This window comes from Vibrio sp. E14 (genome assembly GCF_020515785.1).
In the GTDB taxonomy this organism is placed as follows: domain Bacteria; phylum Pseudomonadota; class Gammaproteobacteria; order Enterobacterales; family Vibrionaceae; genus Vibrio; species Vibrio diabolicus.
The window spans coordinates 345,224-401,232 of record NZ_JAHPJI010000003.1; the positions used below are offsets into that span (position 1 = coordinate 345,224).

62 protein-coding genes (2 of these 62 running past the window's edge) are annotated in these 56,009 nt (G+C 44.8%); 33 read left to right on the forward strand and 29 right to left on the reverse strand.

Annotated features, from left to right (window positions below; all coding sequences use genetic code 11):
* A protein-coding gene (locus LIX84_RS10990) for a fructose-6-phosphate aldolase (RefSeq protein ID WP_226421306.1) crosses the window boundary here: on the reverse strand, positions 1–432 show its 5' portion. The gene continues 243 nt to the left of window position 1, outside the view; 432 of the gene's 675 nt are visible here — the first part of the coding sequence; the start codon lies at positions 430–432; its stop codon lies off the left edge, out of view.
* A gap of 214 nt (positions 433–646) precedes the next feature.
* Here LIX84_RS10990 and LIX84_RS10995 point away from each other — a divergent pair, with 214 nt between their 5' ends.
* Entirely contained in the window at positions 647–1,576 is a 930-nt protein-coding gene (locus LIX84_RS10995) for a glycyl-radical enzyme activating protein (protein ID WP_226421307.1), read from the forward strand.
* Between the two features lie 2 nt (positions 1,577–1,578).
* Positions 1,579–4,002, forward strand: a complete 2,424-nt coding sequence (locus LIX84_RS11000) for a formate C-acetyltransferase/glycerol dehydratase family glycyl radical enzyme (protein WP_226421308.1) — start codon at positions 1,579–1,581, stop codon at positions 4,000–4,002.
* A gap of 49 nt (positions 4,003–4,051) precedes the next feature.
* Here the strand turns inward: LIX84_RS11000 and LIX84_RS11005 are convergent, their stop codons facing one another.
* From LIX84_RS11005 to LIX84_RS11020, 4 genes are all read right to left on the reverse strand, one after another.
* Positions 4,052–5,134: a saccharopine dehydrogenase family protein gene (locus LIX84_RS11005; RefSeq protein ID WP_226421309.1), complete on the reverse strand. Its 1,083-nt coding sequence runs from the start codon at positions 5,132–5,134 to the stop codon at positions 4,052–4,054.
* 24 nt (positions 5,135–5,158) lie between these two features.
* Positions 5,159–6,103, reverse strand: a complete 945-nt coding sequence (locus LIX84_RS11010) for an SDR family oxidoreductase (RefSeq protein ID WP_226421310.1) — start codon at positions 6,101–6,103, stop codon at positions 5,159–5,161.
* A 253-nt stretch (positions 6,104–6,356) separates the two neighbouring features.
* Positions 6,357–6,794, reverse strand: a complete 438-nt coding sequence (locus LIX84_RS11015; RefSeq protein ID WP_006741992.1) for a MerR family transcriptional regulator — start codon at positions 6,792–6,794, stop codon at positions 6,357–6,359.
* 97 nt (positions 6,795–6,891) lie between these two features.
* Positions 6,892–7,437: a TetR/AcrR family transcriptional regulator gene (locus LIX84_RS11020; RefSeq protein ID WP_005478241.1), complete on the reverse strand. Its 546-nt coding sequence runs from the start codon at positions 7,435–7,437 to the stop codon at positions 6,892–6,894.
* A 98-nt stretch (positions 7,438–7,535) separates the two neighbouring features.
* Here LIX84_RS11020 and LIX84_RS11025 point away from each other — a divergent pair, with 98 nt between their 5' ends.
* The 4 genes from LIX84_RS11025 to LIX84_RS11040 all read left to right on the forward strand — a co-directional run bounded on the left by LIX84_RS11025 (position 7,536) and on the right by LIX84_RS11040 (position 9,089).
* On the forward strand, positions 7,536–8,009 hold the full coding sequence (locus tag LIX84_RS11025; RefSeq protein WP_006741990.1) for an HPP family protein: 474 nt from the start codon (positions 7,536–7,538) through the stop codon (positions 8,007–8,009).
* 139 nt (positions 8,010–8,148) lie between these two features.
* Positions 8,149–8,364, forward strand: coding sequence for a TIGR02450 family Trp-rich protein (locus tag LIX84_RS11030; RefSeq protein WP_005396585.1), 216 nt, complete (start codon positions 8,149–8,151; stop codon positions 8,362–8,364).
* 118 nt (positions 8,365–8,482) lie between these two features.
* A complete protein-coding gene (locus LIX84_RS11035; RefSeq protein WP_005396583.1) occupies positions 8,483–8,860 on the forward strand; it encodes a PH domain-containing protein in 378 nt (125 codons plus the stop codon).
* 10 nt (positions 8,861–8,870) lie between these two features.
* A complete protein-coding gene (locus tag LIX84_RS11040; protein WP_085342540.1) occupies positions 8,871–9,089 on the forward strand; it encodes a DUF6500 family protein in 219 nt (72 codons plus the stop codon).
* Here the strand turns inward: LIX84_RS11040 and LIX84_RS11045 are convergent.
* From LIX84_RS11045 to fliD, 9 genes are all read right to left on the reverse strand, one after another.
* Positions 9,086–9,373, reverse strand: coding sequence for a hypothetical protein (locus LIX84_RS11045; RefSeq protein ID WP_031780567.1), 288 nt, complete (start codon positions 9,371–9,373; stop codon positions 9,086–9,088). The genes LIX84_RS11040 and LIX84_RS11045 overlap by 4 nt on opposite strands.
* Positions 9,374–9,451: 78 nt before the next feature.
* On the reverse strand, positions 9,452–10,444 hold the full coding sequence (locus LIX84_RS11050) for a flagellar motor protein MotB (protein ID WP_226421311.1): 993 nt from the start codon (positions 10,442–10,444) through the stop codon (positions 9,452–9,454).
* Positions 10,444–11,301, reverse strand: coding sequence for a flagellar motor stator protein MotA (gene motA / locus LIX84_RS11055; RefSeq protein WP_005396580.1), 858 nt, complete (start codon positions 11,299–11,301; stop codon positions 10,444–10,446). Before motA ends, LIX84_RS11050 begins: the two co-directional genes overlap by 1 nt.
* Positions 11,302–11,311: 10 nt before the next feature.
* Positions 11,312–12,040 (reverse strand): FliA/WhiG family RNA polymerase sigma factor, encoded by a 729-nt coding sequence (locus tag LIX84_RS11060; RefSeq protein ID WP_005396579.1) that lies wholly within the window; start codon positions 12,038–12,040, stop codon positions 11,312–11,314.
* Positions 12,041–12,052: 12 nt separating this feature from the next.
* Complete coding sequence (locus LIX84_RS11065) at positions 12,053–12,553, reverse strand: flagellar basal body-associated FliL family protein (protein ID WP_005398533.1); 501 nt, start codon at positions 12,551–12,553, stop codon at positions 12,053–12,055.
* 22 nt (positions 12,554–12,575) lie between these two features.
* A complete protein-coding gene (locus LIX84_RS11070) occupies positions 12,576–13,649 on the reverse strand; it encodes a flagellar hook-length control protein FliK (protein WP_226421312.1) in 1,074 nt (357 codons plus the stop codon).
* Positions 13,646–13,966, reverse strand: coding sequence for a hypothetical protein (locus LIX84_RS11075; RefSeq protein WP_005398525.1), 321 nt, complete (start codon positions 13,964–13,966; stop codon positions 13,646–13,648). The genes LIX84_RS11070 and LIX84_RS11075 overlap by 4 nt, the downstream gene beginning before the upstream one ends.
* Positions 13,950–14,336, reverse strand: coding sequence for a flagellar export chaperone FliS (fliS, locus tag LIX84_RS11080; RefSeq protein ID WP_005375014.1), 387 nt, complete (start codon positions 14,334–14,336; stop codon positions 13,950–13,952). The genes LIX84_RS11075 and fliS overlap by 17 nt, the downstream gene beginning before the upstream one ends.
* A 19-nt stretch (positions 14,337–14,355) precedes the next feature.
* Positions 14,356–15,693: a flagellar filament capping protein FliD gene (gene fliD / locus LIX84_RS11085; RefSeq protein WP_104970451.1), complete on the reverse strand. Its 1,338-nt coding sequence runs from the start codon at positions 15,691–15,693 to the stop codon at positions 14,356–14,358.
* A gap of 413 nt (positions 15,694–16,106) precedes the next feature.
* Here fliD and LIX84_RS11090 point away from each other — a divergent pair, with 413 nt between their 5' ends.
* Positions 16,107–16,394, forward strand: coding sequence for a hypothetical protein (locus LIX84_RS11090; RefSeq protein ID WP_226421313.1), 288 nt, complete (start codon positions 16,107–16,109; stop codon positions 16,392–16,394).
* 59 nt (positions 16,395–16,453) lie between these two features.
* Here LIX84_RS11090 and lafA read toward each other — a convergent pair whose 3' ends face one another.
* The 9 genes from lafA to LIX84_RS11135 form a co-directional block, all read right to left on the reverse strand.
* Positions 16,454–17,308, reverse strand: coding sequence for a lateral flagellin LafA (lafA, locus tag LIX84_RS11095; protein WP_053807553.1), 855 nt, complete (start codon positions 17,306–17,308; stop codon positions 16,454–16,456).
* Positions 17,309–17,612: 304 nt separating this feature from the next.
* On the reverse strand, positions 17,613–18,383 hold the full coding sequence (locus LIX84_RS11100; protein WP_046875750.1) for an EAL domain-containing protein: 771 nt from the start codon (positions 18,381–18,383) through the stop codon (positions 17,613–17,615).
* Between the two features lie 19 nt (positions 18,384–18,402).
* Positions 18,403–20,493, reverse strand: a complete 2,091-nt coding sequence (gene flhA, locus LIX84_RS11105) for a flagellar biosynthesis protein FlhA (RefSeq protein WP_006741984.1) — start codon at positions 20,491–20,493, stop codon at positions 18,403–18,405.
* Between the two features lie 31 nt (positions 20,494–20,524).
* Entirely contained in the window at positions 20,525–21,652 is a 1,128-nt protein-coding gene (gene flhB, locus LIX84_RS11110) for a flagellar biosynthesis protein FlhB (RefSeq protein WP_006741983.1), read from the reverse strand.
* Complete coding sequence (fliR, locus tag LIX84_RS11115) at positions 21,649–22,425, reverse strand: flagellar biosynthetic protein FliR (protein WP_006741982.1); 777 nt, start codon at positions 22,423–22,425, stop codon at positions 21,649–21,651. Before fliR ends, flhB begins: the two co-directional genes overlap by 4 nt.
* Complete coding sequence (gene fliQ, locus LIX84_RS11120) at positions 22,425–22,694, reverse strand: flagellar biosynthesis protein FliQ (RefSeq protein ID WP_005375036.1); 270 nt, start codon at positions 22,692–22,694, stop codon at positions 22,425–22,427. Before fliQ ends, fliR begins: the two co-directional genes overlap by 1 nt.
* A gap of 13 nt (positions 22,695–22,707) precedes the next feature.
* Positions 22,708–23,466, reverse strand: a complete 759-nt coding sequence (fliP, locus tag LIX84_RS11125; RefSeq protein ID WP_005398045.1) for a flagellar type III secretion system pore protein FliP — start codon at positions 23,464–23,466, stop codon at positions 22,708–22,710.
* An 18-nt stretch (positions 23,467–23,484) separates the two neighbouring features.
* Positions 23,485–23,856, reverse strand: coding sequence for a flagellar motor switch protein FliN (fliN, locus tag LIX84_RS11130; protein WP_005398044.1), 372 nt, complete (start codon positions 23,854–23,856; stop codon positions 23,485–23,487).
* Entirely contained in the window at positions 23,853–24,671 is an 819-nt protein-coding gene (locus LIX84_RS11135; RefSeq protein ID WP_226421314.1) for a FliM/FliN family flagellar motor switch protein, read from the reverse strand. Before LIX84_RS11135 ends, fliN begins: the two co-directional genes overlap by 4 nt.
* Before the next feature lie 385 nt (positions 24,672–25,056).
* Between LIX84_RS11135 and LIX84_RS11140 the strand changes: the two genes are divergently transcribed.
* The 8 genes from LIX84_RS11140 to fliJ are packed head-to-tail and all read left to right on the forward strand — an operon-like array spanning position 25,057 to position 33,076.
* On the forward strand, positions 25,057–26,076 hold the full coding sequence (locus tag LIX84_RS11140) for a MotY family protein (protein WP_226421315.1): 1,020 nt from the start codon (positions 25,057–25,059) through the stop codon (positions 26,074–26,076).
* Entirely contained in the window at positions 26,076–27,407 is a 1,332-nt protein-coding gene (locus LIX84_RS11145) for a sigma-54 interaction domain-containing protein (protein ID WP_006741978.1), read from the forward strand. Before LIX84_RS11140 ends, LIX84_RS11145 begins: the two co-directional genes overlap by 1 nt.
* 14 nt (positions 27,408–27,421) lie before the next feature.
* Complete coding sequence (gene fliE / locus LIX84_RS11150) at positions 27,422–27,778, forward strand: flagellar hook-basal body complex protein FliE (protein WP_005375045.1); 357 nt, start codon at positions 27,422–27,424, stop codon at positions 27,776–27,778.
* 3 nt (positions 27,779–27,781) lie between these two features.
* On the forward strand, positions 27,782–29,530 hold the full coding sequence (gene fliF, locus LIX84_RS11155) for a flagellar basal-body MS-ring/collar protein FliF (RefSeq protein ID WP_031780427.1): 1,749 nt from the start codon (positions 27,782–27,784) through the stop codon (positions 29,528–29,530).
* Entirely contained in the window at positions 29,499–30,512 is a 1,014-nt protein-coding gene (locus LIX84_RS11160; protein WP_005394839.1) for a flagellar motor switch protein FliG, read from the forward strand. Before fliF ends, LIX84_RS11160 begins: the two co-directional genes overlap by 32 nt.
* 4 nt (positions 30,513–30,516) lie before the next feature.
* Positions 30,517–31,272, forward strand: coding sequence for a flagellar assembly protein FliH (fliH, locus tag LIX84_RS11165; RefSeq protein WP_226421316.1), 756 nt, complete (start codon positions 30,517–30,519; stop codon positions 31,270–31,272).
* Positions 31,265–32,611 (forward strand): flagellar protein export ATPase FliI, encoded by a 1,347-nt coding sequence (fliI, locus tag LIX84_RS11170; protein ID WP_005394843.1) that lies wholly within the window; start codon positions 31,265–31,267, stop codon positions 32,609–32,611. Before fliH ends, fliI begins: the two co-directional genes overlap by 8 nt.
* A 24-nt stretch (positions 32,612–32,635) precedes the next feature.
* Positions 32,636–33,076 (forward strand): flagellar export protein FliJ, encoded by a 441-nt coding sequence (gene fliJ, locus LIX84_RS11175; protein ID WP_005394844.1) that lies wholly within the window; start codon positions 32,636–32,638, stop codon positions 33,074–33,076.
* A gap of 16 nt (positions 33,077–33,092) precedes the next feature.
* On the opposite strand, the gene LIX84_RS11180 is transcribed toward fliJ, so the two are convergent.
* Together LIX84_RS11180 and LIX84_RS11185 are read right to left on the reverse strand one after the other, a co-directional pair.
* Positions 33,093–34,094 (reverse strand): S1 family peptidase, encoded by a 1,002-nt coding sequence (locus tag LIX84_RS11180; RefSeq protein WP_443083701.1) that lies wholly within the window; start codon positions 34,092–34,094, stop codon positions 33,093–33,095.
* A 125-nt stretch (positions 34,095–34,219) separates the two neighbouring features.
* Positions 34,220–35,110 (reverse strand): LysR substrate-binding domain-containing protein, encoded by an 891-nt coding sequence (locus LIX84_RS11185; protein ID WP_182035993.1) that lies wholly within the window; start codon positions 35,108–35,110, stop codon positions 34,220–34,222.
* Positions 35,111–35,239: 129 nt separating this feature from the next.
* Between LIX84_RS11185 and LIX84_RS11190 the strand changes: the two genes are divergently transcribed.
* The 5 genes from LIX84_RS11190 (at position 35,240) to LIX84_RS11210 (ending at position 38,632) form a co-directional block, all read left to right on the forward strand.
* Complete coding sequence (locus tag LIX84_RS11190; protein ID WP_005394849.1) at positions 35,240–36,163, forward strand: DMT family transporter; 924 nt, start codon at positions 35,240–35,242, stop codon at positions 36,161–36,163.
* Positions 36,164–36,262: 99 nt separating this feature from the next.
* Positions 36,263–36,709 (forward strand): SRPBCC family protein, encoded by a 447-nt coding sequence (locus LIX84_RS11195; RefSeq protein WP_226421318.1) that lies wholly within the window; start codon positions 36,263–36,265, stop codon positions 36,707–36,709.
* A gap of 83 nt (positions 36,710–36,792) precedes the next feature.
* Positions 36,793–37,545, forward strand: a complete 753-nt coding sequence (locus tag LIX84_RS11200) for a phosphatase (protein ID WP_046876136.1) — start codon at positions 36,793–36,795, stop codon at positions 37,543–37,545.
* Between the two features lie 155 nt (positions 37,546–37,700).
* On the forward strand, positions 37,701–38,090 hold the full coding sequence (locus tag LIX84_RS11205; protein ID WP_005394852.1) for a cytochrome b562: 390 nt from the start codon (positions 37,701–37,703) through the stop codon (positions 38,088–38,090).
* Positions 38,091–38,266: 176 nt separating this feature from the next.
* Positions 38,267–38,632 (forward strand): hypothetical protein, encoded by a 366-nt coding sequence (locus LIX84_RS11210; protein WP_080619260.1) that lies wholly within the window; start codon positions 38,267–38,269, stop codon positions 38,630–38,632.
* On the opposite strand, the gene gloA2 is transcribed toward LIX84_RS11210, so the two are convergent.
* From gloA2 to LIX84_RS11225, 3 genes are all read right to left on the reverse strand, one after another.
* Positions 38,612–38,995 (reverse strand): SMU1112c/YaeR family gloxylase I-like metalloprotein, encoded by a 384-nt coding sequence (gene gloA2 / locus LIX84_RS11215; protein WP_074190384.1) that lies wholly within the window; start codon positions 38,993–38,995, stop codon positions 38,612–38,614. The two genes, LIX84_RS11210 and gloA2, sit on opposite strands and share 21 nt — an antisense overlap.
* The gene (locus LIX84_RS11220; RefSeq protein ID WP_226421319.1) at positions 38,988–39,917 is read right to left on the reverse strand and encodes a LysR family transcriptional regulator; all 930 of its coding nucleotides are present in this window, start codon (positions 39,915–39,917) and stop codon (positions 38,988–38,990) included. Before LIX84_RS11220 ends, gloA2 begins: the two co-directional genes overlap by 8 nt.
* A gap of 77 nt (positions 39,918–39,994) precedes the next feature.
* Positions 39,995–40,468, reverse strand: a complete 474-nt coding sequence (locus LIX84_RS11225; protein WP_053808288.1) for a hypothetical protein — start codon at positions 40,466–40,468, stop codon at positions 39,995–39,997.
* Positions 40,469–40,756: 288 nt separating this feature from the next.
* Here LIX84_RS11225 and LIX84_RS11230 point away from each other — a divergent pair, with 288 nt between their 5' ends.
* The 4 genes from LIX84_RS11230 (at position 40,757) to LIX84_RS11245 (ending at position 44,513) form a co-directional block, all read left to right on the forward strand.
* Positions 40,757–41,440 carry a spondin domain-containing protein gene (locus LIX84_RS11230; RefSeq protein WP_054866843.1) on the forward strand — a complete coding sequence of 228 codons (684 nt, stop codon included), beginning with the start codon at positions 40,757–40,759 and terminating at the stop codon, positions 41,438–41,440.
* 9 nt (positions 41,441–41,449) lie between these two features.
* Positions 41,450–42,145 carry a spondin domain-containing protein gene (locus LIX84_RS11235; protein WP_104972911.1) on the forward strand — a complete coding sequence of 232 codons (696 nt, stop codon included), beginning with the start codon at positions 41,450–41,452 and terminating at the stop codon, positions 42,143–42,145.
* Between the two features lie 146 nt (positions 42,146–42,291).
* Positions 42,292–43,023, forward strand: a complete 732-nt coding sequence (locus LIX84_RS11240; RefSeq protein ID WP_226421320.1) for a response regulator transcription factor — start codon at positions 42,292–42,294, stop codon at positions 43,021–43,023.
* Positions 43,024–43,139: 116 nt separating this feature from the next.
* Positions 43,140–44,513, forward strand: a complete 1,374-nt coding sequence (locus LIX84_RS11245; RefSeq protein ID WP_182035997.1) for a sensor histidine kinase — start codon at positions 43,140–43,142, stop codon at positions 44,511–44,513.
* A 30-nt stretch (positions 44,514–44,543) separates the two neighbouring features.
* On the opposite strand, the gene LIX84_RS11250 is transcribed toward LIX84_RS11245, so the two are convergent.
* Complete coding sequence (locus tag LIX84_RS11250) at positions 44,544–45,059, reverse strand: superoxide dismutase family protein (protein WP_114322786.1); 516 nt, start codon at positions 45,057–45,059, stop codon at positions 44,544–44,546.
* A gap of 541 nt (positions 45,060–45,600) precedes the next feature.
* Between LIX84_RS11250 and LIX84_RS11255 the strand changes: the two genes are divergently transcribed.
* From LIX84_RS11255 to LIX84_RS11295, 9 genes are all read left to right on the forward strand, one after another.
* The gene (locus LIX84_RS11255) at positions 45,601–47,010 is read left to right on the forward strand and encodes an aminotransferase class V-fold PLP-dependent enzyme (RefSeq protein WP_085342558.1); all 1,410 of its coding nucleotides are present in this window, start codon (positions 45,601–45,603) and stop codon (positions 47,008–47,010) included.
* Positions 47,011–47,072: 62 nt separating this feature from the next.
* Positions 47,073–48,005, forward strand: a complete 933-nt coding sequence (locus LIX84_RS11260; protein ID WP_226421321.1) for a transporter substrate-binding domain-containing protein — start codon at positions 47,073–47,075, stop codon at positions 48,003–48,005.
* Positions 48,002–50,332: a putative bifunctional diguanylate cyclase/phosphodiesterase gene (locus LIX84_RS11265; RefSeq protein WP_226421322.1), complete on the forward strand. Its 2,331-nt coding sequence runs from the start codon at positions 48,002–48,004 to the stop codon at positions 50,330–50,332. The genes LIX84_RS11260 and LIX84_RS11265 overlap by 4 nt, the downstream gene beginning before the upstream one ends.
* Positions 50,333–50,544: 212 nt before the next feature.
* Complete coding sequence (locus LIX84_RS11270; protein WP_005394869.1) at positions 50,545–51,738, forward strand: glycine C-acetyltransferase; 1,194 nt, start codon at positions 50,545–50,547, stop codon at positions 51,736–51,738.
* A 44-nt stretch (positions 51,739–51,782) separates the two neighbouring features.
* Positions 51,783–52,814: an L-threonine 3-dehydrogenase gene (gene tdh / locus LIX84_RS11275; protein WP_226421323.1), complete on the forward strand. Its 1,032-nt coding sequence runs from the start codon at positions 51,783–51,785 to the stop codon at positions 52,812–52,814.
* Positions 52,815–53,179: 365 nt separating this feature from the next.
* Positions 53,180–53,725, forward strand: a complete 546-nt coding sequence (locus LIX84_RS11280; RefSeq protein WP_047009589.1) for a Csu type fimbrial protein — start codon at positions 53,180–53,182, stop codon at positions 53,723–53,725.
* The gene (locus tag LIX84_RS11285) at positions 53,726–54,262 is read left to right on the forward strand and encodes a Csu type fimbrial protein (RefSeq protein WP_225461341.1); all 537 of its coding nucleotides are present in this window, start codon (positions 53,726–53,728) and stop codon (positions 54,260–54,262) included. It begins immediately after the preceding gene.
* 39 nt (positions 54,263–54,301) lie between these two features.
* Complete coding sequence (locus LIX84_RS11290; RefSeq protein WP_226421324.1) at positions 54,302–55,060, forward strand: fimbrial biogenesis chaperone; 759 nt, start codon at positions 54,302–54,304, stop codon at positions 55,058–55,060.
* A gap of 31 nt (positions 55,061–55,091) precedes the next feature.
* A protein-coding gene (locus tag LIX84_RS11295) for a fimbria/pilus outer membrane usher protein (RefSeq protein ID WP_226421411.1) crosses the window boundary here: on the forward strand, positions 55,092–56,009 show its 5' portion. Its footprint extends 1,458 nt past the window's final position; 918 of the gene's 2,376 nt are visible here — the first part of the coding sequence; the start codon lies at positions 55,092–55,094; its stop codon lies off the right edge, out of view.

Here is a 56,009-nt window from a genome sequence, read left to right on the forward strand (position 1 = left end):
TACACCGTTTCCGTTCATCGCATCAATACGGTTCACATAAGGCGCAAGATAGTCAGCGCCGCACAATGCCGCAAGGAAACCTTGCTGAGCAGAGTAAATAGCGGTGGCGAGTACTTGAATTCCCTCTTTTTTCATTAACTTAATTGCCGCTAAGCCTGTTTCGGTTGCTGGCACTTTGACGACCATATCATAAGGTAATTCATGGATTTGGCGCGCTTCTTCCACCATGCCTTCTACAGTTGTGCTCACCACTTGAGCATGGAAACGGGGTGTGCCCCCTAACGCTTCTTGCATGCCAGCTAAGGTTTGGTTCAAGCCTTGTTTTGATTTCGCCAAAATACTTGGATTTGTTGTTACCCCTTTCAGAGGTAGGCATTGGTTAAAGCGATTTACTTCTGCCACGTCAGCAGTATCTAAATAGAGTTCGATCATGGGTTCTACCTTATACAAAATCTTCGTTTTGATGATGGGATCACTATAGATCTGACAATCCGCTGAGATCTTGATTTTGATCAATTGCAATTTCAATTGAAACTATAATAATTTCACAAAGTGAAAGTTAAGTGCCAATATTTCATCATCAAGTGAAGCTTTCAGCAAAAGAAAAGCGTGAAAAGTAGAAGAGCAAACCAAGAGGCGGACAGTAATGTATTTCAATATTCAGAGGTTCTCGACCCACGATGGTGATGGTATTCGCACCATTCTGTTTCTGAAGGGATGCAGTCTGTCCTGTCCTTGGTGCCAAAACCCAGAAAGCCGCAGTGAAAAGCACTCTCTGCTGTTTGATGAGCGCAGTTGTATGGCGGACTGCCAGCTTTGTGTGTCGGCTTATAAGCAAACCGTAAACGGCGACATGGCAAGCGATGGTATCCGACGCATTGACGATCAAATCATCATCAATCGAAAAGCCATGAGCGAAGCGCAGATCATTGCGCTGCGAAACGTATGTCCAACACAAGCGCTCAGCATATGTGGAGAAACGGCGAAATCGGACAACCTGTTTGAAGTGTTGATGAAAGACAAGCCTTTCTACGATCAAAGCCAAGGTGGCGTGACGTTTTCTGGTGGCGAGCCGCTGATGCAGCCAAGTCTTGTGGCAGAACTTGCCGAACGTTTGCATCAAAACCATGTGTCTACGGCGGTGGAGTCGTGCATGCATGTTCCGTGGAAAAACGTAGAAAAAGTCGCGCCGTATATCGATTGCTGGTTAGCGGATCTTAAACACACCGACGAAGAAAAGTTTCTCTGCTGGGCGAAGGGATCGTTAAAACGCATCAAAGACAATTTTAGAAAATTGGCACCAATTGCCAAACGCATTGTTATTCGCGTGCCGGTTGTGCCGGGCTTCAATGACACCATTGATGAGCTCAAAGCGATCATTGATTTCGCTGCTTCATTAGAAAGCTGTCAAGAACTCCACTTGTTGCCGTACCACACCCTCGGCATCAATAAATACCGTTTGCTCGATATGCCTTACGAGTGTTCTGACAAACCATTAAATAATCCAGAACTGCTAGAAAATGCAATGCAATACGCAAGCGAACATACTCAACTTAACGTGATTGTTAGAGGTTAACCATGGACTTACATACCCTTCCTGAGCGAATCAAAGCCCACAAATCTGCACTGGTCAACATCGTAACGCCGCCTATCTGTACCGAGCGCGCAGAGGCTTACACTCGGGCGTATCAGGCAAATGAAGACAAACCTGTGATTGTGCAACGAGCGCTGGCGCTACAAGAGCACTTACGCACTCGTACCATTTGGATTAAGCACGACGAGCTGATTGTCGGTAACCAAGCGAGCAAAGTACGCGCTGCGCCAATCTTCCCTGAATACACGGTGCGTTGGATTGAAGCGGAAATCGACGAACTGGCCGACCGACCTGGGGCTGGTTTTGCGGTAAGTGAAGAAGACAAACAAAGCATTCACGCCATTACGCCATACTGGCGCGGTAAAACGGTTCAAGATCGCTGCTATGGACTTTTTACCGACGAGCAACAAGAGATCCTAGCCAGCACTATCATTAAAGCCGAGGGCAACATGACTTCGGGCGACGCGCACCTTGCAGTGGATAACGAAAAAATCCTGAAGATCGGTATGAACGGTCTGCTGGATGAGGTTCGTCAGCATCGCGCTAATAACGACGTGTCGACGTATGAAGGGTTGAAGAAAGAGCAGTTTTATAAGTCCGTCGAAATTGTCTTGCTTGCGATTCAGGAACACATAGTGAGTTACGCCGATCTCGCTCTGGAAATGGCACAAAACGAAACGCGACCAGAGAGGAAAGCGGAACTGGAGACAATCGCAGAAAACTGTCGTCATGTGGCTTTCCATGCGCCAACCAACTTCTGGCAAGCTCTGCAACTGAGCTATTTTGTGCAGTTGATGTTGCAAATTGAATCGAATGGCCACTCTGTTTCATTCGGTCGAATGGACCAGTTCCTAAACGACTACTACGTGCGTGATCTTGAAAGTGGCGCGATGAACAAAGCGTTCGCCCTTGAGTTATTGCAAAGCTGTTGGTTGAAATTGCTTGAAGTAAACAAGATTCGCTCTGGTGCGCACTCAAAAGCATCGGCAGGTTCTCCGCTGTATCAAAATGTCTGTATAGGTGGCCAAAAGCTGAATGAGAATGGAGAACCTGAAGATGCCGTAAATCCGCTATCTTGGGCGATTTTGGAGTCTTGTGGTCAGCTACGTTCCACACAGCCGAACTTGAGTGTTCGCTATCATGAAGGTCTGAATCAAGAGTTCTTGATGGGTTGTATTGAAGTGATCAAATGTGGATTCGGTATGCCTGCATTCAACAACGATGAAATCGTCATTCCAGAGTTCATCAAGCTAGGCGTTGAGAAAGAAGACGCTTACAACTATGCGTCTATTGGCTGTATTGAAACCGCTGTTCCAGGCAAATGGGGTTACCGTTGCACGGGCATGAGCTTTATTAATTTTGCGCGTATTTTACTGGCTGCGCTTAACGAAGGTGTGGATGCAACGACGGGCAAAGCCTTCTTGCCGCATGATAAGTCGCTAGCAAAAGGCAACTTCGAGAGTTTTGATCAAGTCACCGCTTCTTGGGCGGAGCAAATTCGCTACTACACACGTAAATCGATTGAGATCGATACCGTAGTCGACAGCGTGCTTGAACAGCAAGCGCAAGATATTTTCTGCTCATCGCTGGTGGATGACTGTTTGGCGCGTGGTAAAACAGTAAAAGAAGGCGGAGCGAAATACGATTGGGTATCTGGCCTGCAAGTGGGTATCGCCAATTTGGGTAACAGTTTGGCGGCGATCAAACATTTGGTGTTTGAAGAAGCACAAATCAGCCAAACGGAACTGGCAAAAGCATTAGAAGAAGACTTCGATGGTATTGAGAACGAACAACTTCGCCAACGCTTAATCAACTTCGCGCCAAAATACGGCAATGACGACGATTATGTCGACCAATTGCTGGCTGATGCTTACCAAGTTTATATCGATGAGTTGGCGCAATTTGTCAACACACGTCATGGGCGCGGTCCTATTGGTGGCGGCTACTACGCAGGAACATCGAGCATCTCTGCCAACGTGCCATTTGGCGCATCCACGATGGCAACACCAGATGGTCGAAAAGCGAAAACGCCTCTGGCGGAAGGCGCAAGTCCAGCATCGGGCTCTGACCGTTTGGGACCAACGGCGGTGTACAACTCAGTCGGTAAAATTCAAGCCAATAAAATCTTGGGTGGTGTGCTGCTTAACCAGAAGTTAAGCCCAGCGGCTGTCGCTTCAGAAGGGGATAAGCTCAAGCTATCGATGCTGATTCGTACCTTCTTTAATCACCACAAAGGTTGGCACGTGCAGTACAACATCGTCTCTCGTGAAACCTTGCTGGCGGCGAAAAAGAACCCTGAGCAATATCGTGACCTTGTCGTACGAGTTGCGGGCTATTCAGCCTTCTTTACCGCGCTGTCATCAGACGCGCAGGATGACATCATCGCTCGTACCGAACACGAGTTGTGATGGCCTCAACCCCTGTTAATGCAGAAGGCACCGATAGGTGCCTTTTTGTTTACTCTTCAATGGTTATGTCACTAGAACCGGGAAGCTGCGACACAAAACTGGAGCCCATGAGCTTAGAGGGTGTGTATACACCGGCTTCAGGCTTTGTATGTAGCAGGTGTTCTACAATCGCCAGAGATCCCGTTACGGTTAAGCTGTAGCCATTGGCCGTTTGTACTCGTGCTGTTTTGCTTTGTCCGAGTTTGTTGCTTGCTTTACCCCACACATATGTGGGTAATTGGTTTCTTTGCTCCTCATTCGGTCCTTTTACGGTTCTTTCAATACGGCTTTTTATGAGGTTTTGTACCCAGGTTATACCGAGAAGGGGGCGAACCCAATTCGCTCGTTTAGCGTTTTTTATCATGTTCGGCGATCCGGGAATAAAAACATCAATATTCTCAATCCCCGTGGTGTAATAGGCGGTTGAAACATCGCCCCACGGAATGGTCATAGCAAGTTTTTCGCCGTCACCAAAATCAATGTTGCGAACTTTATACGCTAGCGGAACGGTGGTGATTTTTCCGTTAAGTCGCACTTTTCCGCCTTGAGCCAAACCTTCGACAGACGTTTTCGCCGTGCCCGGAGAAAAACCAGAGCGAGAGTCAAAACCGAGAGACAAGTGTGTTGCATCTGGTAGCGCAGCTTTCAATGTGGCTGCAATGCAATCCGTTGGAATAACATCAAAACCAACACCGGAGCACAATACGACACCAGCTTCGTTTGCTTGTGATTGCAGCGTTTGTGCAAACTCAAATACAGAGATCTCACCTGTAATATCGAGATAATGTGCGCCAGCTTCTAGGCTCGCTTTCATCATCGGTTTTGCCGTCGAAGAAAAGGGCCCTGCGCAGTTTAATACCAGTGAGGAACCCGAAATATGTTGGACCGCGCTGCTTTTATCCTCAAGAGAAAAAGCAAGACTTTGCAGCCCTAGTTCAGCCGCTAGGCTTTGTACTTTCTCTAAACTTCTACCTGCAAGGATTGGGTGGTGACCCCGTTTTACGGCCTCTCTCGCAATCAGCGCGCCTGTATAACCATTGGCTCCGTATATGATCCAACGATCTGGGGATGATGCCGGTGTGTTATCTTTCATCAAACAGCTCCTATCAATGCCTGCTTAAAGAGGTTTCTGGTCATTGGCTTTTTCTTGTTGAATTGTGGTCAAGCCTTGTTCGAATGTGGTGATTTTAAAATCTGGAAAACGAGTCTGAAACTTATCCGAAACAAAAAGGTTGTCAGATTCGTAGCGAGGCAAAAGCTCGGCTGCATCTCGAATGGTTTGATTAAATCGCCCAGCTAGCCACAATTGCCAGCGCTTGATGACTTTGTATTTCGGTTGAACGTTAAAAACCTTTGCTGCAACAGCGATAAACTCCCGATACGTCAGTCGACGATCATCGCAAGGCAAATGCCAAGTTTGTCCGTAAGCATCGGGCGTATTCCCAATTAGCGCCATCGCTCGGCTTGCGTCTGGCGTATAAATTAAGCTGCGTTTGGTGTCATCACGTAAAAACACTTTTGCGCTCTTTTGGTTAAGTAGATTATCGATAATGGCGGAATTAGTGATGCTTTGCGTTTTCCCCGGGCCGTAAAACTCCGGAGCGCGACAGATAACGGCTTCGATTTCTCCTTTATTCATCGATTCTAGCAGCATGTCAGTAATGACCGCACGAATTCGACCTTTTTCTCCATTGGGCTGAAATGGTGCATCTTCTTGTTGAGGTGTATCCGTTTGCGGGTACATGTAGGTATTATCAAAGTAAACAAGCTTTGCTTGATGAGTTTTACATGCGGCGATGACATTACACATCATTGTTGGCCACTGTTCCACCCACTGTTGAGTATCCATCGGTAGCCCTGCAGTAAGGTAAATGATACTAGAACCTTTTACGGCATCTGATGTTTGTTTCGCGTCGAGCAAGTCCGCTTTTACCAGTTGATCCGTCTCGTTGACTCGATGTGGATTGCGGCTCACCAATCGGATGTCGCTCGTAAAGTCTCGTTTTAGACTTAATGCCAGCTCACGGCCAATTTGCCCACTTGCACCCAATATCGTTTGCATTCGCCAGTCTCCTGCTGTGTTACTTTGATATTCATCCTAACGTTAAAGTTAGGTTTAAGGTCAACCCGCATTTTGAAGATAAATTGGATTGATTTTTTATTGATTATAGAAACAAGGAGGTGGTACACCTGAGCTAAGGGCGAATGGTTTTTACAGACTCAATTTAGTGGCGGGCAGGGGAATTGGCGAATCTTTAACCCAACATCAAGAGTAAGGCTTCGCTTGTTAACATTGCCTTGACTTGGTGACGGTCTTATTTTTTATTTGAGGGATTTTCTTTGGTCAGAATCGTTTGACCAAGTTGAGACATGACGCGTTTTGCATTCATTGCACAGTCCATGTCATCTGGCTTAGCTTCAATCTCTTTAAGTACTTCTTTTAACTTGCTTTTACTCTGCGCGATTTTTCGCTCAAGCTCGTCGAGCTCTTGGACTTTTTGCTGCAAGGTTGTCAATAACTGATGATGATCCCAGTTAGAAAGGTCGGATGGCAGTAACGCACTTAGTTCATCCAAACTGAATCCAGCTTGCTGACCCGTTGTGATCATGTCCAGAATCATTAATGCTTCTTGCGGATACTCACGGTACCCGTTGGCTTTACGGGTCACGGTTTTTAGCAGTCCGATGCGCTCGTAAAATCGAATACGCGAGGGAGCAAGGCCCGTTTTTTGCGCCAGTTCGCCAATTTTCATATCAAGCGTGTCTCATTAGGTGGATAAAATAACCTTACCATTTCTGAACATTCTCGCCAGTTGGTGCTTGGTCGTTTCGTTTCTTGATTTCTTACCGTTACAGCTTGTGCAAAATTTCCACGCATTTCTTTGTGACGTCGTCGTACTCTTTTGTCATGTAAGCGGTGGTGATGGCACCTTCTTTCATGATGCAGATGGCATCGAGTAATGATGTGTTGTCTGATTTGAGATAGCGTTGAATTAGCTCTCGAACCTGTTGTTTATGGTGGCGGCAATACGTTGCGATCTCGCCGCTGTCGTCACTGAATTCGGCGGACGTGTTGATGAAAAAACAGCCGCGAAACTCGCCCAATTTTTCCTCAGAACCATGAAACCACCCGCTAAGCGCGGTAAACAACTGGTCGATCACGTCTGTGCTCGATTGTGCTGATGACAGTTTCTCCTCTAGCCACGCCATGAAGATTTGGTGGCGTTGTTCTAGTGCGGCAAGGATGAGCGCTTCTTTGCTTTCAAAATGGCTGTACAGCGTGCGTTTAGCCACGCCAGATACTTTAAGGACTTCATTGATGCCAATGGAGTTGATGCCCTGTTTGTAAAACAGCGACAACGCGGTATCGATCAATAACTGTTTCTTTTTGTTCATAACTACGTCCTCAAAAAGTTCTACAAACACATATTGACAAAGGTAGACAGATTTGTCTATTTTAATTTGTAGACAATTCGGTCTACTTTGAGGTGTTTATGAATAATTTAATTTTATCGTTGGTCGCGGGGCTTGGTGCGACATTGGCTATTGGTGTGTTGTCTTACGCCGAGGTATCTCTTACTGAGGTTGTACTTCTCATGGCGCCATTTGGTGCTACTGCGGTGTTGGTGTTTGGGGTGCCTAGCAGCCCTCTAGCTCAACCAAAAAATGTGATCATTGGTCACTTCATTACGGCATCTATCGGTATTGCGTTTAGCCAATACGTTGAGATCACGCCAATCACGCTCGCGATTGCTACTGGGTTAGGAGTGTCAGCAATGCTGATTACGAAGACAACTCATCCACCTGCGGGCGCAAATCCTATCTTGATCATGGCATCTGGGCAGGGGTGGAGCTTTTTGTTCACGCCAGTACTGATCGGCGCGGTGGTGATTGTGCTGGTTGGTAAGGCGTTGCAGTTGCTACAGAGTCAGTACTTAACCCCTCGTTTGAACGGTCAAAAGACCTAATTGGGATGCAAGTAAGGCCGCATTAGGGGATGACCTCTTTTGCGGCTTTTTCTTTTCGTGGAGGCTTAAAAATAAAATCTGATTCTCTCTTGTTATTCAGTCGTATACATAAAGATGTTAGTTAAATTGGTATACCACTATGAATAAAATTCACCCCAAGAAGCTATTGCACAGCAAATGGACGGCGACGTCACCTAAAAATAAAGAGAAGCACTTTGTCGTAACAGAAATGGAGCTGGATGAAGAAGGCAATGTTGTGAAATGTGTCATTGAGGCGGTTATGAGTAAACGTGAGCAAGAGATGAACTGGCAAGAGCTGAAAGACCCAGAGCTATGGCGGCAAGGATGGAAGTAATGCACTTTGTTGAATTTTTTCCTAGGTTTGAAATCGAAAGATGGTACTTAGCTGATAGGCAACGGTCTGTGTATCTGCTACGTTGAGTTTGTTCGCTATCAACTAAAAAGGAATGACTATGATCGATTTCGACAATTCATCAGTGTTTAAGCTTAAACCCATTGAGGTATCAAAAGTTAGGGAAGATTTTCACAAGTTTCTTATTGATGGCGAGTCGGTATTTGCGGGCTTTAAAACGGTTCGCGACCAAGTGGTGTTTACCAACAAGCGAGTGATTGCTGCGAATGTGCAAGGGATTACGGGCTCAAAAGTGGATTACACGTCGCTGCCTTATAGCAAGATCAATGCATTTTCTATCGAGACGTCTGGTACTTTTGACTTAGATTGTGAAATTGAGTTCTTCATGAGTGAGGTGGGAAGAGTACGTTTTGAAATTAAAGGTTCGTTTGATCTGATTTCTTTCAACCGTATGGTTAGTGAGTATGTACTAGCGTAAGGGAATAGAAATGAGAGCTTCATTGAGAGACAAAATAATAGAGGTCTGTGACAAAAAGATCGAAAGCAAAGGTGAGCAGGTTGGACTCTCATTTTATGCGTTTTTCGCCAACAAAAATGATGATCCTGAACAGTTGATGGAGGCGGCTACGTGGTGGATTCAGACCCATCGGCTCGACCACTTCGAAAAAGCATTAAAAATCAAATCAATGGTGGAGTCTGGTATCTAAATTAAAAAAAAGAAATAAAGAAAGCAGACAAATGCCAACAACGTCGCGGATAAAACAGGGTAGATAATATAAGAGTCCTGTTTATTGGTTCTTTGAAAGCACAGAGAAACGAGTAAGACGTTGTAGACGACGAGCAGCATACTAATCATGGTCCCACTGTTAAGCGTTAAACTGGACAGCTGAGTTAAGAAAAACGCCAATAAAAGGTAGTCGAAGACAATTAACCATAAAAAGGCTTTCTTCAATAGATCGCGTTTTTTGTTTTCGGATGGTGTTATGTGCATATAGAACTCAACTAAAAAGTCACAGTAACAGAGGTTTCAGTTAGAAAGGTCACCATTAGGTGAGGTGACCTTTTGAGGTTATAATTCTTGAATATTTACTTCGTTGGTGGCCGTATCACCCGAGTAATTGATGACTTCTTGTCGAATGACTGGTTGGTTAAATTCGGCTTTATCTTTCGCTTTTTGCAGTTCACTTTCTTGGTGGTTACCAAAAAGAGTTTCGAGTACTTTGGCTGCTGGCGTCGTTAAAACGAACAGCTCGATACGGCGGTTTTCGCTTGAATCTGGTTCATCAGGGTTAAGCAGTGCTCTATCCGACATGCCTGTGACCTGCATGACTCGATCATCCGGCATGCCACCTTCAACCAGCGTATTTCTTGCGACATCAGCTCGAGATGCAGATAGCGCCCAGTTTGATTGACGACCAAAGCGTTTTTTAAATGGAATCGCATCCGTATGTCCGCTGATGATCAGTGGGTTGTTCACACGCTGAAATACAGGCGCAAGTGCAAGTAATAAGTCTTCGAAGAAAGGGGTCAGCTCTGCGCCTCCACGACTGAACATATGCTGTTTGTAATCATCTTGAAGGACGATACGTAGGCCTTGTGGGGTCACGGTGACGTTGACATTTCCTTGTGCGTTAATCTGAGCGGTCATTCGTTCAATGACTTTCGCCAGCGCTGCAAGTTGCTCCTGAGTATCGAAGTTACCAGGAATCAACGAGTCGATTTCTGGCCCATCGCCGTCACCTCGAAAGTATGAGCTTACCACGTGGTTGGAATTGTGTTTACTTGGCACAGAAGAGTCCTGTGCCAAGTCAATAGGAGAGATACTTTGTGAAGTATCAAATGGATTACCGGAACTCTTGTCGAATACGCTTGAGCTATGTAAGTGGGCGACAATTGCTTTACGCTCTTCTTTGTCTACCACCTGCATAACCCAAAGCACAAGAAACAGCGCCATTAGGGCGATCATGAAGTCAGCAAACGCGACTTTCCACGCGCCGCCATGAGGTTCATCATGGCTGTGTGCTTTGGCACGTTTGAACACTACATGCTCTTGTTTTTGCATTATCCCTCCTGTTCAGCTAACCACTTCTCCATTTGGTTGAATGTTGGTTTGATGTCTAGCTGAATATGTTTACGACCAGCGTCGATGGCGAGCAATGTCGGCTTCTTCGCTACGTAGGCAACCAAGGTTGCGCGTACGCATTCAAAAGCAGTCATATTACGTTTTACTCGCTGAGCCATGGCGTTACTTAGTGGGTCTAAACCACAGTAACAACCGAAAATACCAATGAATGTACCTACGAGAGCTGCTGCAACGTGATAACCAATCATAGCGATTGAGCCATCAATGGCCTGCATGGTGATAATGATGCCACCAACTGCTGCAAGAATACCGAAGCCAGGTAGTGCTTCTGCTGTACGCTGTAGTGAGCGTGAAGGCAAAAGCATTTCGTTTTGGATAGCTTCAATTTCTTGCTCTAGCAGTCCCTCTAATTCATGAGGCGACATTTGTCCCATTGCCATTAAACGTAAATTATCAGTAATGAAAGAAATTAGGCGATGATCCTCAGCAATCGTCGGGTAAGCGAGAAACATAGAGCTCTGTTCTGGCGACTCAATGTGAGAGTCGAGAAACTTATAACCACGGTTGCGCGCTGTCTCAAGCAAGTTATTGAGTAGCGCCATTAATTCCATGTAGTACTCATGCTCTTCTGTCGGGCCTTTAATGGTCGCAGGCACTTGGCGACGCATTTCTTTCAGTACGTGAGGTGGGTTACCGATGATCAAAGAACCAGCAGCAGCGCCAATGATGATAAGGAATTCGGCTGGTTGCCAGATAGCGCCTAAGTTACCGCCGGCCCACATGTATCCACCGAAGACGCACACCAGGATAGTGAGGACTCCAAAAAACTTTTGCATCTTGTGACTCCTAAGAGGACATTAATTGGTTGAGTTGTTTCAGCGCTTGTTTGTGAAGCTGACATATACGAGGTGGTGTCAGATCCAATACCAGAGCTATTTCGTGTAAGTTGAGTTCATGTTGATAGAACAGAGTAAGCAGCAATTGATCACGCTTCGGCAATTTGCCTAAAGCGCTATCTAAACTACGACGAATATGCTCATGTTCCATGCCATCATATTGCCCGCCAATATAGCTATCACCACTGCTTTCCATCAGTTGGTCAAGGCTTTGCATCTCTCCCGCAAGGGCGGCATTTTGGCGGTTGTAATAGTCCTGCTCATTCGTCCCCAAGGCTTGGATGATTTCTGCATCCGTAGGCATCCGACCTAAAGAGCGTGTGAGATCTCGAGTCACGTCGTTGAGTTCGTGAGCCTGTTGGCGAGTTTTACGTGAGCGCCAATCTAACCGGCGTAATTCGTCTAAAATTGCACCTCGAACGCGACACACGGCAAAGGCAGGGAAATGAGGATCGTCAACATCGCCGTATCGGCGTCCAGCTTCAACTAGAGCGATAAGGCCAATTTGCTGCATATCTTCAATACTACAGTGAGAAGTGGCATGAACACGTAGCTGGTTAACGACGCGTTTCACCATAACTTGATGACGTTGCAGCAGTGCATTTTCGTCAATTGGGCGTGATGGCGTCGTCACTTCCTCTTCTGTGGTATAGGTGTCTTGTATATTCATGTCTAACATGGTTGTGCTCCGTTATTGCACAACATATTTAGTCAACAAAACATCGTCGATTTCGCGAACGATGTCTGTCTTAGCAAAAGCCAGTAAAAGCGTTTGTTTTACTTCGTTTTGCAGAATATCGATGGCACCCGCTTGCTGTAACTCATCAAATGTTTTGTCGCTAAACAATTTTAATAATGAGTTTTGTACCATTGGCATGTATTCATCAATGTCTTTGATACGCTCAGGACGGCGTGTTTCAATTGCTAGTTCTAGCATGACAAAGTGAGTTTGCTTTTTACCTTTTACGGTTAAAACGACTTTGTCTAAAGGATGGAAGCTAGGACCTTTGCTTGTCGGTTCTTCTGTGACTAAAAATGACAATGGAGAATCATCGATCAAGGAACCAGAGTCAGGTGACTCTTGAGCGTGTTTGTTTAAGTACCAGATTCCGCCCATAATCGTGGCGGCCGAAACGAGGGCGCTGGTGATGATCATGGCGATAAACAGGGCGATCATTTGTTGTTTGGTCATAACCTTTTTCCTCGAGGATTAACTAGGCTTGAGTGTTCAGCCAGTGTTCTGAATAGTTTGTTGTTGTAGTTTGGAATGCACCAGATTCTCGTGCTGCGAAAATAGTGGCGTCTTCTTCATTTGTATGTTGGTCATTGCGACTCTGGCTTTGATCAGAGCCCACGTTGACATCGACATGGACGAAGTTCTGCTCTTGCAGTTCTGTGCGTAGACGTTCAGACACTTGCATTAAAGCTTCTCGTGTTGCGGCTGCATTGGCATTGATGTGCACGCTTAGTCGGTCGCCTTCAACGCGTACAAGTAGATCCAGTTTACCTAAATCCGGTGGGTCGAGGCGGATTTTGGCTTCTTGTACATTTTGTTGCGCTTGAAGAGTCACGCGGTCATGCAGAACTTGCATCATTTGCTCTCCCCATTTCCCAGTACTGGTGTCAACGCGCACAGCCGCCCATTCGGAGCCTTGAGTTTGAATATGACTCGTGGTAATGCCGGTGTTCGGGGCTTGTGGCGTTGGTGTTTGTCCTTGGAGTGGTGAGGCCGTTGGTTGCCCTTGAGCTGGTTGACTCAATAGGGTCTGAAAGTCGGCACTGGAGATTGATAGACGCGAGTTCGATGACATCGGTTGGCTTTGTTGCACCTCTTGTTGCTTTAGAGGGGTGTTTAGCAAGGCGTTATTTGAGTCTTGTGTTGTAGACTTGACGTCGTTAGCTACCGATAAAGGCGGAGTTTTTCCGAACTGACCCGACTGCTTTTCTGCCATAGTGAGCATACTCTGGGTTAGAGCCTGAGCTTGCATAGCAAGATCAGGTGATTCTGTTGAACCCAGTGTACTTGTCAGGTGAGTATCTGCTTCAGAAGCCGAGTGTTCGTCAGTATCCAAACCACGAGCATGCGCTTTTTCTTCGCTGTCCAAAGCTGGAGCGGTAAGATGAAAACTCGGCACGGTTGAAGCTGAGGCGAAACCTTGGCCGTCATACTGGCTATGTTCAGACATAGGGTTATGAGAAAAACCGTGTACAGATCTTGCTTGTTTTATGTTGCCTTCATGGCTAGGTGATGCATTGCCGGATATTTTAGTTGAAGGAGATACGATCATTGAGTTAGCTCCATGGTCATCGCTAATTGATAGGCCATAGCGCGCTCTTGATGGTCATTGACCATGTTCATCTCTTTTTCTAACTCGTTCTTCGACTTTTCTAATCTAGCGAATGCATCAGCATGAACGGTTTTGGCACGTTGAATTTCAGGTGCAAGCTTAGGATCCTTCAAAAAAGGTTTGTGACTGATCAATAGCTCTCGCAACTGCAAGTCATAGCGCTTAAGCGCATGCCAATCTGCTGTTTTTGTAGCGAATTGGATGAGCTGAGATAAATGACGAAATCGCTCTGGCGACACTTTATGCTTGTTGTCCAAAATTCATCCAACCTTCACGAATGTTACCCATTACACGCTCGACATTAACCAAGCGATTCGCATCGTTCTGCACGCTGGCGTAATAAAGCTCAACTTGGCAGAAGTCATACAGCTGGCGTAAGTTTTCAGCAATTTCGCCACCATTCTCATCATCTAGAGCGCTTGTGAGCCCAATCAAGATGTTCATGCATTTGTTGATTCCGTTACCTTTCTCAGCCAAGCGATTCGCAGCCAAATGGCCACGAATACGTTCAACTTCATCAAGTAAGCCATCGATCAACATAATGACTAATTGGTGTGGGTTTGCTGCTGCCGCTTGCGCGTCGAGATCGACTTGTTGGTACGAGTCATAGCCAGAGTCCATAAGCATGAGATATTCTCCTAAAGCCTTAGCCAAACATTGACATGGTTTGGTTCATTTGGGTCATTAATGTATTCATTTGAGTGAACTGTTTTAGGTAACGCTTGTACGACATGTCGTATTTACGCTCTAAAGTAGTTTGTTTATCTGAGATGCGATCAATGTTTGCTTGTAGCGATTCTTTACGAGATTTGAACGCTCCAGAAGAGAATTTGAGGAATGGTTCGACCATAGCATCAATAGAGTCGAGCAAAGCGCCGTCGCCATTGAACATCGCTTCCAAGCCCGCACCGTTGTTTTTTTGTGCCTCGGCAAACTTTTCTTGGTCCACTTTCATTTTGCCATTGCGGTCCAATGTCACACCGATTTCGCTCAAGCGCATGCCGCCGTGCTCACCTCGAACCAGGCTGGTTAACTGGCTTTCAATCGAACGCATAGTTGGATCGCTTGCCAAAGCGCCTCGCTTTTTATCTTCGCCGCCGATTTGCGTGTGCTCATCAATCGCAGATATCAATGTGTTGTAGGCTTCTACGAACTTATTGAGCTGCTCTTTTGTTGCTTCGTCGTCAGCTCCGATACCTAAACCAATAGCGGTTTCTCCTGAGGTTTGAGCCTTGGTAACGGTAATATCTACGCCATCGATAACACCTTCAAACGTATTGCTTGAGTTTGTTAGTTTTAGCCCAGTTCCTTCTGCTCCTAACCAAATCACAGCATCCTGTGGAGCACTTATCTGATTGAGGTTTGTGAATGCATCTTCAAACCAGGCTTGGCCAGTACCAGACGCCGATACGTTGATTTGGTTAGCAACACCAGTTTCAGTGCTTGAAAGCATAAAGTGAGTCTGGCCGTTTGAGCGCACTAAGGTTGCATTTACACCTGGGTTATCGCTGTCGTTATTAATTGCAGTCGCTAAGTCACTTATTGTTGCTGTACCATCACCGTCGGTATCGACTGTTGATAGATCAAGTGTCATCGTTTCACCGTTGATGGTGAATTCGAGAGTTCCTGAAGTCGGAACCTCTGTAGTGGCGTCAAGGTCTGCAGGCATGCCTGTAGAGACTTGATGTGATGTTGCAACTTGTTCAACGAAAATCTGGTAGCTACCGGATAGCGCTTTTGCGTCAGCATTAGCTGTAAAGTAACCTTCTTGAGAAATGCTTGTTGAGTTTTTAATGATGCTGCTAGTACTGCTGTTCATCTCTTTGAGAGCAGTTCGGAACTCACGCATTGCACTTTCAACTTTGCCCAAGGCAGATAACTGAGATTGGTATTTATCGGCTTGTAGCTGATAGCGCTGTTTAAATGGTTGAACGTCGTACGTAGCCAACTTAGTTGCCATGGATATTGGATCTAATGAACTCACGAGCTTATTCCCTCTCTCATCGGTAATTGGCGTAACTCTATGCCTGGAATATATGTCTTATCGCAAGATACGTGCCCAATTAAAATGAGCTTTTAAAACATAAACTTACGATGTTATTTGGATTTGAGAGGAAGTAGATTTTCCACCTAGTGTGTTCCGCCTTCCTCTAGAAAACATCTAGTGTTTCCTTATAAGACAAGGCGACTAAAAAACTAAATTATTTAATCCACTTTAGGGGGAGGGAGTTTAAGTAAACTATCAATAGTGCGGTATTTTAGGTTCTTCCTGCTATTTTATTGGGACTATTCCTACATAGTGGAATGTCGCTTTTTGGTATCTTTAACTTGGTATGTATTTGGTGTTTGAAGATATTTTTCCAACGTTAGTTTTACACTTAGATAAGAACGGCAGAAATGAATGAATTTGTTTTGCGGCTGATGAAATGTGCTCGATCTTACGAAACGTTTATTAGTGCTAAGTTACTGAGCAAACAAAATATTAATTCAGATGAACTAGCAAGTCTCCTACAAGAAGCGATATCCAAGTTCCCTGAGTTGAAAACATATCAGCAAGGACAGGGAAGCGAGACAGTTGAGTTGGAGCTATTTAATAAAGTGCTTCATAATATAATGCGGAAAATAGGTTTTAGAGTACCGGAAGAGCAACGTGGGAATAAAAGCTATATTTATATTCGCAGGTGATAAAAAAGCCTCCCATAGGGAGGCTTTTTATTTTGGTATATTTTATTTCTAGTTCGTTATTAACGAAGTAGAGACATTGCCATACCAGGTAGCTGGTTAGTTTGAGACAGAACTGTCGTACCAGCTTGCATTAGCATTTGGTTCTTAGTCATGTTTGAAGATTCTACAGCGAAATCTGCGTCCATGATACGGCCTTTAGCAGCAGAAGTATTCTCAACCATGTTACCCAGGTTAGTCATAGTGTGCTCAAGACGGTTGATGTTCGCACCAAATTGAGCACGAGTAGCACCGATATCTTCCACTAGACCAGCTGCGCCACTGATTTTATCAAGAGCTGCTTTCGCTTTAGTTGTATCACCGATACCGTCTGTGATTGCTGCGTCAGCAAGAGTCGCTGCAACTTTCTGGATGCTTGCAGATGCGTCAACATCTAGAGTTTCAGCAGAAGAAGCACCGATTTGGAAGGTAACTGCACCAGCTTCAAAACCACCACCAGTTGCTAGTAGTTTTTGGCCACCAAAAGAGGTGTTGTCCACGATGTTCTTTAGTTCAGCTGTAAGCTGTTTAAATTCTGCGTCCATTGCCGCGCGGTCTTTATCGCTGTTTGAACCGTTCAAAGACTGTGTTGCTAGGTCGTTCATACGGTATGTGATGTTAGTCATCTCATCCATTGCGCCTTCAGCTGTTTGCATCATAGAGATGCCGTCTTGAGCGTTACGCATTGCTACTGACATACCACGCGTTTGTGCTTCTAGACGGTTAGCAATTTGAAGACCAGCAGCGTCATCTGCAGCTGAGTTTACACGGTAGCCTGTGCTTAGACGTTCCATTGCGGTGTTTAGAAGACCGCTTGTGTTGTTCAGAGTGTTTTGAGTTACAAGCGATGCGTAGTTAGTGTGCATTGATAAAGCCATCTTAGTCTCCTTAGTTAGTCACTATATCTTTCAGGCCTCGGGATATTCCCTAGTCACTAACTAGAGGCGGTCGGTCAGCTTTAATGATTAATTTGAAAATTAAAAAATTCCTAAAAAAGATCAAAATTGATGATTTTTAGTGACTTGTATTCCATGAAAATACAGATATAACATCAAATAACCTGAATAAGCCTGACTTAATCAGGGAAGCAGTCATCTATCAATATTGTCGTTCTTCGTTATAAATAAAAAAACAGCGCGAATAATTCGCGCTGTTTTATAAAGATTAATAGTTAGGATTCTGTCATTCCTCACCAAAAGATTGAAAAGAGAGGGAGGTCGGGATGTCACTGAAATAACCAAAGTAATAATTGGCCCCTAACAAGCGATAGCGGTTTAGCTCTGTTTGGCTCGCTACCCGCCCGGCTACCCAAGGGTATTTGTGCTTTCTTAAGAACTTAGCAATCGGTAGGAAAGCATGTCTTTCTTCTTTATCCTCTAATGTGACCGATAGTTTGATCATATCGGGGCTAAAGTCAGCGACTCGCTCGAAGTTCACTTGTGATGTCGCGACTTCAAACCAAAGTGAGTAGGCGTTTTCTCTTAACTTCTCTATCAGCGCTGAGACTTTATCATAGGCGCATAGCGTTTTGTCTGCTTGAAGAGAAGGAATCACATGTTGAAAAGCGGAAGAGTGAAACTGAATCATCTGTTCGAGAAAGTATATGCCTGGTTCCCATAGTAATGCGTCAATTCTTATCGGCACGACGACGTTACTGATTAAGTCGGGATGAAAGGCTTCTAGCTGAAACTGTGTTTGTCGCAATGCGAGATAAAGGCTGAACAAATCTAGGCAGTACTGCATTTGTTCAGAGAGTTCGAATTGATAGACGCTTTGTTCTCCACGCGTGCCAAATCTCAACGTTAGGTGTTGGAATTCTACCTCGCCTGATTGAGTCTCGCGAATGGCTTGGCACGCGTGTTGAATGTCATTGTGCTTTAAAGCATCAAATACTAATTGATCGTCATCCGTGACGATATGTTGTACTGCGAGACCAACCAAATGTTCGTACATCGCATGTGTTGAAATAAGATTAACCAAGGTTTCCTACCACATTGATTTGTTTGTTTTCTGGAATTTCGTTGTAAGACAATACTGCCAGTCCTTGCGTAAATGTGCGTGCGTAACGAGCCAGAAGTGGACGTAACTGAGGCATAACGAGAAGAATCGGAGGTAATCCCTGTTGTTTGAGCTGTTGTCTTATCAGTGGCAAGTTTTGTTGGAACTGACCAAGAATATTCGGCTCAATTGGGAAGCTGTCTAACATTACTGTACCAGAAGATTGTGCTTGTTGTAGCGAAGTCAGTAGCATTTGTTCTAGTTCATCAGAGAGAGCATAGACATTTAATTCGTTTTTCTGTCCCGCAATCAGGTTTACGAGCGTGCGTTTTAGTGCGCAACGCACATCAGATGCCAGTAAAATCGGGTCTTTAGTGTTTTCTGCGGATTCCAACATCGTGTTAGCAATCGTGCGAATATCTTTTAGTGGCACTTGGTCTAGTAACAACTGGCGATATACTTTGAGTTGCTGCGCAGGGTTAAGTGCCGCGGCTAGGGCTTCGGCTAACTTCGGTGCTTGCTGTGTCAAACGTTGCGTCATGGCTTCAACATCGTCGTGCGTAAACAACTCAGCAAGGTTTGTTTTCATTATCTTGCTAATATGAGTCGCGATGACCGTGCCATCATCGACCACTTGATAACCCATGTTCAGCGCTTTCGCTTTGTCTTGATGTTCAATCCACACTGCTGGTAATTGGTAAGCAGGATCACTGCCCAAAATACCATCTACTTCACCGTACGTTTCGCCGACTGCAATCGCCATCAAACGTTCTGGCTCGATAAAGCCTTGTTCGATCACTTCGCCATTGAGAGAAATTGTATACTGATTCGGTTTAAGGCTTAGGTTGTCTCGAATACGCACCTCTGGTAATAAAAAGCCGACTTGTTCAGATAGGTTACGGCGCACACCGCGAATACGCTGTGATAAAGGTGCACCTTGTTCTTTGTTGACTAGGTGAACGAGACGGTAACCCAGGGAAAGCGACAACGTTTGAACATGAGGAATATCTTCCCACGTAAGTGGTGTATCGTCCTCTTGCATGGCTTGTGAAAGTGCTTCGACCTCCTCGATTTGGGAGTCCTGCACGGGCTTTTTCGTTTGACGCCAACCCGCGAAAGCTAAAGCACCCGCGAAAGCAAAAAAGGCCAAATGTGGCATGCCTGGTACCATGCCTATCACAGCCATGATGCCTGCGACGGTAAACAGTGTCGCCGGGGTTGCCAGCAATTGTTTTTGCATGGTTTCCGACATGCCATTATCGCTATCATTAATTCGCGTAACGATAATCGCTGCAGCCGTTGCCAATAGAAGTGACGGAATTTGAGCTACTAAGCCATCACCGATTGTAAGTAGTGCGTAGGTTTTAAAGGCGTCAGATGCTGCGAGTCCATGTTCAAAGACGCCGATGCTGATACCACCAATGATGTTGATAAACAGAATCAGCAAACCAGCGATAGCATCGCCTCGCACAAACTTTGAGGCACCGTCCATCGAGCCGTGGAAATCGGCTTCGTTAGCGACTTCTTTACGACGCAATCGAGCGGTTTCCTGATCGATAAGACCTGCATTTAAGTCGGCATCAATCGCCATCTGTTTGCCCGGTAAGGCATCCAAAGTAAAGCGCGCTGACACCTCAGAGATACGTTCGCCACCTTTGGTAATTACGACGAAGTTGATGATCATCAAGATAACAAACACCACCATACCAACGACGTAGTTACCGCCAATAACGACTTCACCGAACGCTTGGATGACTTTACCTGCCGCATCCCCCCCATTATGTCCTTCTAGGAGTACGATTCGTGTGGAAGCGACGTTTAGTGTAAGACGCAATAATGTCGCGACTAACAAAATCGTTGGAAAAACTGAGAAGTCTAATGGTCGCTTTGCGGTAGTGCTGACCAGCAATACTAGGATTGCCAAGACGATATTGAAGGTAAATAACGCATCCAATAGCAGGGGAGGCAAAGGTAAAATCACCATTGCCAAAATCATTAGCAAGACAATTGGAATGCCAATGTAGCCTTTGGTTGATGTTTGAAGTTGTTTTAACCGGTTAAGCATACTTTCGTGTCCTTGGATAAACGCGGGTTAATCAGTGCTGCAAATGCTTTGGAATCGAAAAATGAGGCAAAGGAGTTGGCTCTTTTCCTTCACCTTTACGGAAGGCTTTCAATTGCAAAACGTAAGTAAGAATATGTGCCACGGCAATGTACAGTTGGCTTGGGATTGCTTGTTCAATCGCCGTGGTGTGATAGATCGAACGAGTCAACGGTGGTGAGTTGATGATCTCCACCTTGTTTTCTCGGGCGATTCGTTGAATGTGCATGGCTGTTTCGTCTACGCCTTTTGCAACCACAAATGGAGCATCAGAAAGTGAAGGTTCGTACTTCAGAGCGACAGCGTAGTGAGTTGGGTTAGTGATGATCACGTCAGCCGTTGGTACCATCTTATCGATTTTACGGCGTGCAAACTGCTGTTGAATTTGACGGATTCGCTGCTTTACTTCTGGGCGGCCTTCGTTGTTCTTGAACTCCTCCTTCAGCTCTTGTTTGGTCATACGCAGCTCTTTTAGGTGCTCCCAACGTTGGTAGGGAATGTCTACAACACCAAATAACAATAACGCAAACCCCATCAACAATAAGCCTTCAAAGAGAATAGACATCACCAGGGAAAAGCCTTGGCTTAAAGGTAAGTTTTGCATACCTAGCAGAGGCTGTAAGTGGTTGTCTAAATAGCCATATAAGATGCCGAAAATAACGGCTACTTTGAATGTGGACTTTAAGAGCTCAACCACTGAGCGTGTCGAAAAAATGCGCTTTATCCCACTTAAAGGATTAATTTTGCTCAGCTTTGGCATAACGTTTGCCGGACGGAACATCCAACCGCCTAGTACAAGGCTGCTACCACAGGTCACGATAATAATGACGGTAAACAACGGCAATAGCATGTCGATGATTACCGCTAAACTTTGTCCCAATTGCTCGACAAGCTGTTTCGGGTTTTCTAAGTCGGCTCGCGTCAGCATCATGTTGTAGCGAAAAATACCTGACATACTTTCCCAAATGCTATTGAGCTGAGAGTAAAAGTAGAGCGCCACCGCTAGAAATATCACCGCAGTAGTAAACTCTTTAGCACGAGGAATTTGTCCTTCCTGACGTGCTTTTTTTACTTTCTGCGGCGAGGCTTTTTCAGTTTTGTCCTGAGACGATTGATCGCTCATGCTCCCCCCAACATAAAGTTACTCAAGTGTCTGATGGTGTCGTGCACAAGTGCGGTGTAGCGACCCGGCACACCAGATACTGAAATTAATACGCTGAACAGGCCAAGAAGCATCGTCATTGGAAAACCTAATGCATACACGTTGAGTGAGGGGGCGGCGCGATTCATCACACCAAAACTTATGTTGGCTAAGAGCATTGAAACAATAGCAGGCAACGCTAGTGCTAAAGCAGAGGCAAACATCCAGCCGAAAATATTTACAACGCCTTGCAGAGAAAGCGATGTGATGCCAGAACCGACCGGCCACACGACAAAACTTTGAATCACGATATCAATGACGAGCAAGTGTCCTTCTAGCGCGAGAAATAACAAGGTTGAAAATATAAGAAATATGCGGCCCAAAATGGCGACGGAAAGTCCGTTGATAGGATCATTCATCATTGCCATACCCAATCCCATTTGCAGAGAAACGACCTGACCAAGCATGGTGAAAACGTTAAAGAGCATGTGCAAAATTAACCCAAACATCACGCCCCAAATCGCTTGCTCAAAAGCAAGGAATAGAGACGTCATGGAGAATAATTCGACTTGTGGCATTGGTGGCATCAATGGTGCGGTAATCACGACGATCGAAAGTGCCAGTAAGGTACGGATCCAAACGGGAATGATTGCATCACCAAAGAAGGGCATCGAAATAAATACGGCTCCCACACGAAAAAACGGCCACCAGAGTTGACCGAGTATCGCTGAGAGCTCTGCAAATGTGATGGCCATTAGCCAATCATCCCCGGTATGTTGTGGAATAAGAAATCAAACAGTTCCATGATTTTTCGGAGCATCCAATGACCCGCAAAAATCACCATCAATAGCGTAACGAGCAAACGTGGTAAAAAGCTGAGTGTTTGCTCGTTGATTTGTGTGGCGGCCTGGAAAACGGCGATACACAAACCGACAATTAAGCCAGGAACAACCAGTACCGCAACCATTAAAATGATCAGCCATACTGCATCGGAAAATAACGTTACGGTTAGTTCAGGGGTCATAGCATGCTCCTATTTAACCGAAACTGGCAGATAATGTGCCAACCGTCATTGCCCAGCCATCCACGAGTACAAACACTACCAGTTTAAAAGGGAGTGAAACAATCAAAGGCGATAGCATCATCATACCCATTGCCATGAGCACACTGGCGACAACCAAGTCGATAACTAAGAAGGGGATGAAGAGCATAAAGCCAATTTGAAAGGCGGTTTTTAGTTCACTGATGACAAACGCAGGCAAGACAACCGCAAACGAAATATCTTCAACGTTTTGGTCGAGTGGTTCATTGGCAATACGCAGCATTTGCTCAAGAGAGCTTTGATGAGTTTGTGCCAGCATGAACTCTCTCACTGGTTTCTCTGCTACAGAGAATGCTTGTATTAGCGTGATTTCACCATTGTCATACGGTTGAAATGCATTTTCATGAATATCGCTCCAAACAGGTCGCATGATCAGCAAGGTCAATGCCAAAGCAATCCCAACCAATACGCGGTTAGGAGGACTTTGTTGAAGACCAAGGGCTTGGCGCAAAATCGCGAGGACGACGATAATCCGAGTAAAGCTCGTTGCCATCAGAATGAATGCTGGAAGAAAACTGAGCGCCGTCATCAACAACAGAATTTGCAATTTAACGCTGTATTCTTGCTGTGTGTCGCCATCAGAAACGGACAAGATAGTTAAGCCGTTGTCTGCCGCCATGGTTGGGAAAGCAAACAAAAGTGACACCAGTACCAAAAGAGGTAACCAACGGTGCCAAGCGCTCAGATTTTTCATTGTGATGCCTACCTAAGATTATTGACCAACGCCACTCAATGCCGAGTCATGTACATCGATCAGACGAAGTCCGTACTTATCATTAACGACGACGACTTCAGCGTGACCCATTAGAGAGCCGTTTACCTTTACGTCTAAAGGCTCACCATTGAGCTTTTCCAGTTCGATAACCGTGCCTTCTCCGGCTTTCATTAAGTCCCCAAGTGGGATTTCTTTGCTTGCAACTTCCAGCGTGACAGTGACGGGAATACTTTTGAAAAAGCTAAGATCACGTTCCGCAGTTGCTGGTTCTTGTTGGAGCGTACTTTCAGCTTCAAAGTCTTCTAATTGAAAGTCGTCAAAGTTCAATTCTTCTGCGTCGAATGCATTCGTTTCTGGCGCTTCGCTCATCGCTGCGGTTCCTTATCAGGGTTAAAGATCAAAACAAGTTGGCCGTCTTGCTCAGCAATACGACCTGTAAATAAAGATTGGTTACCAATGCTGACTGGAACCGTATTAAGAAGCTCAATTGGTAAAATATCGTTAGGTTGTAAGCCAACAACGTCGCTCAACGGTATCTTCTTTTTACTTAAAACAACATTCAGTCGAACAGGCGTTGCCTCTAAAGAGCGACAGAATGGTTGGTACAAATCCGTATCGGGCTGCAGTTCAAGCTGCTCGATCAGTGTTTGAATAAGGTGGCTATCTAGTTTGAGATGAATTGAGCCTTGGTGATCGTCAAACGCGATGTTTAATTGCACGTTAATTCCAATCCCTCGGGGCGCTTCGTACTCACCCATTTCCCACATCTCACCTGGTGCAAGCCAACCAATAATGATACGACTGATTCGCTCTTGTAAGCGGAGGTCACTTGCTGTCAGTGTTGTTGCTGAACGCTCAGTGCTGGCGCCATAGAACCGATCTGCCAGTTTTATTAACGTGTGAGAATCTCCATGAACAAATACCATTCCGCCTTCTTGGTGTTGATAGGTTGACGTTTGGTCTTTATCCATTTTTATCGGTGTAAAGCGATGCAAGTCTACAGAGGTTAAGCTAGCTTCCACTTTACTCGTACTGAGCCAATTTTGTAATTCAATCGTAAGGCTGGAACAAGACTCTGAAATCAAGCCTTCAAGCTTTTCACGAATGATATGAATAGGTTTGCCTAATAATTCTACATCAAGTAGTTGAATATCAGAAATAGGCTCGCTAACTCTATTTTCCATTTATATTTTACCGTGCGTTAACAATCGAAACTGTTTTAACTTAATGGCGTGTAGTCTACACAGAAATTTTAATGATCTTTTAGTTTCAAACTCTAAGATTGTGACTTTAGTTCACATGTTGCCTTGAGCATATAGTCTTAATCTTTTAATAAAATTTAAAAAGGGTTAGTTTCCTTTATAAATTGCTTAATAAGAAAATATAAAAATATTAAGCGTTTTTTAGTTGTTATTAACTTTTTAAAACCATCTTCATGGTGTAACGGCTAATTTAGATAATTAAAATATAAGACATTGTTTTTAAAGCTTAAATCTTTATTTTTAAGGTTTGGCTATGCTCTTGTGAGTATTTTGTAACCAGTTTCAATATTCAGAATAGGTAATTAACATGATTAGCTATGCCAGTTATCACGGCTTAGTGGCATATTTAATTAAATTGATAAGGTCATGGAATTGTAAGATATACATGAACCCTAACGGTTTAATAAATTGTAAAATATTTATTTTTGTCAGTTTGCTAGTGTCTAAGGTGACATATTCAGGTGAGGTTGTGACCATCCCCATGGACCTTTCAAAGTGGACATATAAAGGAAACAACTTTGAATGCAACTTATTGCACTCAAGCACGCCGTATGGGAAGTTTTATTTCCGTTCGGAACCTAACAATAAAACTTATTTTATTTCCGATATACATTATGAAAATAATAAATGGAAAACGATTGCTCTAATAAGTCAAAGTGCCCCTTGGTCTAGTGAGCTTTATAGAAAAGAGTTTGCCACCCTTGATTTTACTAAGCCATCCCAACGATTTGTCTTCAGCAAAGGTGCTGATGAACTCATGGATTTAATTGCTACTGGTAATTGGGTGACGTTGTCACTAAAGGGAAGTAATGCTTCCTCTTTGTCAGAGATTGTGATTCCGACTATTCAAATTCAAAACGCGCTCAAGTCATTTAATGCCTGTCGAGCGCGTTTGCCTAAGCTTTCGTTTTCAGAGGCACGAAATCTTGTTCTGTCTTTTGACTTTGGTCAGAAGGCGCTAAGTCGTAAGCAGCAAGAAACGCTCGCAGCGTTAAATAGCTATGTATCTGTTGATGATCGTGTGACCAAGATTTTAATTGACGGCCACACGGATAACGTTGGTTCTAGTTTGGCGAACCTTTCAGTATCACGTACTAGAGCAGAGCAAGTTTCCGAGGCCTTAGTTGAACTTGGTATTGATAAATCGATGATCGAAACAAGAGCGCATGGTTCTCGTTACCCAATTGCCAGCAATAATTCGACGAAGGGCCAAGCGAAAAATCGACGTGTAACGTTGCGCCTAGTTAGAGATAACGAGCGAACGGCAGTGAAACACCACCCTGATGTACAACAACAAAATCAACAAACGAAAGTTAAGGTTCAATGATGACGAAAACGAAAATTTTGTTGGTTGAGCCGAATGAAGCTCTTGCTCAACCAGTATTGGATGTGTTGCAAAATGCAGGTTACACCGCAAAACACACCCGTACTGGCCGAGGCGCATTACTTGAAGAGCGAGCAGAAATCACTCTTGTGAGCTCTACTTTACCGGATATGTGTGTCCGCGAGTTTGTTGCTTGCCACCAAAAGCAACGTAACTCTGGTGTTGTTATCGCTATTGTCGATCAAGAGCAGGGAATCTTGGCGGCTGAGACGATGAAATCGGGAGCAACCGATTATCTATTACGCCCATTTGAAGCGAATCAGCTGCTCAATTTACTGAAGCGCGTTGAAGCGTTAGGTAAGCCAATGGCCAACATTGTTGCGGAATCTTGGCGAAGCAAGCAGGTACTGCAATTGGCGCATCGTGCCGCTTGCACCAGCGCCAGTGTGTTAATTACAGGCGAATCGGGAACGGGTAAAGAAGTGCTGGCTCGATATGTGCATGAGCACTCTCCACGTATTGATGGTCCATTTGTGGCGGTTAACTGCGCCGCCATTCCAGAGTCGATGCTAGAAGCGGTTCTATTTGGTCATGTAAAAGGTGCCTTCACAGGAGCGACTAACTCTCAAAGCGGTAAGTTTGAAGAAGCGAATGGCGGGACGATTTTGCTAGATGAAATCGGTGAAATGTCCCCTGCAGTTCAAGCCAAGTTATTACGCGTTCTTCAAGAGCGTGAAGTGGAGCGTGTAGGTAGCCACAAGGCGGTGAAGCTTGATATTCGTGTTATTGCGGCAACCAATAAAGACTTACGTGAAGAAGTTCAAAAAGGCACATTCCGTGAAGACCTTTATTACCGATTGGATGTTTTGCCTCTGCACTGGCCGCCTTTGCGTGAAAGAAAAGAAGACATTTTACCGATCAGCCAATTCTTTATTGAAAAGTATCAAGATAGCAGTCGCTGTCATCTATCCCAAGATGCGATCAGTGCGCTGAGTCAGTATCACTGGCCAGGCAATATTCGCGAGTTGGAAAATGTCATTCAGCGTGCATTGGTCATGCGTCATGGTGACTACATTACTGCCCATGATCTGATGCTGCCTATTGAACTTGTTGCGCCAGTTCCATCCGCTGAGCCAGCTTCAAGCTTTGGTCATGTAGAAGCGAAGAAGCAGGCCGAATATCAATTTATTTTAGAAAAATTACGTCAGTTTGGTGGAAACCGAACGAAAACCGCAAACGCGCTTGGAGTATCAACTCGAGCGCTACGCTACAAACTCGCAGCCATGCGAGAACATGGTATTGATTTACAGTCGGCACTAGGCTCGGCTGCCTAATAGGAGAAAAATAGATGGCAAGTCAACCTACTCATGCGGTCTCGGCAGAGCAACTTATGTTGTCAAAAATGCAGGCGATGCAGGCACAAGTGCAGCCGCCAGAGTTTATCGTGAGTGCAAATCCTTTAGATCAACAATCACTAAACGCACCATTATCGTTCTCACAAGCGATGACAAATGTGTTGGATACAGTGAATCAACATCAATCAGTGGCTAGTCAAAAAATGACGGCCGTAGAAACAGGAAAAAGTGATGACCTAGTTGGTGCGATGGTCGCTAGCCAAAAAGCCAGCTTATCATTTAATGCTTTGATGCAAGTGCGCAACAAAGTCGTGACCTCATTTGAAGATATTATGAAGATGCCGGTGTAATTCATGTCAGAACTAACCCCCCAAGTCGCCGGAAATACAGCCATGACCTCCGGCTCAGCACAGACATTTTCTACTGCGAATAGCATGGACGATGTAACAACGAAGCTGAAGCAAATCTGGTCGAGTAGCCAGAGAAACCTAGTGTTATCTGCCGTACTCGCTGCGATTGTTGCGGCAATCATTGTGGTCGCTCTTTGGAGTTCCTCACAAAGCTTCCGTCCACTGTATAGCCAACAAGAACGTTTTGATATCGGAGAGATTGTCTCGGTATTAGAAAGTGAAGGTGTGAGCTACCGTATGCAAGAGCAAAATGGCCAAGTTCTTGTGCCAGAAGGCGAAGTTGCGAAAGTTCGCATGTTGCTTGCGTCAAAAGGTGTTAAAGCCAAACTGCCGACAGGTTTGGATTCGCTTAAAGAAGACAGCTCTCTCGGTACAAGCCAATTTATGGAAACGGCGCGTTACCGTCATGGTTTAGAAGGTGAGTTAGTACGCACTATCATGTCTCTGAATTCAGTGGCGAATGCGCGTGTTCACTTAGCTATTCCTCGTCAAACCTTATTTGTTCGTCAAAACAGCGAGAACCCTTCAGCGTCAGTGATGCTTGAGCTGAAACCTGGCGAAGACCTCAAGTCTGAGCAAGTTGAAGCAATCATCAACCTAGTGGTTGGTAGCGTGACGGCGATGAAGCCTGAATTTGTATCTGTTATCGACCAATATGGCCGTTTACTCAGTGCAGATGTTGCTTCGGCGGAAGCAGGTAAAGTCAATGCAAAATACCTTGAATATCAAAAGAACGTTGAGAAGCAGATCATTCAACGCGCAGCAGACATGCTTACGCCAATTGTGGGTCCGAGTAACTTCCGTGTGCAAGTTGCTGCCGATATGGACTTTAGCCAAGTTGAAGAAACGCAAGAGATTTTGGATAACGCACCTGTCGTACGTAACGAGCACACCATTCACAACAACTCAGTTGACCAAATTGCGCTAGGCGTACCAGGTTCTCTAAGCAACCAACCGCCGGTAACTGGTGAAGAAGTAGAAACGAACGATAGCCAAAACACCAACGCACGCTCTGAAGTAAACCGTCAGTATGCAGTGGGGAGTAGTGTTCGTCGTACTCAATACCAACAAGGTCAAATTGAGAAAATGAGCGTGTCGGTACTGCTGAACTCGAAAGCCTCTCCGGATGGTGTTGCTTGGAGTGAAGCAGATAAAGAGCAGATTTCAAATATGATCATGGATGCCGTCGGTATTTCTGCGGCACGAGGTGACAGCTTAAGCTTGATGAGTTTCAACTTCACTCCAATTGAAATTGATGCGCCTCCTGCGCTGCCGTGGTGGCAAGACCCTACAGTACAGCAGCCAATACGTTACGTTATCGGTGGTTTGTTAGGCTTGGCGATGATCTTCTTCGTACTACGCCCATTGATCATGCACCTCACTGGCGTTGATAAGCCAGTACCAGAGTTAGACTTTGCAGAGCCGCAAGAAGAGCCTGATTACGACAACCTGCAAACGCGTGAAGAGCGTGAGCATGAAGAAGTGCTTGATCGCCGTCTATCAGAAAAAGGGATCTCAGCCTCTTCCGGTTTAGATGTAAACAGCGACATGCTGCCTCCAGCCGGTTCGCCACTAGAGATTCAATTGAAACACCTACAGCTTATTGCCAATGAAGAGCCAGAGCGCGTAGCCGAAATACTGAAACAATGGGTAAACATCAATGAACACAGTTCCATCAAAGCAGACGCTTAGTTATGTAGAACAAACCGCGCTCGTGCTATTAGGCATGGGCGAGGATGCCGCTGCGAAGGTTTTACAGCACTTTAGCCGTGATGAAACCCAGCGGGTGACTCGTGCAATGGCGAAGTTGAATGGCATTAAGAGCGATTCCGCTCGCGGCGTTATTCAAACTTTCTTTGAAGACTTTCGTGAGCACAGTGGCATTCGTGGAGCTTCTAAAGAATATTTGTCTAATACGCTACGTAAAGCATTGGGTAATGATTTGGCAAAAGGGCTGCTGAATACGCTGTATGGTGATGAAATTCGCAACAATATGCAGCGCTTACAGTGGGTAGAAGCAGAAACGCTTGCTCGTTTCATTGTGAATGAGCACCCGCAAATGCAAGCGATTTTTCTTGCCTATTTGCCAGCCGATAGCTCTTCAGCGGTGTTGAAGCACCTGCCACAAGATTACCATGACGAAATCTTGTTCCGAATTGCTCAGCTGCAAGACATCGATCATCAAGTTGCTATTGATTTGCATGAGCTCGTTGAGCGCTGCATTGAAAAAGTATCTGCAAGCCAAAGCACACCGCTATCTGGTGTCAAGCAAGCTGCTGACATCATTAACCGCTTTGAAGGTGATCGCGGGTCGTTGATGGAAATGCTGAAGTTGCATGATGAAGATGTCGTTAATGCCATTGAAGAGAATATGTTCGACTTTATGGTTCTTGGTCGTCAGCGTGAAGAAACCATGGACATGCTGGTGCAGCAGATCCCACTAGAATTGTGGGCAGTTGCACTTAAAGGTTCAGAAATTACGTTACAGCAAGCCATTAAACGTTCTATGCCTCAGCGTATGGTGAAAGCACTGGAAGACGATATGGAAGCGCGCGGGGCTGTTGCGCTAAGTCGTGTTCAAAAAGCGCGTCAAGATATCATGCAAATGGTGCGTGAATTGGATGAATCTGGTGAAGTTCAGTTGCTTCTTTATGAAGAGCCAACGGTGGAGTAACGTCATGGTAGAGACAAAATCAAGTACGATGCGACTGCCGCCGAGTGGATACCGTTTGCACCGTTTTCCGCCTTTGGCGCAGCCTAAGGCTATAGAAGACGAATTCGGGCTAGATAACCAAGGTTGGCAAGAGCCGCAAGTTGATATTCAACAGCAGCTTGAAGCCGGTTTTCAACAAGGTTTACAACAAGGGCATGAGGAAGGCTTACGTCAAGGTATCGAGCAGGGTAAGCAACAAGGTCTACTAGATGGGCAAAAAGAAGGCTTCCAAAAAGGCTTTGTGTCTGGTGAGCAGTCAGGAAAACAGAGTTTTCTAGAGGCGGCGAAACCCGTGAACGAGCTCTTTCATGCGCTGTCTCGCTGGCAAGACGAAAAAGAGCAACAGCAACGCCATATGATTTGTGAGCTGGTACAAAAAGTGGCTCAGCAAGTGATTCGTGCTGAGCTCACTTTAATGCCTCAACAGATCCTTGCCTTGGTGGATGAGACACTGTCTGCCATGCCTGGCAAAGCGGAAACCGTAACCGTGCATTTAAATCCGCAGGATTTAGAACGAATTACTCACATTAATGCTGATCTGCCACAATCTTGGAAACTGGTGGCTAATACGGAACTTCCGATTGGTGGCTGCCAACTAATGACCGATGATGCAGAGGCGGATGCAAGTTGCGACTCTCGTTTAGAAGCCTGTATGGACAATGTAAAACAACACCTTTTGGATGAAGTTAGTATTCCGCAGGTAGAATCAGAGCATGAGTAATACCTTAAGCCATGAGCTATTGAGTGAGCGTTTGAGCGAAGCATTGGCTTCGCTCGATTCAATCCCTGTTGCTCGCGTGACAGGGCGCTTGATTAAAGTAAACGGCTTAATGTTACAAGCCGTTGGGTGCCGGTTTAAACTGGAGCAGCGCTGTCTCGTAGAAACCGCAGAAGGCGACATGATCGAAGCGCAAGTGGTGGGCTTTGAGCACACTATTGCTTACCTAATGCCTATTCGGCGCTTAGGTGGCTTATTTGCTGGTGCGAAAGTCATTCCTCTGGACGGTGACAGTACCGTGCAGTTAAGTGCTCAGTGGTTAGGGCGAGTGCTGAATGGTTTAGGTGAGCCGTTGGACGACGGGGCACCGCTAAAAGGGGGAGATCGTGTTTCACTTGAACCAAAACCGATTAACCCTTTGAAGCGACGTCCTGTTGATACCCCACTCAACGTTGGGGTGCGCGCAATCAATGGACTCTTGACCGTCGGAAAAGGTCAACGCATTGGTTTAATGGCGGGCAGTGGTGTCGGTAAAAGTGTTTTAATGGGGATGATCACCAAAAACACCGAAGCCGATGTGATTGTGGTCGGTCTTATTGGTGAGCGAGGCCGAGAGGTACGCGAGTTCATCGAACGAAACTTAACCCCAGAGGCGCGCAAGAAGGCGATTATCATCGCAGCTCCTGCTGATGAATCCCCGCTGATGAGGTTAAGAGCGACACTGCTTTGTCATCGCGTTTCCGAGTATTTTCGAGACCAAGGCAAAGATGTTCTGTTGTTGATGGACTCTCTCACTCGATACGCCATGGCACAGCGTGAAATCGCTCTTTCGCTTGGCGAGCCTCCGGCATCTCGCGGTTATCCGCCCTCTGTCTTCAGCGTGTTACCGCAACTCCTTGAGCGTGCGGGCAACAGTGAAAATCAGCACGGTAGCCTAACCGCAATTTATACCGTGTTGGCGGAAGGGGACGACCAGCAAGATCCTGTCGTGGATTCTGCGCGTGCTATCTTAGATGGGCATGTTGTATTATCGCGTCAACTTGCCGAGCAAGGGCACTATCCTGCCATTGATATTAATGCGTCTATCAGCCGTTGTATGAGTACCTGTACACAGGAGGCGCATAGCACGATCGCGAATAATTTCCGCCAGATGTACTCCAACTATCTTCAGGTGAAAGAACTGTTGCCGTTAGGAGGCTATCAACCGGGGCAAGATCCTGAATTAGATCAATCTGTTGCTATGTATCCAAACTTACGTGCGTATTTACAACAAGCCGCCAATGAGTCAGTGGATTACCCAACCAGTTTGACCGAGCTTGCGCAGCTTTTTCAAAGTGCTTAACCAAATGGGAGTGGTATCGTTGAGATGAAATCCAAGTTAAAAGCAGTGGGTAAGCTGCAACAAATGGAAGAAAAGCAACGTGATCGTGTGGGTCAACAACTTGATGCCATGCGTCAACGTCACTCCCATCTTTCAATGCAGTTGGAACAATTGTCAGCATTGAAAGGCCATGCGGGACAATCAACCAGAACTGTTCCAACACTGACAAGCGCAGCACTGATGAACTTTAATCGTGTCGATCAAATGCTGCAAAAAATGCTTCGCCACCATGAGCATGAACAAGCCGTCATGCAAGCGGAATGCGCGTCTGTACAAAAAACGCTGGAGCACAAACATGCTCGTGTTCAAGGGTTAGAAAAAGTGCTCGAACGATGGCGTACTAAGCAAAATTATGAAAAAGCGAAAAAAGAGCAAAAAATAATAGAAGACATCATCAACTCTCGTGTTAAGCGCAAGATATTATGATGTCTTATCGAAGCTATTAGGAGCGCGAATAAGTTCCGCGGCGTCTTAGCCAACCAAACCAGCCTCCAAGCATGATCATCCCTGCGCCAAGTGCGCCACCACTACTGCCATTATCCTCAAAGCCAGATGTGTTGGTATCTTCTGGTTCAAAGCCGGAATCACCTTCACTATGATAATCTTCTGTGCTTGCTAAGAGGGCATTGTAACGAGTCTTCACTCCCGAGCTGGTTTGGGCTTCAATCCATGTTGTGTAATTTAGAACCTCAGTAAACACACTCGGAATCGCAGCGGATTCACAAACAGAAGAACCATAGCTCACAATACCGATTTGTTGATACATTCCGTTATTGTCTTGATAGGTGAGAGGGCCACCAGAGTCACCGCTGCAAATACCGGTATAACTGCGCTCAGGAAACCCATTGGCACATAAGCTTTCTTGAACATTAAACCCCGTCACTAAAGAAGCACATTGCGCATCAGTGAGTGGTTTTACTTCCGCCCATCGCAAATAATTTGGTCCACTTTCATCGTTGGTCGAGGTTTGCCCTAAACCGAATATCTGATAAACCGATTGGCTGCTGTAATCACCAAAATCTTGCGGCAACGTAATGGATTGAACGTTGTCGGTGATCGGGTGGGTAAGTTCAAGTACGGCGATATCATTAATCCATAAATCACTAGGCTCGTAATTTGGATGAATAGTGATAGAGCGAACATCTTTGAATTCCTCAACAAACACATCGTTCATTGTCGGGTTTTTTACTAAGACTCGCAGATCATTGATTGTCCATCCATCAGAAAAAACACTCGGCTCTACACAATGAGCGGCGGTTAAAATGAAGCGGTCATTAACAATCGTGCCGCCACAGATGTTGGCAAATTGATTAGCGCCAGTTTTGTGTAGAATGAGTCGTGCGAAAAAGGGCAATTGATTTTGAGTGGCTTGCTGGCCGCCTATGATTGCCGTTGAGATACCTTGCTCTGAATGAGCGTCTTCACTTTCAGCGACTGCACTCATGGGTACTGTGAGGCAGAGTACGCTTAACCATATTTGATACCGCTTCATAAACCATCCTTGGATGAAAAGTGCTCTTTCTAACTTTATACTAATTTTTCAATGAATGTGCTTAACAAAAGGTTTCTTTAATTGAATGATTGTTGCAACCACGAGCGCAGAAGGTGAAACGATTCCAGCTTTAGCTTGTGTGGCGGGCATACAAAGTAAAGCTGTTGATGAGGATTAATTACGGGTTCGCCCAGCTCGATTAACTGGCCATATTTGATGTCATCTTTCACAAACAAGCGATGAGTGACCAATAACCCCAAACGACGAGTTGTGGCCTGGACGGCTTGTATCGACATATTAAAAGTGATTGGTTTTTTGCTTTTAGGTCGCAGGATGCCAGTCGCATTCTGCCACACGTTCCAGTCATTTTTTCTTCGTTCGTTAGTGACTTCAATGATGGGATACTGCTTTAACAGTTGAGCGATATTTGAGTCTTTCGTCTTAGCTATCAATTCAGGGCTACACACCAAAACCAGTTCATCTTCACTAAGCTTTTCACAGTAATAATCTTGCCATTCATCGGTGTTTCCATGCACGAGGGCTGCGTCGATACCTTCTTGCTCTAGATTAAACCTGCCAGACAGGTTGGATAAACGAACGTCTAATTGTGGAGCAAAGTCCTGCAAACTCGACATCCGCGGAATCCACCAATGCAGCGCCAACGAATTCACCATATTCAGCGTAATACGTTGCAAGTTTTGGTCTTGGATTAGCGCTTCTGTGGCATCGACAATTTGTTCTAAAGCTGGCGCAACCTTTCGATAATATTTTTTACCGTCAGCATTAAGTTGAACTTGTCTGCCTACGCGATCAAACAGAGGTTTGTTGACCTGAGTCTCCAGTGATTTTATCGCCTGACTCACCGCCGAATGACTCACACTTAATATCTGCGCTGCTTCTGTCATGCTGCCAGATTCCGCCACGGCGACAAATGCATAGATGGATTTTAGAGGGACTAATTTACGCATATTTTAGAAACCATAACATGATGAGAGATAAGTTAACCTGTAAGTTTTTCTTACATTAATGGTTAATATTACTCGCTATTTACAATAAGTGATATCTCATAAAATACTCCACATATTAAGGAGTATCGAATGAATGCAGTAAATAAATCTATCCTTTTCATGCTGATGTCTACGTTAAGCTTATCTGTTACTGGGTTGTTAGCAAAGCAGTTGACAGGTGAACTTTCCGTCACACTGTTTAGTTTCTTACGCTTTTTGGCTCCTGCACTTATTTTGCTTGTCTTACTTCGTTTCAAAAATCTTACCTTTCCTAAAGCTGGGACGTTAAAACCGATTTTGCTTCGCGCCTTTTGTATCGGCTTATCACAGTTGTGTTTCATCGCGTCATTACAAACGTTAACGCTGGTAGAAGGGGTGGTATTGTTTGCCACTGGCCCATTATTTATTCCTTTGGTTGAAAAGCTGTTTATGGGAGGCCACATTCGCGTTTCAACATTGGCGGCTTTAGCAATGGCGTTTACTGGAGTGGTTATGTTGGCGGGAGTTGGTGGGGAGTTTACTTGGCGCTCGGATTTATTACTCGGTCTAGCTGGTGGACTCTTCAATTCCGGCTCTCAGCTTACGCTATATAAAGTGAGTAAAACTGATATGTCGCCATTAGAAATCAACTTTTGGGCGTTTGGGTTTGCTGCCGTATTTCTGTTACCGCTAACGTTGTTTAACGACATCGATGTTTTCCTCAAAGCCAATGTGATGGAATCTACTGTTTCTTCTAATATGCTGTGGCTCGGTGTAATGTCCCTGATGATCATTAACACCCAAGTTTTCCGCTCCAAAGCGTATCAACTGGCAAGCAGCGGCTCTCAACTTGCACCACTTATTTTTACTAACCTACTGTTCACCGCGGTTTGGCAGAGTGCGTTTTTCGATGACCGAATGAGTCAAAGCCAAATTATCGGGATGAGTTTAATCGTGCTCGCAACCATACTGAACACATGTTGGGTTCGCTTTACGGCGCATCGTGGTGGTAGGTTACAAGCGAGAACTTCTTAGCCTGTCGGAAAATAGAGGATTAAGTAAGGCAAATCAGAGGTGAGGTTTGATTTTTTCTGACAATGAACTAGCGTCAAGAAAGGTTCAGGGAGAGAAATAATGCTTACGCTAAATTATTACGTTGAGATTTCAGCTACACCGCAACGGGTGTGGGAAGTGCTAACCGATGCTGAGTTATACAAACGCTGGGCACAGGCTTTCTCACCCCAGTCTCAATTTGATGGGATATGGGAAGAAGGGCAAGACATCACTTTTTTTGATCCCGATATGGGCGGAACGCGAGCGACTATCGATATCGTGCAACCGCAACAGCGTCTTGAATTTCATCACATTGCTATTTTTAATCTGGATAATAGGCAGCAATTGGATGGGGATTTAGCATCTAAGTGGATTGGATCACGAGAGATCTATCAGATCGACACCAATAGTGATCGTTTGTTACTCAATGTCACCATTCATACGCACAGCGACTTTGTTTCTATGTTTAATCACGGATGGGAAAAAGCGTTGCCCCTAATAAAAGCCATCAGTGAGGAGCAAGCTTAAGTCTGATACTCATCTTGGGCTGACGGTACGTCACGTGTAGGTATACAATAGCACGCAAGATAGCGCACCTAAGAGAGTGGATGATGGAATTTAAAGTTGATACCCATACACATACGTACGCCAGTGGTCATGCGTACAGCACCTTGATTGAAAATGCAAAATTGGCGAAAGAGAACGGCTTGGATATGTTCTGTACTACCGATCACGCAGAATCAATGCCGGGCGCGCCGCATTACTGGTTTTTCTCCAACCAAAAAATCCTGCCTCGATTTTTGGACGGTATCGCGATCATTCGGGGTGTGGAATCCAACATTCTTAATACCGAAGGCGACATCGATATTCCGCTGAGTGTCGATCGTAACCTAGATTGGGTTATTGCAAGTTTCCATGAACCTGTTTTTCGTCCTGCAAACAAAGAAACTCATACGGAAGCGCTCATTAATGTGATTCAAAACGGTCGTATTGATGCGCTTGGCCATCTTGGGAATCCAAATTTCGACTTTGATTTTCAGGCCGTTTTAACGTGCGCGAAAGAGCATAATGTTGCGATTGAAATCAATAACACCACGCTAAAAGGGAATAGCCGAGTGGGTAGCGTAGACCGTTGCCACGAGATTGCACAAATCGGTAAAGATCTCGGTGTCTTCTTCACAACAGGAAGTGATGCACATTTCTGCCATGATGTTGGTAATCTGGATTTGGTTGGAGAGCTAATGGATAAAGTGGGTATCGATAGCAAAAAAGTGATTACTCACACCGCTCAGCAGTTTTTGTCTTTCTTAGCTCTGAGAGGCCGTAAGCCAATTCCAGAGTATGACGACATTCGCAACGCATAAACTTGATTACATTTTAGGTATGCACCTGGCGTAAGATTGCTTTACACTGCGACCCGGAAATACTCAACTAAGCTAGTTTGTCGCCTTTTATGGCGTGGGTTATTTGGGTAAATAAAGCCGACACAGAATTCGGCACTATAAATGGAGAAGTGAAAATGTTACGTCCTTTAGTCCTAGGGTGTGCGATTGCGTTTGGCTCAACATACGCAATGGCGGAAGCGGTTGATTTAAAACAAAACATGAAGCAGATGAAGATGGAATTCAAACAGGCGGCAGAAGCGTCGGATGTTGAAACCATGAAGTCTGCAATTGATAGCTTGCAAGCAATCGTCGAGCAATCTAAGCGCGGTAACTATCCACCAGAGAAATTCGATACCTACTTAGAAGGCTTTAATAAACTAACGGTAACGTTAGACAAGATTGAAGCAGACTTAGACGCTGGTAACCTGCAAGACGCGAAAGCGCAATTACGTGAAATTGATAGCCTACGTGAAGAATACCACGACAAGCGTAACCCAAGTATTTGGAGTAAGCTGTTCGGCTAATCGCGATAAAAGCTGACAATAGAATATGAAAATAGCCTGCCGTTTTGGTGGGCTTTTTTGTGTCTGTCAATTGCGGTATTGAAGAAAAGCTGTGAGGTGGCAACCACTTATTGATCCTGTTTTTGAGCTAGCACTCAGAATTAGTTACGCTGAATTAAATTTGTTAAGTCACCGTTATGCGTAGATTAATTCCTTTTTATCGCTCCATGCTATTTGCTAGTGCTCTAAGTTGGGTGCTAGTGACGCTGATGCCTGTTATCAATGCTCATGGTAACAGCATGGGGGTGTGGGCGACGCTATGTACGCTTAACGGTTTTGAATTGGTTCAAATCGAAGAAAGTGACAATGCCGTCAGCCATAAAGGCAAACCGTGTCCTTTTAGCCACTTCTCGACCTTTCATCATGATTCACTTCCAACTACACCAATACTTCCACAACTGAGCTTGGTCATTTCTGAAAGCTACACTTTTTTGGCTCTAAGTGTACGATTTGAAACGCCAGTTCCTCGTGCCCCACCAAAGTTAGCGTTGATAAACTTCTAGCGGCAAGCCATCTGGATCTTTGAAAAAGGTAAACGCTTTGCCTGTAAATTCATCGATGCGAATGGGCTCTACCTCAATTTCTCTCGCCTCTAAATATTCTTTAACATGCTCGACATCATCCACTTGAAAAGCAAGGTGGCGTAACCCCTGAGCTTCAGGAAAGCTCGGTCTCTCTGGTGCGTCCGGAAAGCTAAATAGTTCAACTTGGCTACCGTCAGGTAAAGCGAGGTCAAGCTTGTAGGAGTCTCTGGCTTCACGATAATTTTCAGCAATGACTTTTAGCCCTAACAATTCGGTGTAAAAGCGTTTTGACCTTGGATAATCACTGCAAATGATCGCGACGTGATGAATGGCATTAAACATGGTTAGTGTCCTCGGAGACTAAATGCTCCTTAACGAAGTCGATAAACACGCGCAGACGAGCAGGCATGTATTTGGTTTGCGCATACTGCATCGCGATAGCACCGTGGTAGTTACTCTTGATCATCCAGTCCGGTAGCACCTCTACCACTTCTCCTTGCTCTAACGCGTCTTTGATCACGAAGTCATGGAAGATCCCAATTCCCAAGCCAGACTTAACCCCGTTCAAGCGCATTTGAGAATGGTTGACGGCGTAACGCCCGCTCACTGCAATGGAGTGGAATGCTTCCTCTTTAAAGAACGACCAGATGTTGTCTTTGTCGTTTTCGGCAAGGTAAATACAATCGTGCTGCTCAAGCTCAGTCGGATGCTCAGGCATACCGTGTTTGGTGAGGTAATCTGGAGAGGCACATAAGACAAGATTGGTCTTGCTGATCTCTTTGAGTACCAAATTCTCATCGGGTTTGTCGGTGAGCTTAAACGCGACATCAATACCTTGGCGGAACAGATCGATCTCACCATCTGCTGCACGCAGCTTAAGCTGTATATTTGGATAACGTTCTAGGAATGGCAACACAAACGGTTGAAGCACCGAATTAAGAAATGCTTCAGGGGCTGCTACTGTGAGTGCGCCTGTTGGCTCGGCATGATCTTCCGCCGATAATTCAACGGCTTGCTGCGCGGCATTCACCATTGCGATGCTTTGGTCGTAAACCTTTTGCCCTGCTTGAGTGATGAGCAACTTACGAGTTGTGCGCTCAAACAGTTTCACTGAGAGGGCTTGTTCCAACCGTGTGATCAACTTACTTAAAGCCGATGGCGTCACGCCGAGTTGTTTGGCTGCAGCGGTAAAACTGCCTTCGTTTACCACCAAGATAAACGACGCAAGATCAGGAAGTAGGGCAATGAGTTTTGGATTAACCATAATTGTTCAGTTCTGCGCTGCGGAATAACGATATTGTCTGGTACGGTTTCACGAGGTTCAAGTGTCACCGTCTCGCTTTAACGATATTTTGCCAAAAATGCATTGAGTGCAGGCAAGCCAGATTCACCAGTATGGTATTGCTGCCAACAGTGATAAATGGCCGTTTCGTGGTCTGCAATCAATTCGATAGCTTCTCGCTCAGCGATTGAATACTGTTTTGAAGCTTTCACTTCTTCATGCCACTCTCGATATTTGACCTCATAAGGCTCCACCCATTTCAGAAGAGTCGCCACCAACTCTTGCCATGGTAAACCAATCCACTTGGTTGCATCTGCCAAGCCTTTATCCAGCATCTCTTGGTGTCGACTTTCGATATCCATGCCATTTGTCAGCAGTACAGGTTTGAGCTTTTCTGCGGTGAGTTCTTCCACTTCAATCAAGGTTTGCCACAGTGTTTGTTGTTCACTTTGGGCGTAATGGCTCAAGTAGTGGTTGAAAAAAGCGATGCCGTAGATTTCGCCATAGTAGGCAGACAGAACGTTATGAATCATGGTGAGAATCGTGATTTAAACAGGGAATATCGCATTGTAGGAGGGGAAAGCGCGACGTGTAAATAGCTGATTAAGAGTAAAAAAGTGCTGCTGACAGAATTCGAACAGAACTTGTGAGAATTTTATGAGAATTCGATGAAGTTGCTGATAGATTTGCTCGTCATTCTTAGAGGCAAGAACGCAAAACGTTCGAAACGCAATGCTTAACCTACTCAAGTCACGAACAAAGAAGTAAAGCCGTACAGATGGGCTTGGGTAGTTCAACCCTCATTAAAGGATGGAATCACAATGAAAAAACGTACCCAACTCGGACTCGTCATGACTTCAGTCGCTATGGCACTAGGCTCTGCATCAGTGAATGCGGCGGAATTGGAAATCACCGTGACAAACGCAACCAAAGGCATCTACTTTACGCCACTTATTGTTGCTGCACATGGCTCCGACCTTCAAATGTTCAGAACGGGTCAAGCAGCAACGCCAGAACTAGAAGCAATGGCAGAAGGCGGTGATATCTCTGGTCTTGCTAGTGTGATTGGTAACGCTGGTGGTGTGGTGGTTGAGAATCCTGCTGGTGGTATTTTGAATCCGGGTGTTGCAACCACCTTCACTTTGGACAGTGGTGACCACGGTTATCTTTCTCTGAGCGCTATGTTGCTGCCAACCAATGATGGCTTCGTCGGTCTGGATAGCTGGAAGATTCCAACGGAAGCGGGTACATACCGAGCAACGCTAAGAAGTTACGATGCCGGTACAGAAGCGAACGATGAACTTGCGTCTAGCATGCCAAACCCACCTTTCATTACCTTTGGTACTGGCGGCACAGGCGTTGAAGCAACAGTAACTAACGACAAAGTTCACGTGCATCCGGGTAACCTTGGTGATAGCGATCCAACCGGCGGCATCAGTGACCTAGATAGCAGCAGCCATCGTTGGTTAAACCCAGTTGCAACCATCACAATCGTTGTGAAGTAAGGGGGATGTATGAAAGTCAGAATCTTACTAGTAGCAGCTTCAGTCGGTTTGCTCGCCGGTTGTCCAAGCGATGATGATAACGACATAGTGAAATCGTACCGCTACACCGTCAACGTGGCGAACTTGACTGCGAATCAACCAATGTCTCCGCTTGCGGTACTCACTCACAATGGTGACTACCAATTGTTTGAAATTGGACAAGCCGCATCTGTTGAACTTGAGCATCTTGCCGAAGGCGGTAGTAACGCAGAGCTGATTGAGTTGATGAACAGTAATGACAGTGTTTACCAAGGTATTTCGGGTAATGGATTGGTGTTGCCGGGGGAATCGGACGAAGTCACCATCACGGTTGACCCTAGTCGTTACGGTTACTTGTCTGTGGCGTCTATGTTCGTGAATACCAATGATGCCTTTGTTGGCGAAACGGGGCTATCGCTCAAATCGCTCGCAGTGGGTGAAAGCTATGAAATGAGCATGAACGTTTGGGATTCTGGCACAGAACTGAACGATGAGCTTGCCGCAACCATTCCAGGCCCAGCAGGTGGCGGTGAGGGCTTCAATGCCGCGCGTAATGACAGCAATGATGTCGTTGCCTTCCATGCGGGGGTAGTTAGCCAAGGTGATGGATTAGCAAACTCAGCACTCTCTGCGAACCATCGTTTCTTGAACCCAGGTGCGAAAGTCACCATCACTCGAGTCGAGTAACACAGGCTCCGATGACTTCTCCTTTCCAAAGCGCTTGTAGCCGAGCGCTTTATCCCTCATGGCGTCATCGGAACCTTTTTTGAAAGAATTTCTAATTTGTTCCGGTCATGTGCAAAGTGAGGATACTCGAAGGCAAGGAAAGGACCATGGAACAACAGGCAATCAATTTAGTCGCTAACATCTTGTTGGTGGAAGATGACGATGATTTGGCAGAACTGGTTCAGATGCATCTTAAGTTTCAAGGACACCAAGTGTCGCGAGCAACAAATGTCGCCGATGCTAAAGCGCAATATCAGCAACAACCCTTTGATTTATTGATCCTTGACCGAGGTTTACCAGATTGTGATGGTCTAGACATCTGCCATTATTTGCGTCAGCAACAAGATTGGAGCCCAGTGCTCATGCTGACAGCCAGAGACGGTGAAATGGACAAGGTTGACGGTTTAGAAGCGGGCGTTGATGACTACATCACTAAGCCATTTAGCGTATTAGAATTCCAAGCACGAGTGAGAAACGTGTTACGCAGAGTCAGCCAAACCGCAGAAGCAAAGGTCGCAAATGAGGTCCTCGACGATGCGATGGATTTTGGCCCGCTGAGAATCATTCCGGAGTTGCATCAAGTATCCCTCAATGACAAAGATGTCACTCTTACCGCGACAGAGTTTACTTTGCTGCAGTTTCTCGCGACTCGTCCGGGCAGAGTCTACAGTAAAGATGAATTGCTCGATCACGTTTGGAACACCAGTCATTCTGGTTATCACCACACGGTGTGTAGCACCATAAACCGTTTACGCAGCAAGTTGTCTTTGTCTGATTCTGATCATCACTTCATCCAAACCGTGTGGGGTGTAGGGTATAAGTTTCAACCAAGGCACTAATGCAAGAAAGTAAGTCAAAACATCAAGCCAAGACAGTAGGTTGGCAGTTGTTTTCACCGTCATTTTTTAATCATCACGGGTGTTTCAAAAACATCGCTGTTTAAGGAGGCGATAAGATGAGCTTCAAATCTCGCTTGGTAGTATTTACTAGCTTGTGGTTCTGCCTCGCGGCGGTGGTGATTGCACTGACTTACAATTGGCAAAAAGAAACCATCGAGTTACGCACTAAGCAAAGTTTGCACAAAGAGCTAGCCAGCCACATGCGTGATGATAATCCGCTGATGATCGGGACGGATTACAACCCTAAAGCGCTAAAGTCGATCTTTCACACGCTCATGCTGATTGGCCCTGATTTTGAAATCTACTTCCTCGATAGCCAAGGCAATATCACCACCCATGCTGCGCCAGATGGGGCAAAGCTTATGGACTCGGTGGATCTGAACCCCATTCAGCAATTCTTAAACAACGAACCGCTTCCCATATTAGGCGAAGATCCTCGTAATCGCGGTGAACACAAAGTGTTTTCTGTTGCGGCGATAGAGGAACTAGGCTCTACGGTCGGTTATCTTTATGTGGTGATTGGCAGTACCCGACATGACGCCATTGCCAATGCGCAAGTCGATACCCCTTACATCGCGCTGGCAGGATTGGTCTTAGTGTCCATTTTAGGCTTTGCTCTCGGGGCTTATGTGCTGGTCAAACGTAGCCTATTGAACCCGATTGAGCGTGTGACCAAGCAACTTCAACAGCAAGCCGAACATGATTTTCACCTGCAACCTGACTTTACTTACCAAGTGCCGGAGCTCGTGCCGATTGCGCACTCTTATCAGATGATGGCGAAGCACATTCAGCAGCAGTTTTTACAGTTGGAGTATCAGTCTTCTCATCGCCGTCAAAGCTTATTGCAGCTCAGTCATGACTTAAAAACGCCGTTATCGAGCGTGCTTGGCTATCTGGAAACGTGGCGTTTGCAGCATCCGGGATCCGATCCGCTGATTGATGTCGCGTTCCGAAATTGTGAGAAGCTCTCAACTCAATTGCATTCTTTATTAGACGCCGCGCGTAAAGAGGAACCAATGCCAAACTACGAGTACCGCCCCATAGATCTTGGCGCATTGATGGCAGAATGTGCCGAGATGATGCAGAGCCAGCTTTCTCGTAAAGAAGTGGTGTTGAAAGTGGATATGGATAGCGAGATCCAAACTGTGGGTGACAAAGGACTCTTAGAGCGGTTGGTATTGAACCTGCTTGAAAATGCGTTGCGCCACAGCCCACTCGGTTCGGAAGTGCATTGCCAAGCGCATTTGAGTGAGGATAAGTCGCGAATCCTGTTCACTTTTGTCAATCGAATTGATAAAGATGCCGTCGGGGGCGCATTAGGAATTGGTACAAAGATAGTGCAGTCAATTTTAATGTTGCACCACAGCTACTTAGAGACGTGCGAGACGGACACTGAGTATCAACAAAAATTCGCACTTCTCGCTACTTGAGGAGAAGCGCGAATTTGGCTTATCGAATGACTACTTAATAACGCCACATACAACGCGCGCACCGCCGCCGCCTAATTTAGCAGGATGGTCGGAATGATTGTCACCACCAGCATGAATCATTAATGCTCGGCCTTTTAAATCTGATAATTTTAGGCGAGGCGCGACAACGGGCTGATTAGCATTGCCATGCATGTCCACGTAGAGTGGAGGCAGGTCGCCTAAATGATTGTCATCGGTCCAAGGGTAGCCATGTTTCCCTGTGTTGCTGGGGTCATAGTGACCACCTGCTGCACCGCCAAGGACGGTTTTGCCATTCTTCTCCGCGCTATCGCACGATGGATTGGTGTGAACATGGAAACCGTGCACCCCTGATGACAAACCTGATAACTGAGGCATAAATACCACGCCATAGTCACTTTGTGAAATCTCAATGGTGCCAGCGCTCTTCTTGCTGTTGAGATCGGTCATCGCGACAGTCTGCGCAAGTACGTTAGGAGCGGCTACGAGAGTGGCAGCAACTGAAATGCATAGCAATCCTTTTAACATGGGACTTCCTTCTTTTTGGTTGTACGCTCAAGCACATATTAGTGAAAACTTCTCTTCCTTATGTCTGTTGAGCGGTGGGTTTATGTCAGAGAGTGATGTGTCTCACTCTATGGTCTTAAACTGGTATCTATCTGCGAAACCAGCTCTCCATTATTACGACTTAACATATTGAGATTGTTCAGATATAAAAAGAATAGACGTCAATCAAAAAATAGCCTGAATATATTTAAATTAACGCAAAGTTAAATTTTTAATGACTTTATAACAAAGCTCATAATTGTTTTATAAAGAAGTTGTCGGAATTGTCTTCTATAAAAAATAATCAATTTAATGAATATTTTAATGTGAATATGGTTGTTTATAGGTTTGTGGTCAAACTGTTGCTTATATCATCAAATAAGATAAAAAATTGGAACTAAAGTCACTTAATGGCAGAGGAAAAAATTAAACTCTGGTTTTAATGGGTAATAATGTTTTAGTAACAGATAGTTACGCACTTAAAATTAATAATATGGCTAATTTCCGACAAGGATTGAAAAAGATGAAAGACAAGGAATCTATTCAGACTAATAGCAGCCGCCGTAATTTTCTGAAAGGCGCAACAGGAGCTGTTGTTGCTGGTGTGAGTGCTTCCGCTTTCTCGGGCGCAGTTCAAGCACGAGAACAGAAAATTGATTGGAGCAGCCGCGGGCTAGGTAGAAAACACGATAAGCGCTTTTGGCGTAAAGTGCAACGACAGTTCGTTTTGGATAAACGTACGACTTACATGAACATTGGCACAACGGGTTCTATGCCAAGACAAGTTCTTCAAGATTATGAGCATAACAACAAGTTGGTGGCTAAGTATCCTTGGGATATGAAGGGCAAATTTGGCTCTTGGCCTTATGTCTCTGAGATGGTTCAAGAAGTAGCGCCTGGCTTTGGTGCTAACCCAGAAGAAATCATTCTCAGCCGCAATACTACTGATGGTCTATGTTCGATCATTAACGGCTTACACTTTGAACCAGGCGATGTGATTCTAACGACGCACCATGAGCATATGGCTGCAACATCACCGATGAACGTCGCAAAACATCGTTTTGGCGTCGATGTTGTTGAAATTCAACTACCAGTATTTACCGGTACTGAAGACGTTTCTGAACAAGATTACATCCAAGCTTTCCGCGACGCGCTTGATGCGCATCAAAACGTTCGCCTCATCATGTTCTCTCATATCACCTATAAAACGGGAACGGCGTTACCAGCCAAAGCCATTTGTGCTTTAGCGAGAGAATATGGTGTGCCTACGCTTGTAGATGGAGCGCATACTGTCGGTATGTTTGACCTCGATTTCCATGATATGGATTGTGATTTCTATGCAGGTTCTGGCCACAAATGGCAGTGTGGTCCTGGCGCAACCGGTATTTTGTACGTACGTGATAACGCCAATCGCTTGAATGAGTATTGGAGTGATCGTGATAACCCGTTGTGGTTGATCAACTCTTCACTTTCTCATGCGGATTACTTAGGCAAGCAGTTACAGATGCAGTACATCGGGAACGACAACTATCCTGCTAAACAAGCGTTAGTTGATAGCTGTAAAATGTGGGATGAGATTGGCCGTGACCGCATTGAGGAACGTGTTCTAAGTCTTGGTAGTTTGTGTAAAACCTTACTTCAAGAGTACTTGCCACAAGCCCAAATGTACTCACCAAACGTGGAAGGTTTAACGAGTGGCTTAACCACAGTTAACCCATTCTCTGATGTGACGAATGAAGACATATTGACTGAATTCAGAGATCGTCTGCGTGAAGAATATGGCTACATCATTCGAACAACCAGCTTTAAGCTGCATAAAGATGATGACTTTGATACTTACGCACTCCGTATCTCCACGCACTTGTTCCATGACGAGCAGGATGTTGAAGGGCTCGTGGTGGCGATGACGAATTTGTATTACTCGTCGTTCTAACATCGTTGTTTATCACTCAAGCGCCCATGATTGGGCGCTTTGTGAAAGGTAAGGATATTATTATGTCAGTCAAAACATTCAAAAGAACTTTAGCGGCGATGGCGCTTATGGCGGCCTCTGTTATGTCCTCTTCCGCTTGGTCAGACGACTTACAACAGATCCGTGATCGCGGAGTGTTGCGCCATATTGGTGTGCCGTACGCTAACTTCGTTTCTTATATTGAACAAGGTGAAGTGGAAACCTTGACTGGCTTAGATGTAGAGATAGTAAAAGGCTTTGCCAAGTCGTTGGGCGTCAAGTACCAATATGTTCCAGCTCAGTGGAGCGATATGGTAGGTAAGCTGACGGGCCAAGATGTTCAATACCATAATAAGCAAGCTGTTGTGGGAGAAAGTGTTCCAATCGAGGGTGACTTGATCGCAAATGGCGTTACCATTCTTGACTGGCGCTCTGAAGTTTTAGACTTTTCACAAGATTACTTCCCGTCGGGCGTTTGGTTAGTTTCCAGAACAGATTCCACGCTGAGTCCGATTAAACCAAGTGGTTCGGTTGATGAAGATGTAAAAAACGTCAAGCAGCTTATTAATGGTCGCGAAGTGTTGGCGTTGGAGCACTCTTGTTTGGACCCTAACCTTTATGACTTATATGACACAGGCGCAAAAGTCATACTGCCTGATGGGGCTCGTCTTCTTAATGAGATGGTGCCAGCAATAATGAAAAATGATGCGGAAAGCACATTACTAGACGTCGCCGATACGTTAATTGCATTAGAAAAATGGCCAGGTGAAATAAAAGTCATTGGTCCAGTATCCGAAAATCAGAAAATGGCTGTTGCATTCCGGAAAAACTCGCCGGAATTACGCAAAGCATTTGATCGTTATTTAGATTCAATAAAGAAAGATGGAACCTACGAAAAATTAGTAAAAAAATACTATCCATCTATTTACTACTTTTATAACGATTACTTCATAGAAGATAGTAAGAAAACCCGATGAAAAAGGCCGTTAAAAAAATATCCAGTAAAAAATTTATTGCAATAAGCGCAATATTAGTCTCTATTTATTTAGCTATGCTTATTGTTGTGACTAGTTTGGGGCAAAATAAATTAAAAGAATCCCAGCATAGGGAACTCGGTTTAAAAGTAAAAAGCTACGCAAGCACACTCGATAATTTATTTACCATTGCCAGTGAGGATGTTGATAATTTATCTACAGATAAAACAGTACAAACATTCTTTGCTAATTTAGCCTCTGGCATGTCAATGGAGTACGGATTAGGAGCGAGTTTAATTAACTTGAAGCGTCGTTTCGATGAAAAGATAGATGGTAAGTTAATTAATAGCAGCCAAATCTATAAAAAGCTCACACTGGTAGGCAGTGATGGCACAACGATTGTCACGACGGGCTCTGAAGACAACATAGAGCATAAGATGGATATCCAAACCTTAATGACTCAACATGGGCATCCCGAAGAGGTTTGTGCAACTCGATATAACGACGATGTGCGTATCCAAGTCATCAAGCAAGTTAAGTTCTCTGGAAAGCCAGTTGCCTTTCTAATTGCAGATCTCAATAAAAACATTGTTATTGATCAGCTTACTAATCAAGAGCACGAAGACAGTTATAGCCGGCTGGTGCTCAAAATAAAAGACGTTGAGATGGTCGTATGGGATACAATAAATAAAACGTCTTCTCATAATAAAGATGAGAATTATTTAATATCTGAAGCCGTTGATGGAAAAATATATTTTGAAGTGCCTGTTGAAAAACATCACTTCAAACTTATGGCTTGGTTTGAGCCTTTGAGTGAGCGAGATATTTTCACATCACGGATCTTCATTCTCGGTTTGAGTATTCTTGCTGTTATGGTTGTTATTGCGCTGTGTTATGCGTTCATTACAAACAATAATAGAATTGAATTGAAAATTAAACTTGAAGAAGAGAAAAAGCGAAAAGACATTCTTTCTCAACAGAACCGAAAACTAACTAACGAAATTGAACGCCGAAAAGCGTCTGAAAAAGAACTCGCCTTCCAAGCTAAATACGATACGTTGACTAACTTGCCTAATCGCAGCTACGGTTCTGAGAGACTGGCTTTGGAGTTGATTAGAGCGTCACGTAGTGGTTCAAAAGTATTGGTCATGTTTATTGACTTAGACCACTTTAAGCAGATTAACGATTCAATGGGTCACTTTGTTGGCGACGAGATCCTTAAACTTAGTGCTCAACGACTGCATCAAGTCGCGAGAAAAACAGACTTACTGGCGAGAATTGGTGGGGATGAGTTTTTATTAGTGATTCCTGACTTGCCTGATAATGACACCGCGAAGCGCGTTGCTTCAAGCGTGCTTTCGGCGTTTAACGATCCATTTGTATGGAACAACCATGAATTCTTCTTGAGTAGCAGCGTCGGAATGTCTGTATTTCCGGATGATGGAGATAATGCCGAGCAGCTCCTCGCCTGTGCTGACATGGCGATGTATCGCGTGAAGCAAGATGGACGCGATGCCTTCTGCTTTTATAACCACAATATGAACCAAGACTTGCAACGCTATTTGGATTTGGAAAATCGACTAAGAAATGCCATCTCCAGCCAATTACTAGAGTTGTATTATCAACCTATTATTGATCTGAGCAGTGGTAAAATTGTTGGCGCAGAAGCGTTAATGCGTTGGAATGATGAGAAGTACGGATTCGTAAATCCTGAAGAGTTTATCTCTATTGCTGAGAAAAATGGCTTGATTCATCAAATTGGTGAATTCGCTATCCAGCAAGCGTGCCGCCAAGCGGCGCAATGGCAAAGTCTGACGCCGCTGTTTGTTTCTGTGAATTTCTCCAGTGTTCAATTTAGGTATTGTGATCGCTTACTTGCGTTTATTAAGAAGAGCCTTGAGGAATCTGGTCTTCCATCAGATAAGTTCGATATTGAGGTGACAGAGAGCCTTCTCTTTAACCACGACTCAGAGCTATTAGACATGCTCAATAACTTAAGAGCGTTAGGCACTAAGCTTACCATCGATGACTTTGGTACTGGCTATTCTGCGTTGAGTTACTTACAGAAATTTCCGTTCGATCGCCTTAAGATTGATCGCAGCTTTATGCAAAATATGTTCGAAAACGACTCCGATCGTGAGCTCGTCAACGTGATCATTGCAATGGCGAAAGCGCTGAACCTTAAGATTGTTGCTGAAGGCATTGAAGAACAGCGTCATGTCGATTATCTAAAAGACTTAAACTGTGAGTTCGGGCAAGGTTTCCACTATAGCCGCCCGTTACCAGCCAAAGACTTTGAAGCACTACTTAAACAACCAACTGGGCGATAACTCCTTTTATTACAATATTATAGGAAAGCATTAATTGAATTCGTGCCTTGGATTCATTAATGCTTTTCCACCTTAAGGGATAATCCTTCTTCCTTCCTTGAATTACACTACAATTAATTGATGAGTGATAGCCCGTGATGCCCGTCACATAAAGGCTCAACCTAATTCTAAACGAGTAAATACTCGCCAAAATAACCAGGAAGGAATTTCAAATGTCTTCTGCATTCTACCAACAGATTCAGCAGCAAATTGAAGAAGTGAAGGCTGAAGGTCTTTACAAATCAGAGCGTGTAATCACGTCTCAGCAGCAAGCGGCTGTTAAAATCTCTACCGGTGAAGAAGTATTAAACTTCTGTGCAAACAACTACCTTGGTCTTGCTAACCATCCTGCGCTAATTGAAGCGGGTAAAGCGGGTATGGACGAGCACGGCTTTGGTATGGCGTCAGTACGTTTCATCTGTGGTACTCAAGACATCCACAAAGAGCTTGAGCAGAAGTTGTCTAAGTTCCTAGGTAAAGAAGATACGATTCTTTACACCTCTTGCTTCGATGCAAACGCAGGTCTGTTCGAAACCATTCTTGGTAAAGAAGACGCAATTATTTCAGACGCACTAAACCATGCGTCAATCATCGACGGTGTTCGTCTATGTAAAGCAATGCGCTTCCGTTACTCAAATAACAACATGGAAGAGCTAGAGCAACAACTGATTGCTGCGAAAGAAGCAGGCGCACGCCATATTCTTATCGTTACAGACGGCGTGTTCTCAATGGATGGCGTAGTGGCGAACCTTCCGGCTATTTGTGACCTAGCTGAAAAATACGGCGCACTGACCATGGTTGATGACTCTCACGCGGTTGGCTTCATGGGTAAAACGGGTGCAGGTACGCACGAATACCACAACGTGGTTGACCGTATCGACATCATTACAGGTACGCTAGGTAAAGCAATGGGTGGCGCCTCAGGCGGTTACACATCAGGTAAAGCGGAAGTGATCGACTGGCTACGTCAGCGTTCTCGTCCATACCTATTCTCTAACTCTGTTGCACCAGCAATCGTAAGCGCTTCTATCCGCGTTCTAGATCTACTAGAAGAGAGCGGTGACCTACGTGACCGTCTATGGGAAAACGCAGCACACTTCCGCGCACGTATGGAAGCTGCTGGTTTCACAATGGGCGGCGCTGACCATGCGATCATTCCAATCATGCTAGGTGATGCGAAAGTGGCAGCAGAATTTGCTGAGCGAGCACTAGAGAAAGGCATCTACGTAATCGGCTTCTCATTCCCTGTGGTACCAAAAGGCCAAGCGCGTATCCGTACTCAAATGTCAGCAGCGCATTCTCGTGAGCAGCTAGATCGTGCAATTGATGCGTTCATCGAAGTTGGTAAGGACATGGGTCTTATTTAAGACTCTAGGTCCTAGATAATAGGGCCTTTAATTAAGGTTACATTATGAAAATTAAAGCATTATCAAAGCTAAAGCCTGAAGAAGGCATCTGGATGACTGAGGTTGATAAACCTGAAGTTGGCCATAACGATATTCTGATCAAAATTAAGAAAACCGCTATCTGTGGTACAGACGTACACATCTACAACTGGGACGAATGGTCACAAAAGACAATTCCAGTTCCTATGGTTGTCGGTCACGAATACGTGGGTGAAGTGGTTGCGATTGGTCAGGAAGTTCGTGGCTTTGAAATTGGTGACCGCGTATCTGGTGAAGGTCACATAACTTGTGGTCACTGCCGTAACTGTCGTGGCGGTCGTACTCACTTGTGTCGCAACACGATCGGTGTGGGTGTAAACCGTGAAGGCGCATTTGCAGAATACCTAGTGATTCCTGCATTTAACGCGTTTAAGATCCCTGACGAGATTTCTGACGATCTAGCATCGATCTTCGACCCGTTCGGTAACGCGGTACACACTGCGCTTTCTTTCGATCTAGTCGGTGAAGACGTGCTCATCACTGGTGCTGGCCCAATCGGCATCATGGCCGCCGCAGTTGCGAAACACGTCGGCGCTCGTCATGTGGTTATCACAGACGTAAACGAGTACCGTTTAGAGCTAGCTCGTAAAATGGGTGTAACACGCGCAGTAAATGTTGCTGAAGAGAAGCTTGAAGATGTAATGGCTGAACTAGGCATGACAGAAGGCTTTGACGTAGGCCTAGAAATGTCTGGTAACCCAGCGGCATTCAACTCAATGCTAACCACAATGAACCACGGTGGCCGTATTGCATTACTCGGTATTCCACCATCAGATATGGGCATTGATTGGAACCAAGTGATCTTCAAAGGCCTAGTTATCAAAGGCATCTATGGTCGTGAAATGTTCGAAACATGGTACAAGATGGCTTCACTGATTCAATCTGGTCTGGATCTATCACCAATTATTACGCACCACTACAAGGTTGATGACTTCCAAGAAGGCTTCGATGTCATGCGTTCAGGCATGTCTGGCAAAGTTATCCTTGATTGGGAATAATCTGCTCAAATAAGAAAGCGCTCCGAAAGGGGCGTTTTTTTTCGTTTTTTAAACGCTTAGATTTTTTATTATTTAGCTCACACCCTATCTCTTTTCGTTTCTAAAAGCTGTCTAATTCAGAAAAAACTGCCTTCTTCGTGTTTCAACGTATGCAGAACACACTAAAGACCTTTTATTTAATATGGTTAATTGGTGGTTTTATATTCCAACCTAAAAGAATATCTCGGTTTAAAGCACTGCTTTTCTTTTGACAACTACAATGAACTGACTTCTTTTTATCTTTTTAATCTTGATATGCACTTTGTTTTATTTGTTGAGCTATAACTAATAATACAATCATCTGTATAGAGTTCACAGAGATAGAAATGGAGCTTCATATGAAAATTTTTTGTTTGATTATTCCCTTGTTATTTACAGTGTTGAGCTTACAAACGAGGGCAGAGACAATTAGCGGTACGATAGACGTTTCGATCAATTTAGTGGAAGGCTGTGTCATTAATGGCAACAATGCGGTGAACGGTTCCAGTAATATTGGTTTTGGCTCATTAAATTTTGGTGACGTTCCGGCCATTTTTACTGAGCAAGAAGCAGTCTTGACTGGGGAAGGTGGTACGGGGATCGAAATACTTTGCAGCAATGGAGTCACGCCTACTTTCTCTTTAGTCAGTGGTGCCAACGATCCCAGTTCGACGACAGGTAATCACGCAATGACCAACGGATCCGAGTTTGTGGATTACACTCTCTTCACTGATTCAGATCGTTCTACCCAGTTTACCTCGAGTAACCCTATAGCACTCTCTACATTTAATGGTGTTGATTCAGAGACCATTAATTTGTACGCCACGGCATACGGTACCAGCAGCGTCGCAGGAAATTATGTTGATACACTAAACGTAACTCTGAGTTGGTAAGTGAACTCTATATTACTCAAAGCATTTTTATTCACCGCCTGTGCCACTTTTTCCTATCCTATTTTTGCAGCGCAGAGTGAAACTTTCCAAGTGTCAGCGACCATTGATACGGGATGTCTGATCAATGGTGCGCTGACAGAAGAGAGTAACACTCAAATTGGAACAATAGGAGAGTTAAACTTTGGTGAACATTCTGCTATTTATGCTGCGGAAGTAGAAGGCAGCATCACCTACAACGGTGGGCTTACGTTAAGTTGTACCCCTGGCATAGCCATGAATATTAAGATTGACGGTGGTTTGAACGCTTCGCTAGGGGTACGCAAGCTGAAGCACACAGAAAAGTCGAGTACGGTGGATTATTTATTATTTGAAGATGCAGAACACTCTCAAGTATTAGACATTGATACCCCCTATTCTGTTGGAACTAATGAAGACCCTGACAACATTCAGGTGCCAATTTGGGCAAAGGCGATATTAAATGGAAATGAAATCGCTGGTATTTATACAGATACTCTTACCTTAACGCTTGAGTGGTAAGCGCTGTTTCGAAGAAATGATAACCTTCGGAGAAATTAAATGGATTTAATAATAAAAAGACTGGTTTTCGTCACTATTTTCTTATCAACGTTAACTTCACAGGCCTATGCTAATTCTCTCCTTATTTGGCCTATTTACCCTAAAATATCTTCTGAATCGAATGCGACATCAATTTGGATGGTTAATCAAGGCACTGAAGATTTTTATTTGCAGGTTCGTATTTTTCAGTGGGGGCAGAAGGATGGGCAGGATACATATGCGCAGCAACGACAACTGATAGCTACGCCTCCTTTTGTGAAAATTGCACCTGGTGCCAAGCAACTTATTCGTATATTAAATCAAGATGGAGCGCTTTCGAATAAAGAGTACGCATATCGTATTATCATCGATGAACTCCCGCCAGCTAAAGGGCCTCAAGATGAAAATAAAGAAAATGATCTGGCAGTAAAAGTGAGAATGAGATATTCCATACCATTGTTTATGTACGGTAAAGGGATGAAAAGACAATCCCAAGGAACAAATGAAGTTTGGAGCGGACTACAGGCAAAGATTATAAAGAGTAAAGATAAGAACCTTATTCATATAGAAAACACCAGTAATCACTATGTCAGATTAGTCAACCTAGCAGTGACCGCGCCAAACCAATCGCCTTTTATCGTTTCGAAAGGGTTAGCAGGGTATATATTACCTGATCAATATAAAACGTGGCCTATTTCTTACTCCAATATGAAAAATATAAAAGTAAAGGCGGATATTGAAGGTAAGCGTTACGTTATTCCACTCGAACAAAATGAATAAGATTTTATATCTATCTTGTTTATTTACCAGTATGACGCCTGGCGTGGGTTGGTGCGACAACGTAGTGACCCATTTATCGCAGTTACCTAGTCCTGAAAACTTTTCTTATGAGAACTTTGAAAATATTCATTTGTCGTTAGAACTAGTAATTAATCAACGACCGACTGGTTTAATCGCGGATGTTGAACGTAAAGGCGAGCGTTACTTCGTGTATAGAGACGATTTACTGTCTGCTGGCGTGGTCGAGGATGTATTACCTGGGACCCAAGAGAAGTTAGACATAACATCAATATCGGGTGTAGAGGTCGATTATTTGCAATCGTCACTGCAATTATCAATCACAGTGCCTCCGAATTGGTTGCCGATGCAACGCTTTTCTGCGCAGAACAGGAGGCGTTTTTCCCCCGCTAAATTCGGAACTGGTGGGTTATTCAATTACAGTATGTTTGGTGTTTATGATCACGAGAGTAGTCAAAAAGAAGTATCTATTAACCACGAATTGAGAGCCTTTTCTGAATTCGGCGTACTTTCTACGACGGGAATATTTAAATCTAACCTTCATCGAGATGTTCAAGCGCAACAAAGTAATAAATATACGCGCTTCGACACGAGGTACGAATATGTTGATCAAAGTCGTCGATTGCGCTTTGAAGTAGGGGATTACATTGTGAGGCCCCTTGCGTGGAGTCAACCAGTTCGAATGGCTGGTATTCAACTGTCACATGACTTCTCTATGCGTCCAGATGTGGTTACCGCCCCTTTACCTGCATTTTATGGCGAAGTAACTGCTCCCACGACGTTAGATTTATTTGTAAACGGATTAAAAACCGATTCACTGTTTGTGGGGCCGGGACCGTTTGTTATCAATGATATTCCAATGGTATCGGGAGCTGGTGAAGCCACAGTGATTGCAACGGATGCCCAGGGAAGGCGGACTGCAATGACCAGT

Excerpts from the sequence above, each read along its gene's own strand:
- LIX84_RS10995 (WP_226421307.1), top strand. The coding sequence starts at position 647 with ATGTATTTCAATATTCAGAGGTTCTCGACCCACGATGGTGATGGTATT.
- LIX84_RS11000 (WP_226421308.1), top strand. The coding sequence starts at position 1,579 with ATGGACTTACATACCCTTCCTGAGCGAATCAAAGCCCACAAATCTGCA.
- LIX84_RS11005 (WP_226421309.1), bottom strand. The coding sequence starts at position 5,134 with ATGAAAGATAACACACCGGCATCATCCCCAGATCGTTGGATCATATAC.
- LIX84_RS11010 (WP_226421310.1), bottom strand. The coding sequence starts at position 6,103 with ATGCAAACGATATTGGGTGCAAGTGGGCAAATTGGCCGTGAGCTGGCA.
- LIX84_RS11015 (WP_006741992.1), bottom strand. The coding sequence starts at position 6,794 with ATGAAAATTGGCGAACTGGCGCAAAAAACGGGCCTTGCTCCCTCGCGT.
- LIX84_RS11020 (WP_005478241.1), bottom strand. The coding sequence starts at position 7,437 with ATGAACAAAAAGAAACAGTTATTGATCGATACCGCGTTGTCGCTGTTT.
- LIX84_RS11025 (WP_006741990.1), top strand. The coding sequence starts at position 7,536 with ATGAATAATTTAATTTTATCGTTGGTCGCGGGGCTTGGTGCGACATTG.
- LIX84_RS11030 (WP_005396585.1), top strand. The coding sequence starts at position 8,149 with ATGAATAAAATTCACCCCAAGAAGCTATTGCACAGCAAATGGACGGCG.
- LIX84_RS11035 (WP_005396583.1), top strand. The coding sequence starts at position 8,483 with ATGATCGATTTCGACAATTCATCAGTGTTTAAGCTTAAACCCATTGAG.
- LIX84_RS11040 (WP_085342540.1), top strand. The coding sequence starts at position 8,871 with ATGAGAGCTTCATTGAGAGACAAAATAATAGAGGTCTGTGACAAAAAG.
- LIX84_RS11045 (WP_031780567.1), bottom strand. The coding sequence starts at position 9,373 with ATGCACATAACACCATCCGAAAACAAAAAACGCGATCTATTGAAGAAA.
- LIX84_RS11050 (WP_226421311.1), bottom strand. The coding sequence starts at position 10,444 with ATGCAAAAACAAGAGCATGTAGTGTTCAAACGTGCCAAAGCACACAGC.
- motA (WP_005396580.1), bottom strand. The coding sequence starts at position 11,301 with ATGCAAAAGTTTTTTGGAGTCCTCACTATCCTGGTGTGCGTCTTCGGT.
- LIX84_RS11060 (WP_005396579.1), bottom strand. The coding sequence starts at position 12,040 with ATGTTAGACATGAATATACAAGACACCTATACCACAGAAGAGGAAGTG.
- LIX84_RS11065 (WP_005398533.1), bottom strand. The coding sequence starts at position 12,553 with ATGACCAAACAACAAATGATCGCCCTGTTTATCGCCATGATCATCACC.
- LIX84_RS11070 (WP_226421312.1), bottom strand. The coding sequence starts at position 13,649 with ATGATCGTATCTCCTTCAACTAAAATATCCGGCAATGCATCACCTAGC.
- fliS (WP_005375014.1), bottom strand. The coding sequence starts at position 14,336 with ATGCTTATGGACTCTGGCTATGACTCGTACCAACAAGTCGATCTCGAC.
- LIX84_RS11090 (WP_226421313.1), top strand. The coding sequence starts at position 16,107 with ATGAATGAATTTGTTTTGCGGCTGATGAAATGTGCTCGATCTTACGAA.
- lafA (WP_053807553.1), bottom strand. The coding sequence starts at position 17,308 with ATGGCTTTATCAATGCACACTAACTACGCATCGCTTGTAACTCAAAAC.
- LIX84_RS11100 (WP_046875750.1), bottom strand. The coding sequence starts at position 18,383 with ATGTACGAACATTTGGTTGGTCTCGCAGTACAACATATCGTCACGGAT.
- flhA (WP_006741984.1), bottom strand. The coding sequence starts at position 20,493 with ATGCTTAACCGGTTAAAACAACTTCAAACATCAACCAAAGGCTACATT.
- flhB (WP_006741983.1), bottom strand. The coding sequence starts at position 21,652 with ATGAGCGATCAATCGTCTCAGGACAAAACTGAAAAAGCCTCGCCGCAG.
- fliR (WP_006741982.1), bottom strand. The coding sequence starts at position 22,425 with ATGGCCATCACATTTGCAGAGCTCTCAGCGATACTCGGTCAACTCTGG.
- fliQ (WP_005375036.1), bottom strand. The coding sequence starts at position 22,694 with ATGACCCCTGAACTAACCGTAACGTTATTTTCCGATGCAGTATGGCTG.
- fliP (WP_005398045.1), bottom strand. The coding sequence starts at position 23,466 with ATGAAAAATCTGAGCGCTTGGCACCGTTGGTTACCTCTTTTGGTACTG.
- fliN (WP_005398044.1), bottom strand. The coding sequence starts at position 23,856 with ATGAGCGAAGCGCCAGAAACGAATGCATTCGACGCAGAAGAATTGAAC.
- LIX84_RS11135 (WP_226421314.1), bottom strand. The coding sequence starts at position 24,671 with ATGGAAAATAGAGTTAGCGAGCCTATTTCTGATATTCAACTACTTGAT.
- LIX84_RS11140 (WP_226421315.1), top strand. The coding sequence starts at position 25,057 with ATGATTAGCTATGCCAGTTATCACGGCTTAGTGGCATATTTAATTAAA.
- LIX84_RS11145 (WP_006741978.1), top strand. The coding sequence starts at position 26,076 with ATGACGAAAACGAAAATTTTGTTGGTTGAGCCGAATGAAGCTCTTGCT.
- fliE (WP_005375045.1), top strand. The coding sequence starts at position 27,422 with ATGGCAAGTCAACCTACTCATGCGGTCTCGGCAGAGCAACTTATGTTG.
- fliF (WP_031780427.1), top strand. The coding sequence starts at position 27,782 with ATGTCAGAACTAACCCCCCAAGTCGCCGGAAATACAGCCATGACCTCC.
- LIX84_RS11160 (WP_005394839.1), top strand. The coding sequence starts at position 29,499 with ATGAACACAGTTCCATCAAAGCAGACGCTTAGTTATGTAGAACAAACC.
- fliH (WP_226421316.1), top strand. The coding sequence starts at position 30,517 with ATGGTAGAGACAAAATCAAGTACGATGCGACTGCCGCCGAGTGGATAC.
- fliI (WP_005394843.1), top strand. The coding sequence starts at position 31,265 with ATGAGTAATACCTTAAGCCATGAGCTATTGAGTGAGCGTTTGAGCGAA.
- fliJ (WP_005394844.1), top strand. The coding sequence starts at position 32,636 with ATGAAATCCAAGTTAAAAGCAGTGGGTAAGCTGCAACAAATGGAAGAA.
- LIX84_RS11180 (WP_443083701.1), bottom strand. The coding sequence starts at position 34,094 with ATGAGTGCAGTCGCTGAAAGTGAAGACGCTCATTCAGAGCAAGGTATC.
- LIX84_RS11185 (WP_182035993.1), bottom strand. The coding sequence starts at position 35,110 with ATGCGTAAATTAGTCCCTCTAAAATCCATCTATGCATTTGTCGCCGTG.
- LIX84_RS11190 (WP_005394849.1), top strand. The coding sequence starts at position 35,240 with ATGAATGCAGTAAATAAATCTATCCTTTTCATGCTGATGTCTACGTTA.
- LIX84_RS11195 (WP_226421318.1), top strand. The coding sequence starts at position 36,263 with ATGCTTACGCTAAATTATTACGTTGAGATTTCAGCTACACCGCAACGG.
- LIX84_RS11200 (WP_046876136.1), top strand. The coding sequence starts at position 36,793 with ATGGAATTTAAAGTTGATACCCATACACATACGTACGCCAGTGGTCAT.
- LIX84_RS11205 (WP_005394852.1), top strand. The coding sequence starts at position 37,701 with ATGTTACGTCCTTTAGTCCTAGGGTGTGCGATTGCGTTTGGCTCAACA.
- LIX84_RS11210 (WP_080619260.1), top strand. The coding sequence starts at position 38,267 with ATGCGTAGATTAATTCCTTTTTATCGCTCCATGCTATTTGCTAGTGCT.
- gloA2 (WP_074190384.1), bottom strand. The coding sequence starts at position 38,995 with ATGTTTAATGCCATTCATCACGTCGCGATCATTTGCAGTGATTATCCA.
- LIX84_RS11220 (WP_226421319.1), bottom strand. The coding sequence starts at position 39,917 with ATGGTTAATCCAAAACTCATTGCCCTACTTCCTGATCTTGCGTCGTTT.
- LIX84_RS11225 (WP_053808288.1), bottom strand. The coding sequence starts at position 40,468 with ATGATTCATAACGTTCTGTCTGCCTACTATGGCGAAATCTACGGCATC.
- LIX84_RS11230 (WP_054866843.1), top strand. The coding sequence starts at position 40,757 with ATGAAAAAACGTACCCAACTCGGACTCGTCATGACTTCAGTCGCTATG.
- LIX84_RS11235 (WP_104972911.1), top strand. The coding sequence starts at position 41,450 with ATGAAAGTCAGAATCTTACTAGTAGCAGCTTCAGTCGGTTTGCTCGCC.
- LIX84_RS11240 (WP_226421320.1), top strand. The coding sequence starts at position 42,292 with ATGGAACAACAGGCAATCAATTTAGTCGCTAACATCTTGTTGGTGGAA.
- LIX84_RS11245 (WP_182035997.1), top strand. The coding sequence starts at position 43,140 with ATGAGCTTCAAATCTCGCTTGGTAGTATTTACTAGCTTGTGGTTCTGC.
- LIX84_RS11250 (WP_114322786.1), bottom strand. The coding sequence starts at position 45,059 with ATGTTAAAAGGATTGCTATGCATTTCAGTTGCTGCCACTCTCGTAGCC.
- LIX84_RS11255 (WP_085342558.1), top strand. The coding sequence starts at position 45,601 with ATGAAAGACAAGGAATCTATTCAGACTAATAGCAGCCGCCGTAATTTT.
- LIX84_RS11260 (WP_226421321.1), top strand. The coding sequence starts at position 47,073 with ATGTCAGTCAAAACATTCAAAAGAACTTTAGCGGCGATGGCGCTTATG.
- LIX84_RS11265 (WP_226421322.1), top strand. The coding sequence starts at position 48,002 with ATGAAAAAGGCCGTTAAAAAAATATCCAGTAAAAAATTTATTGCAATA.
- LIX84_RS11270 (WP_005394869.1), top strand. The coding sequence starts at position 50,545 with ATGTCTTCTGCATTCTACCAACAGATTCAGCAGCAAATTGAAGAAGTG.
- tdh (WP_226421323.1), top strand. The coding sequence starts at position 51,783 with ATGAAAATTAAAGCATTATCAAAGCTAAAGCCTGAAGAAGGCATCTGG.
- LIX84_RS11280 (WP_047009589.1), top strand. The coding sequence starts at position 53,180 with ATGGAGCTTCATATGAAAATTTTTTGTTTGATTATTCCCTTGTTATTT.
- LIX84_RS11290 (WP_226421324.1), top strand. The coding sequence starts at position 54,302 with ATGGATTTAATAATAAAAAGACTGGTTTTCGTCACTATTTTCTTATCA.